Consider the following 40,913-nt stretch of genomic DNA (forward strand, 5'->3'; position numbering starts at 1 on the left):
GCGCCGGCCGGTGGGGCGCGGGCGGACCGGCGGCGGGGTATAGGTGCGCTCGCCGGCGGGGATCACGGTATCGATCAGGCTCTTCGGCTCGGCCTTGCGCAATTCCGGGAATTTCGCCAGCGCCGCCAGGGCGGTGGCGGCCAGATGCCGGCAGCCGCGCTCGCCGCAGGAGCATTCACGCTCGGCAAAGGAAATCCGGCTGCCCTTGCGCTCGGGGGTGAGCGAGGTGGTGCGGCGGGTGCCGTCCATATCCTCGACGATGCCGTCGATGGTGTCGCCCTGCAGCGTCACATCCTTCACAAAGCCCAGCGCGATGACGCTCTGGGCCCGGCGGATGATGGCGGAATCGAAGACACGATCAAAATCTTCGGCGGAAAACGGCACCGGCATCGTCTAGCTCAAACTCCCCACAGGACATCCGCCGGACGAACCGGCGAAAGGGTGTAATAGCCGCTTCTGGAGAAAAGGCCAGAGGAATTACAGCGAATATTGCGGGACGCTGACCCGAGCTATTTGATAAGGTTGGTAAACCCGTTGGTCAGCGGATAGCGCCTGTCGCGCCCGAAGGCTTTCGCGGTGATCTTCACCCCCGGCGGGGCCTGGCGGCGCTTATATTCGGCGCGGTCCAGCAGTTTGATTACCCGCAGCACCGTCTCGCGCGCGAAGCCCTCCGCCACGATCTCCTCGGCCGAGCGCTCGCCCTCGATCAGATGTTCCAGAATGGCATCCAGCACCTCGTAAGGCGGCAGGCTGTCCTGGTCGGTCTGGTTGTCGCGCAGTTCGGCCGAAGGCGGCTTGGTGATGATGCGCTCGGGCATCGCCGGGCCGGGCGCGGTCAGCGCGCCGTGCGGGTGGTGTTCGTTGCGCCAGCGCGAAAGCGCGAACACGGTGGTTTTGTAGATATCCTTCAGCACCGAGTAGCCGCCGCACATATCGCCATAAAGCGTGGCGTAACCGACTGACATCTCCGACTTGTTGCCGGTGGTCAGCAGCATCGGGCCGAATTTGTTGGAAATCGCCATCAGGATCAGCCCGCGCGAACGGGACTGGATATTTTCCTCGGTGATATCCGCCGCCTTGCCGGCAAAGGCCGGGGCCAGCGCCGCCTCGAACGCCTCGGTGGCGCCGGAGATGGGGATGGTTTCGTAAGGGATTCCCAGCATCCGCGCGCATTCGGCCGCGTCTTCCAGGCTGTGGGCGGAGGTATAGCGGCTGGGCAGCATCACCGCGCGCACGCGCTCCGGCCCCAGCGCATCGGCGGCGACAGCGGCGGAGATGGCGCTGTCGATCCCGCCCGAGAGCCCCAGCACCACGCCGGGGAAGCCGTTCTTGTTCACATAATCGCGCAGGCCCCACATCATCGCCTGATAGATCAGCGCGTAGCGCTCCGGCTCCGGCGCCAAGGTCTGCGGCGCGCAGACCAGCCCGGCCTCGGTGCGGGTCCAGCTTGTGAGGGTGATCGCTTCCTCGAAATGCGGCATCTGCACCGCCAGCGAGCGATCGGCGTTCAGCACGAAGGAGGCGCCGTCGAACACCACCTCATCCTGGCCGCAGACCTGGGCGGCGAAGACATAAGGCAGGCCGGTTTCCACCACCCGCTCCACCGCCAGTGTGACCCGGCGGGTCTGCTTGCCATCCTCGAACGGCGAGCCATTGATGGAGAGCAGCATCTCCGCCCCGGTTTCCGCCAATGTTTCCGAGACGGCGGGCAGCCACCAATCCTCGCAGATCATCAGCCCCAGCCGGAAGCCACGGAACGGCACCGGGCCGGAGGGCGTGCAGGCATCGAACACGCGCTTTTCGTCGAACACGCCGTAATTGGGCAGCTCGACCTTGGCGCGACGCGCGGCGATGCGCCCGCCTTCCAGCAGAAAGGCGGCATTATGCAGCTTCCCGCCATTGCGCCAGGGCAGCCCGACGATGATTCCCGGCCCGCCATCGGCGGTCTCCGCCGCCAGCGTTTCCGCCGCCGCCTCGCAGGCGGCGACGAAGGCGGGTTTCAGCACCAGATCCTCCGGCGGATAGCCGGCGATGGAGAGCTCCGGTGTGACCACCAGATCCGCCCCCAGCCTCGCCCCTTCGGCACGGGCGGCGCGCAGCTTGGCGAGGTTTTTGTCGATCGCGCCCAGATGCAGATTGATCTGCGCGATGGCGATGTTCAGCGTGTCACTCATCTCGTCAGCCACAGGCTCCGTTTACCCCTTGGCCGGGCGGAGCAGGAACTCGCGCCCGATCTTCACCCGCGGCACCCCGTCATAGGCGACGATGTCGGCGGTGGCATAGGTCTCGCTCCAGCTCTCGGGGATGAAGCTGCCGGTGCCGACCACGTCGATCGGCGCCTTGGCATCGGCCATCACCGAGCATTTCTCCACGCCGAAGCCGGAGGAGGCGACGATTTTCACCGCCCCGAACCCGGCCTCGTTCAGCGCCTCGCGCATCTTCCAGATGGCGGCGGCGGAGACGCCGGTGCCGATCAGGTAATTCAGCTCGCGCTGGCTGCGATAGCGGCGCATCGCGCCCGGCGCGTTGCGCTCCAGCACGGCGTAGCTCTCCTGCGGGCCGAGCCCTTCCAGATAGCGCCCGCCATGGGTGTCCAGCCGCACCGAGATGCGCCCGGCGGCGGCCAGCTCCGGAAAGCGCCGGCAGACTTCCAGCGCATCCGTCACTTCCCGGCCGAAATAATCCACCAGCACGGTCAGCGGCTCGTCCGGGAAGGTCTCGCGGAACATCTCGGCGGCGCGCAGCGTGGAGTTGGCGTAGCCGATCAGCGCGTGCGGCATGGTGCCATAGCCGTGCGGGGCGCCGAAATAATGCGCCGTCCAGTCATTGGCGTTGCCGATGAAGCCCCTCGCCCCTTCGGCCTGGGCGGCGCGGGAGCCGACGGCGCAGCCATAGGCCATGATCTCCTGCATCTCCGCCCCGGCGCAATGGCGGGCTTCCATCGCCAGGAAGGCGGCGTTGGGCAGGGCCATGGCCATCTGGTAGGCGTTATGCGCGGCGACACAGGCGGGGCCGATTTTCTGCAGCGCCAGGGTTTCGAGGTCCGAGAGCGCGACGAAGGAGCCGGTGACATAAGCCAGCGGCTCGCCGGCCCCGACCCAGGCACCTTCCTTGTGCGGCAGCTCGATCTGGAAATCCCGCCCGCGCGTGCGCGCCACGCTCTGCAGCCACTCGACCATGATCGAGGGCGCAGAGACCACCGGGCGGCGCAGGAAGATCGCGTAGGTCACCCGGGCATCGCCGAATTTGGCGACGATCTCCCGGGTGCGGTTGAAATAGGCGTCTGTCCGCGCGGCGATGTCGCTATCGGACAAAGGCGCCGGGGTCACGCCTTGGCTTTCGAGGCGCGGCGGGATTTCAGCTCATCGGCCAAATAGAACGCCACTTCCAGCGATTGCTCGGCGTTCAAGCGCGGGTCGCAGAAGGTCTCGTAACGCTCGCCCAGCCCGTCCTCGGAAAGGCCGCGCGCGCCGCCGACACATTCGGTGACGTCCCGCCCGGTCATTTCCAGATGCGCGCCGCCGGCCACGGTGCCCTCGGCCTCATGCGCGTCGAAGAAGCCGCGCAGCTCGGCGACGATATCGTCGAAGCGGCGGGTCTTGATCTTGGCGGCGGTGGTGATGCCGTTGCCGTGCATCGCATCGCAGAGCCAGACCGGGCTGCGCCCGGCCTGCTTCACCGCGCGCAGCAAAGGCGGCAGCTTTTCGGCCACCTTGCCCGCCCCCATGCGGGTGATCAGGGTCAGCCGGCCGGGCTCGTTCTCCGGGTCCAGCACATCCATGATCCGCAGCAGATCATCCACCTCCATGCTCGGGCCGACCTTCATGCCGATCGGGTTCTTGATGCCGCGCATGAATTCCACATGCGCGCCATCGAGCTGGCGGGTGCGGTCGCCGATCCAGAGGAAATGCGCCGAGCAAGCGTAATTGTCGCCGCTGGTGGAATCCACCCGGGTCAGGGCTTCCTCATAAGGCAGCAGCAGCGCCTCGTGGCTGGTATAGAAATCCGTCTCGCGGATCTGCGGGGTGGCGGCGCTGGAGAGGCCGCAGGCGGCCATGAAGCGCAGCGTCTCGTCGATGCGCGTGGAGAGATCCTGGTACTTCGCCGCCAGCGGGGATTTTTCGACGAAATCCAGGTTCCAGCGATGCACCTCATGCAGGTCCGCGTAACCGCCGGAGGCGAAGGCGCGCAGCAGGTTCAGCGTGCCGGCGGACTGGAAATAGCCGAACTCCATGCGCGTCGGGTCCGGGATGCGGGCCTGCGCGGTGAATTCAGGCGCGTTGATGATGTCCCCGCGATAGGAGGGCAGGGTGACATCGCCAATGGTCTCATTGTCCGAGGAGCGCGGCTTGGCGAACTGCCCGGCCATGCGGCCCAGCTTCACCACCGGCATGGCGCCGCCGAAGGTCAGCACCACCGCCATCTGCAGCAGCACGCGGAAGGTGTCGCGGATCACGTTGGCGGTGAAATCGCCGAAGCTCTCGGCGCAATCGCCCCCCTGCAGCACGAAGGCCTCGCCCTTGGCGGCGGCGGCCAGATGCGCCTTCAGGTTCCGCGCCTCGCCGGCAAACACCAGCGGCGGAAACTTCGCCAGGCGCGCTTCCATCGCGGCGAGCTTGGCCGGGTCCGGATAGCTCGGCACCTGCCGGATCGGGCAGGTGCGCCAGCTTTGCGGGGTCCAGCCGGACAGGGTGGCTGGGGTGATCGTATCCATGGTGTCTCCAGACGGGCGTTCCTTATCCGCCCTATAAAGCGCGATTTGAAAAGAAACGCTACTCGGCCGCCGCCAAGGCCCCGGCAACCCTGGTCTGTGTGCGCATGGTCACGAATTCCTCGGCCGCTGTCGGGTGGATGCCGATGGTACGGTCGAAATCCGCCTTGGTCGCCCCGGCGATGATCGCCACCGCCAGACCCTGCATGATCTCCGGCGCATCCTCGCCCAGCATATGCGCGCCCAGCACCTTGTCCGTGTCCGCATCCACGATCAGCTTCATCAGCGTCTTGCGGGCCCGGCCGGAGATTGTGTGGCGCATCGGGGTGAATTTCGAGACGAAGATCTTCGCGCCCGCCGGGGCCTGGTCCTCGGTGATCCCGACGCTGGCGATGGGCGGGATCGAGAACACCGCACTTGGCACGTTCGCAAGGCTCACCCCGCGCGGCTTGTTGCCGAACAGACTATCCGCCAGCGCATGGCCCTGGGCGGTGGCGACGGGGGTGAGGTTCACCTGGTCGGTGACGTCGCCCAGCGCGTAGATATGCGCAACATTGGTGGCGAAATCCGCGCCGATGGGGATTTCCCCCTTCGGTCCGGTTTGCACCCCGGCGGCGCCGAGATTGAGCCCCCTGGTATTGGGCGCGCGGCCGGTGGCGAAAAACACCAGATCGACCTCGATGACGCTGCCGTCCGAAAGCCGCACCTGCTTGGCGCCGCCCTCGGCGGTGATCGCGACCGGTAGCGTGCCGGGATGCTGGCGCACGCCACTCTGCTCCAGCGCCTCGGCCAGCCCGGCGCGCAGATCCGCATCGAAGCCGCGCAGAGGCAGGGGCTGGCGATAGATCAGATGGGTTTGCGCCCCCAGCCCGGCGAACACCCCGGCGAATTCCACCGCGATATAGCCGCTGCCGACCACGGCGACGCGTCTGGGCATCTCCGGCAAGGCGAAAATATCATCCGAGACCACGGCATGCTCGGCGCCGGGAATCTCCAGCCCGGTCGGGTGGCCGCCCGTGGCGATGAGGATACGCTCGGCGGTGATGCGCTCGCCCCCGACATCGAGCGTATGCGCGTCGATGAAGGTGGCGCGGGCATCGAAGATTTTCGCCCCGGCATTCTCCAGCAGCCGGCGATAGATGCCGTTGAGGCGGGAAATTTCCTTGTCCTTGGCGGCGATCAGCGCGGCCCAGTCATGCCCGCCCTTGGCGATGTCCCAGCCAAAGCCGCGCGCGTCATCCGCCGCGCCGCCATATTCGGCGGCCATCACCATGAATTTCTTCGGCACGCAGCCGACATTCACGCAGGTGCCGCCCCAGAAGCGCGCTTCGGCGACGCCCACCCGTGCGCCGTGTCCCGCGGAAATCCGCGCGGCGCGCACCCCGCCAGAGCCGCCGCCGATCACGAAGAGGTCGAAATCCATCGATGAAGATCCTGTCATTTCCGCATTTACCTAATATGCGGAAGCTGCTTTTACCAATGCACGTCCTTCGGGGCGGGTCATCTTCCCGCGCCCGGTTGAAAAACCGCAGCCATGCAGGGACCATGGCGCGGGGCGAGGTGAAACAGGGAAGACGGCATGGCTCATGCCGGGGCGGGGATGATGGAACAGGCCGACGCGCAGACCACGACAATATCCGGCTATCTTGACCGGCTCGGCGAGGGATTCGAGGTGCTGGGCTGGGCCTGGAACCCGGAGGACCCGGCGCAACGGCTTGAGATCGAACTATCGGTGAATGGCATCCTCGCCGGGCGGACGCGGGCGGATCTGCTGCGCGGCGATGTCGCCGCCGCCGGGCTTGGTGATGGCTGCTATGGCTTCGCCTGGCAGCTCGACGTGCCGGTGCTGCCGGAAGCGGCCGAGGAGGTCGTGATCACCGCCCGGGATCTGGCCTCCGGCGCGGCGCTGGGTCATGAGCTGCGGCTGGATGCGGTGGCGCTGGCCGCACGGCTGATGGAGGCCGCCACCGCGCGTGACGGCGAGGGGCGGTTGCATGCGATGCGCATGGCGGCGCGGCTGGCCCCGGCTGACCCCTGGTATGTGATGACGCTGGCCGAAACGCTGCGCAATGCCGGCCATGCCATTGAGGCGGCTGAGCGGCTGCAGGGCCTGTTATCGGCGCAGCCGAGCTTCTGGCACGCGCATGTGGCGCTGGGCCATATCGCCCGCGACCGTGGCGACCATGAAGCGGCGTTGGCCTGGCTGGAGCAGGCGGCGCGGATGGCGCCGAATGAAATCTCGCGCTGGCTGGATATCGCCGAGGCGTTGCGCGCACTGGGGCGCATCGGCCCGTCCATGGAGATGCTGGACCGCGCCGCCGAGATCGATCCCGGCCATTGGGCGGTGGCGCTGGGGCGCGGCCATGGCGCGCGTGCCCAGGGCGAGCATGATCTCGCCCGCCAGCATTTCCAGGCGGCGGTGCGGCTGGCCCCCGATGAGCTGGCGCCGCGCCTGGCCTTGATCGACGCGCTGCGCGATGCCGGGGCGCTGGACGAGGCGCGCGCCGCCGGCACCGCGCTGCTCTCCTCCCATCCCGGCCGGGTGCCGGTGCTGGTGGGGCTGGCCTATACCGAACGCCAGGCGGGCGAGCCGCAGCAGGCAGCGCATTGGTTTACCGAGGCGCTGGCGCTGGAGCCGGAAAACCCGACCTTGCTGGCCGAACTGGCCCGGCAGGATTATCTGCTCGGCCGTCAGGCGGAGAGCAACGCGCATCTGCGCCGGGCGCTGGCGCTGGCGCCGACCCATACCGATGCGGTGTGCCAGCTCGCCGGCCAGGCCTTGACCGTGGGCGACGCCGCCCAGGCCTATCAGATCTATGAGGATGCCGCCCGCGCCAAGCCCGGCGAGATCGCGTTCCGCTTCGGCATGCTCGACACGCTGGCCTGGCAGGGCAAGCTGGATGCGGCGCTGGAGGGGCTGCAGGCGCTTGAGCAGGAGCACGGGCTGAGCCCGCAGCTGCAATCCTGGCGGATCACGCTGCTGCGCCGCACCGGCCGGATGGATGAGGCGCTCAGCGTCGCCCGCGCCGCGACGCTGGCGGCGCCGAAACAGTTCTGGCTCTGGGTCGAGCGCTTCCAGACCGAGTTGCTGGCCGGCAGCGATGCGATGCTGCAGAAGGCGCTGCTGGGCATTCCCGCCCTTTCGCGGGCCGAGCGCGGGGTGCGCCGGCGCTGCGTCGGGGCGCTGGCGGAATCGCTCTGGCAGATGGATGCCGCCCTGGCGCATTACGAGGCGGCGGCTGAGCTGAGCCCGAATGACGCGTCGCTGCAGGAGGCGCTGTGCCGGGTGAAGCTGATGCGCTTCGATCTGGACGGCGCGCGTGGGCATTTGCGCCGCCACTACGCGCTGATCGCCGCCGAGCGCCGGCTGCGCGGAGAATCGCTGAACATCTCCCAATCTTTGCTCGGTCAGATGATCGAGGAATATGCGCTGGACGCGGCGATGGCGGGCAGGCTCGCCGCCCTCAACGCTTTGCCGCTGCCGGAGCGGCTGGAGCCCTGCGCGGCTTTGGTGCGCGAGGCGCCGGAGAGCACCGCCCCGGCCGCCACCCTGCTGCTGGCGCTGCGCCAGGCGGAAAAACTGGAGTTTTCCCCGGTGCGCGGCGCCGCCGCGATCCCGCAGGTGATCAACGCCTATTGGCACGAAACCAATCTGCCGGCGGATCTGGACGCGATGATGCAGGGCTGGCGGGCGCGCAATCCCGGCTTCGCCTGGCGCCGGTTCGACGATGCCCAGGCGCGCGACTATCTCGCCGGCAAATTCCCGCAGCCGGTGCTGCAGGCCTATCTGCGCGCCAAGGAAAAGCCGCAGAAAGCCGATATCTTCCGGCTGGCGCTGCTGGTCGAGGAAGGCGGCATCTATGTGGATGCGGATGACCGCGCGCTGGCGCCGCTCAGCCGCATCCTGCCCGCCGGTGCCGAGCTGGTGCTGGCGCAGGGGGAGTTTGGCTGTGTGGCGAATCATTTCATGGCCGCCATGCCGGGCCATCCGCTGCTGCGCAACGCCCTGCATTCCTTGGTGAATGCGATCAATCGCGGCGACAATGAAATCCCCTGGCTGCTCTCCGGCCCGGCCTTGCTCACCCGCACGCTGGGGCTGCGCGTGGCGCAGGCCGGTGGTCTGCCGCCGGGCATCCTGCTGCTGGAGCGCCGGGTTCTGGGCCGGCATGTCGCGGCCGGCTGCTTCGCCGCTTATAAAAATTTCGACATGCGCAACCGCCGCCGCATCGACGCCGCCGCCGAACTGGGCTGAGGCCCGGTTAGAGCAACATCCGATCAAACGGATTCGTTTGATCGGATAAAGTTGCTCGCCAAACTCGGCGTTTTTTCAGGCCGGGCTGGGGGCTTTCGCCTTCGCCGGCTTCGGCGCCGCCTTCACGCTCTCCCGGGGCTGGTTCAGCACGATCCGGTTCAGCCGCTCCAGATCCTCGGGCTTGGAGAAGAAGGCCTCCGGCAGCGCGCCCTCGCGCACCGGGCTAACCGTGCCGGCGGCAATCTCGTCGATCAGCGCCAGCACCGCGGCGGCATCGGCGGGGAAGGGGAAGACCACGCCAAACCCGGCCTTGCGGATCCGGTCCGCCGGCGCGCCGATATCCGGGGCCAGCGGGATGAAGCCGTGCTTCACCAGCTCGGAGAGGGTGTAGCTATAGGTCTCCGGCCAGGCCGGCAGGAACAAAGCCAGCCGTCCCTTGGTCTGCGCCAGCAGCTCGGGCAGCTCCTCGGGCGTATATTTGCCGGTGATGGTGACATTGCCCACCGCCCGCAGCGCCTGGTCGATATTGGTGTAGCCGATGACGCGGAAGCTGAGATGCGGATGCGTCAGCCGCGCCCGCCTGGCGATTTCCAGCAGCTTGTCCGAGCCCTTATGCGGGCCGATGGCGCCCAGCATCACGATCTCGGTATCATTGCCCGCCCGCGCGGCGGGGGCGGCGCCGTCCCGGCTTTCCGGATGCGGCAGCACGTTGAACTTGATCTGCGCGAACACCTTGCGAAGATAGCCGACGGCATTTTCCGACGGCGCGATGACATGGGTGAATTTCGCCAGCAGGCTGTCGAACAAAGCGCGATGCTCCGCCGGGCTCAGCTCGTTCAGCACCGAGGTCTCATGCGCCCCGCCCATCTCCACGCAGCGCCCGCAGGTGGCGGCATCCGCCCCGCCGCAGAACCGGCCGATCGCGTCGATCATCGTCACGCGCGGGCAGAGGGCGTAGAAATCATGCGCCCAGTACAGGCTGTGGCGCGTCCCCAGCCAGTCCCGCAGCCCGGCGATGACGCTGGCCGGAAAGCCCAGCAGCTGATGCGCCAGCACCAGCCGCGGATCGGCGACATCCAGCAGCGCGAACAAGTCCGCCGCCTCGTCCTTGTTGAAATGCGCGCATAGCAGCGGCGTGGCGCAGGAGAGCTCAACCAACCCGCTTTCGGTGACGCTGAGCGAGAGCCGGGTGGCGCCGCCATAGCCGACCTCGCGTTCGATATCGCGGATTGCCTTCGGTGTGCCGCCTTCCAGCGCGTTGGAGGTGACCAGCGCGAAGCGCGCCCCTTGCGCCCGCGCCCGGGCGAGGCGGGCGCGGTCCAGCGCCCAGCGCAGCTGGCGCAGCCCGTCACGGTCCTCGAAAGCCATGATCAGCGGGGTATATTCGGGGTAGAGCGCATTCAGCCGGGGGCTGGTTCTGCGCCACCAGGCTGGCGCGCTCATTGCCGAAGGAGATGCTCTCCTTGTGCTCGACGATGACGCCGCCAGCGGCGACATTGCGATAGCCCAAGGCGGCGGCGCGGGCGCAGAAATCATTTTCTTCCCCGTAGCCGCGCCCAAACGCCTCATCCAGCGCGCCGATCCGCGCCATCACCTCGGCCTTGATCAGCATGCAGAAGCCATGGCCGGTCGGCACATCCGCGCACAGCCCGGCATTCTCGGCCAGGGCCAGGGCCGCCAACTCCGGCCAGCTGATATCGGCCAGCGCCGCCTCGCGCAGCTCCGCCGACGGGTAGGAGAAGATGGTGGCGTTGCTGGACATGGCGGTGACGGTGCCGATCGCGGGATCCGCCGCGGCGACGCGCAGCAGCTCATCCAGCCCGCCGGCGAACATCACCGTATCGGAATTCAGCAGCAGCACATCGCTGCCCTTGACCAGCGCCAGGCCGCGATTGACGCTGCCGACGAAGCCGAGATTGTCGCCATTTTCCAGCAGCACGACGTTCGGCAGCCCGGCATAGCCGGCCAGCATCGGCGCCATCGCTTCATCCGGCGAGGCATCGTTGATCAGCACCAGCAGATCGGTCTCGGCCTGGCGATGCGCCAGAACGGATTCGATGCAGGCCTGGGTGACCTCTACCCCGCGATAGATCGGCATGACGATGGCGACCCGCTTGCCGCCGCCCGGGGCGGGCAAGGGGGCGGGCTGGCGGTCGAGCACCAGCCCGTCCTGGGCGCGCATCTTGGCCAGAAATTCCTGCAGGGCGGCGGTCAGCAGCGCGCGCTCCCCGGTACCGATTCCCGGCAGCCCGGCATGCGCCAGATGCGCCGCGCGCTGCAGGGCGGCCACCGCCGCCGGGCGCCCGGCGAGCAGATAGGGACCATCGAACAGATCCCGCTTGCCGCCGGCGAAGCGCAGCGTCAACGAGACCGGCTGGTCGGCGGCCTGTTGCAGCGGATCCAGGCTGATATCGAAGCCCGGCGTCGGGGAGTCGGGGAAATGCGCCTGCACATCCGTGCGCTCAAGGTCGCAATGATCGGTCTCTTCGAGGATGCCGTTGCGATACACATCGAGCGCGAAGATGCGCTTGGGCACATCCGGGGAGAGCACCCAGCCGACCATGCGGGTGGGCGTGATCGTCTCCAGATGGGCGCGTAAGGCCAGATTGCAGCTGGTCCGCCCGATATTTTGGCCATTCGCCGCCACCTCCAGCAGCATCTCGCCGGCGCCGAAGCAATCCGCATCCAGCGTCAGTCTGAATCGCGCCGGGGCGAAGAGCGGGTCGGCGGGCTGGGCCTCGAACACGCTTTGCCCGCGCGCCACCTCCTGACCCGCCTGGTTGCGCACAGTGATGAAAGGGGCTTGCTTCGCCGGGGCGCGTTCGCTCACCCAGCCGACCAGCTGGTCGCCCTCGAGACTGAACAGCCCATCGAACAGGCCGGGCCCGACGGCCACAGGCGAGCCGATCAGCTCCTCACCATTGCCGAGGACGCGCAGCAGGCGCGGCTCCTCGCTCAGCGGCACGGCGATGCGATAGCCGAAGGTGGTGCGGCCGAGGCCCAGCGCGGCCAGATCCGGCCGGTGGCGGGAGGCGCGGCCCTTGGCCAGCAGCTTGCCCTCCTGATCCGTGACGGTGATGGCGCAGTTGCCGGTATCGGGCACGGAGGTGGCCCAACCGGTCAGGTAGCTGCCTTCCATCGTGTCCACATGTCCCCTGATCGCCATCAAATCTCCGTTCGTCGGACCGTTCCGGTGCCGTCATCAGAACCGGCATTCGTGGCGAGTTTTTGACGATCGGCGTGCCGCACTCAAGAGCAGATATCGGAAAATACACGAAATTCCGTCAAATGCCCGGTATGTAACGAAATTTTATGCTGCGTTGCAGAATTATAATTTGAATCATGATGAAAGGCATGGTCTATTCGTTCCATAGACGCAATGCAATTCCAGGTGGTGTCGATGCGGTCCTACAACTATTTAATGGCCGATAACGATTCCGCGGCTGGGCATTATGTCGAGCTGCGTGAGGAAAAATTATTTGGCCTGATCCGTGCCGTGCTGGAGATGGTCGAGGTCGATGAGGCTTGGTATCTCGCGACCAATGCGGACGTGGCACAGGCCGTCAGCGCAGGAAAACTCTCCTCCGGCAAGGCGCATTATGTCGCCGCCGGTTACTTCGAAAACCGCCTGCCCCGGCCCGTGCTCGTCGATGAGGCGTGGTATCTGGCCGAATATCCCGATGTCGCCGAGGCCATCGCCAATGGCGGCGTTGCCTCGGCAACGCTGCATTTTCATAATTCTGGGTTTCTCGAGGGGCGTCTGCCCCATAAAGGCTGGTCGGTGCTGCGTGATGGCGCCAGTGCCGCCGTGGTGCGCCTGCCCGCGCGCGTCGCCGAACGCGCCTGAGGCGTCCGCTTAGAGCATCAAGCTTTTAGCTTGATGCTCTAGCTTTTGTTTTAGCGAGCAATTTCATGTGTTTATATTGACGCTGGCGCGTCAACCTAAACACATATTGCTCTAGGACAGGCTGGGCAGCCTGATCCAGCTCATCGGCAACGGCGTCACCTGGGTGCCGTCGGCTTCCAGCGCCTTGCCCAGCGCATCCAGCCGCAGCGTCGCCAAGGCCAGATCGCCGGCGCTGGAGCGCAGCGTGCCGACCTCCTGGCCCTCGGCCAGGATCGGCGTGCCGGGCGGCAGGCCGGGCGTGGCAAGGCGCACCGGCAGCAGCCGGCGCTTGATCAGACCGCGATATTTCGTGCGCGCTGTCAGCTCCTGGCCCATATAGCAGCCTTTTTCGAAATCCACCCCGCCCAGCTCCTCGAACCCGGCTTCCAGCAGCAGGCTCTTCTCCGGCTCCAGATCCGGCGGGCCATCGGGCAGGCCGAGCCCGATCCGGTGCGCGGCGTAATCTTCCGGTGTGGCGTTGGCGGTGATCAGCGCCTCCGCCAGGCAGCGATAGCCGGCCTCGGGCAGGCGCGGATCGGCCGCGGTCAGCGGGATCTGCGGCGGCCTGCCGCCCCAGACGGCATAGACATGCAGATCCTCTGAGACATCCTTGATCTCCACCGCGCTGCGCAGCTTCATCCGCCGCAGCTTTTGCGCCAGAGCAGGGATCTCGGCGCGGGGCAGGTCCAGCAGCAGCCGCTCGCCATCCGAGAGAATGAAGAAATCGACAAGATATTTGCCTTGCGGGGTGAGCAGAGCCGCCCATACGGCCCGGCCCGGCCCGGCCCGGGCGACATCGTTGCTGACCAGCCCGTTGAGGAACGGCACACGCTCGGCGCCGGTGAGTTCCAGAACGCCGCGATGCGGCAGATGCGCGATGCTGCTCATGCCGGCAAAATGGGCGCGCCAGGGGCGAACGGCAAGAGCGGTTTGCCGCCGCCGCCAGGGCAGGCTACAGGCGCTGTTACATGAATATCCTGTTCATAACCTCGTCGCGGATCGGCGATGCCGTGATTTCCTGCGGCATATTGGAGGCGCTGCGGCTGCAATATCCGCAAGCGCGCTTCACCGTCGCCTGCGGCACGGTGGCGGAGGGGGTGTTCACCCGGTTTCCGGCGCTGGAACGGTTGATCGTGTTCGAGAAAGAGCGTTTCGACCGGCATTGGCTGCGGCTCTGGGCGAAGCTGGCGCCGCATGTCTGGGATATCGCGGTGGATGTGCGCGGCTCCGCCATCACCCTGGCGCTGGCCGTGCGCAAGCGGCACATGCTCAAGGGCGGCCGCCGGCCGGGGCGGCGCTATATGCAGCTGGGCACCGCGCTGGGCTTCGCACCGCCGCCGCTGCCCGTCGCCTGGACCGCGCCGGAGGACGACGCCAAGGCGGCTCTGCTGCTGGGGGACGGCCCGATCATCGCCCTGGCGCCGACGGCGAACTGGGAGGGCAAAATCTGGCCGGCGCAGCGATTCATAGATTTGTTTTATGAATTATCCGCCCGCATGCCCGGCGTGCGCGCCGCCGTGTTCGGCGGGCCAGGCGCTGCCGAGGCGGCGCTGGCGGCCCCGGTGCTGGCAGCGCTGCCCGGGGCGATCGATCTGGTCGGCACGCTCTCGCTGCCGGAGGCCGCCGCCTGTCTGCGCCGGGCCTGCCTGTTTGTCGGCAATGATTCCGGGCTGATGCATCTCGCCGCCGCCGCCGGCACCCCCACGCTGGGCTTGTTCGGCCGCTCGCGCGCCAGCGAATATGCCCCGGCCGGGCCGCGCACCGCCACCGCCATCGCCCCCGGCCCGGAGGGTGAGGCGCCGATGGCGGGGCTCAGTGTTGAGGCTGTGGCCTCTGCCGCATTCACGCTTCTCGGCCTATAGGAATTGCCATGAGCTATGATCTGATCCTGGAAAACGGCATTGTCGTCCTCCCCTGGGGCGAGGCCAGCGCCGATATCGCCGTGAAAGACGGCAAGATCGCCGGCATCGGTAAAAATCTCGGGGCGTCGGCGGCGCGCTTCAACGCCGCCGGGCTGCATGTGCTGCCGGGTGTCATCGACCCGCATGTGCATTTCCGCGATGGCGGCAAGGGCGGGGTCGAGGGCGTTGAGGATATGCGTTCGGGCTCGCTGGGCGCGGTGCTGGGCGGGGTAACCGCTTGTTTCGACATGCCCAACACCAACCCGGCGGGTGTGGATGTTGCGAGCCTGACCGCCAAGCATGATTACATCGCTGGCCATGCCTGGTGCGATATGGGCCTGTTCGCCGGCGCCACCATGGATAATCTGGACGAGACCGGCACGCTGGAAACCCTGCCCGGTGTGTGCGCGATGAAGGTCTTCGCCGGCTCCTCCACCGGCAATCTGCTGGTCTCCGACGATGAAAGCATCGAGCGGCTGATGCGCTCGGGCCGCCGGCGCGTCTCTTTCCACTCCGAGGATGAGGAGCGGCTGCAGGCGCGTCGGGCGCAGTTTGAGGGCGGCGGGCCGTATAGCGACCATTATGTCTGGCGCGATGAGGAATGCGCCTTCAAGGGCACGCGCCGGATCACCGCGATTGCCGAGCGCACCGGCCGCCCGGCGCATATTCTGCACGTCTCCACCGCCGAGGAATTCGCCTTCCTGAAGGCGCATAAGGATCTGGTGGGCTGCGAGGTGCTGGTGAATCATCTGCTGCAATGCGCGCCGGATGTGTATGAGCGGCTTGGCCCCTATGCGGTGATGAACCCGCCGCTGCGCGACAAGCGCCATATGGATGCCGCCTGGGAAGCCGTGGCCGATGGCACGGTGGATAATATCGGCTCGGACCACGCGCCGCATCCGCGCGCCGCCAAGGAAAAGCCCTGGCCCGCCACCGCCGCCGGCCTCACCGGCGTGCAGACCAGCCTGCCGTTGATGCTGACCCAGGTGAATGAGGGAAGGCTCTCGCTGCTGCGCCTCGCGCAGCTGATGTCCGAGGGCCCGGCGCGGATCTATGGCGCGGTCGGCAAGGGCCGCATCGTGACCGGGAATGACGCGGATTTCTCCGTGGTCGATCTGAAGGCTCGGCGTAGCATCGAGAATAGCTGGATCGCCAGCCCATGCGGCTGGACGCCGTTTGACGGCGTCGCCTGCACCGGCTGGCCGATGGCCACCATCATCCGCGGCCAGGTGGTGATGTATGAAGGCCAGGTGACCGGCGAGCCGCAGGGCCAGGCCGTGCGCTTTCGGAGCTGAGGGTTTTCAAACCGCCCGGCATCCCGCATCCTCCTCACGGAGAGCGAAGAGAGAGCGGGATGCCGCAGGATCATACCCACGACCATGACCAAGAGCCGCGCTGGAAGCATGATGGTGTGCGCGTCATCAAAGGCGACCGGCTGGACGCCAACACCGCCCAGACCCCCGGCATGTTTCGCCAGGCCGCGATCAACCAGGCCCGCGTCGGGGCGCAGCGCCTCTGGGCCGGCACCGTCGCCATCGATCCTAACGCCAAGACCGGCGTGCATCATCACGGCGCTCTGGAGAGCGTGATCTATGTCGTCTCCGGCAAGGCCCGGATGCGCTGGGGTGAGAGTCTGGAATTCGTCGCCGAGGCCGGGCCGGGGGATTTCATCTATGTGCCGCCTTACGTGCCGCACCAGGAGATCAATGCCGACCCCGAGCAGGTGCTGCAATGCGTGCTGGTGCGCTCGGACAATGAGGCGGTGGTGGTGAATATCGACAGTATCGAGCCGGTGGAAAAGCCGGAATCGGTCTATTGGGTCGATCCCACTCACAAGGCCCCAGGCTGATCAGGCGGTTTTCCAGCTCTTCCAGGCGAAGCCCAGCATCAGCAACTGCACCAGGGCGGTTATGGCGGCGCAGCCGATCCAGCCGGCGCTGTGCCAGGCGGCGGCGGGGATGATCCCGCCGAAACTGCCGCCGATATAATAGGCGGTCACATATAGCCCGACGGCGGTGGATTTTGCCCCCCGCGCGGCGATGCCGATGAAGCCGGTCGCCAGCGTCTGCTGCGGGAACACCCCGAAGCAGATCAGCAGCAGCCCGAGCGCGATCATCCAGAGCGGGCTGGCCAAAGTCAGCGCCAGACCGAGCAGGATCAGCCCGGTGCAGCCCGCCATCAGCCATTGCCGGTTCATCTTCGCGCCCAGCCGCCCGGCCACCGGGCTTGCCGCCACGCCGCCGAGATAGACCACGAAAATCGCCCCCAGCGCCGCCGGGCCCATATGATAGGGCGCCTCGGCGAGGCGGAAATTGATGAAAGTGAAGACGCTGACCAGCGAGAACAGCACCCCGAACCCGACCGCATAGGTGCCGAGCAGCCGTTTGTTGGAGAGATGGTTGGGAAAGGAGGCCAGCGCCCCCGCCACGCCGGTGGTGGGTTTGAAGCGCGTCTCCCGCGGCAGCAGGAAGGTGATGATCAGCGCCGCCACCAGCGTGATCAGCCCGATCACCAGAAACCCGATGCGCCAATTATGCGTCAGCGCGGTCACGAACCCGACGATCAATCGCCCGGAAAACCCGCCGGTGATGGTGCCGGAGGTATAGATGCCCACCATCTTCATCGCGTTGGCCGGGCTCATCTCGTCGCTGATATAGGCGATGGTGACGGTGAAGATGAAGGGCAGCAGCAGCCCTTGCAGAAACCGGCAGGCGATCAGCATCGGCAGCGAGCTGGCCGTGGCGGCGAGCAAAGTGGGGATGATCAGCAGCAGCGCCGCGCCGCGAATGAAGACGCGCCGGCCGAACCGGTCCGAGAGCATGCCGATCAGCGGCGCCATCGCGGCGGTGGCGATCAGCGGGGCGGTGACGGTGTAGCCGGTCAGCGCCGGCGAGACATGCAGGCTTTGCGCCAGCACCGGCAGGATCGCCTGGGTGCACCACATATTCACGAAGGTCACATAGCCGGCGACGACCAGGGCGAGCGCGGTGGTGCGGGGGATGCCCCCGCTGGTCGGCTCAGAAGCGGCGCTCAAAGACTGTGATGACATCACCCGGCAGAACCATTGCTGTGGTCGGCGCCCGATATTGGGCAGCCTTGCTGCCAATCGTGCGCGTCACTCCCACATAGGCTGTCTCGGCCCGGTAAGTGAACCCGCCGGCAATGGAAATCGCGGTCAGGACTGTCATGCCCGGGCGGTATGGGTAGGGGCCGGGGGTGGTGACCTCGCCCAGCGTGTAGAAGGGCCGGTAGGTGGCGATCTCCACCGCCACCGAGGGGTGCAGGATGAGCTGGCGCGCCTGCAGCTGGCTGGCGATGCTCTTGGCCAGCGCGTCGGTGCTCAAGCCCCCGGCCTGCACCAGCCCCAGCAAGGGCAGGTCGATATTGCCACCATCATCGACATGATAGCTGCCGGACATCTGCGCCTGGTCGAACACCCGCAAATTCAGCGCATCGCCGGGGCCAAGCCGGTAGGGGCCGGGCGGGGCGGGGGGCAGCCTGGGCAAATGGAAGCCCGGCGCCTGCCAGCTGGCGCAGCCGGAGAGCAGAGCGGGGAACGCAGCAAGCAGACCACGCCGCAGCACCATCGGCTTCCTTTCCAAAAGCTTAAGTTACTTCCTGTTTACCGAAGCCGGGAAACCCGGCAAAGCGGTGATTGGACCGAATCCGGAGTTTTTGATGAAGCGCCTCGCCGCTCTGTTTTCCCTGGTCGTGATCATTGCAGCCGGGCTGTTCCTGTTCCTGCCGCACCAAAACCAGCCCGGCGGCAGCGCTGTGCAGGGCGGCTCCACCCAGGCGCCCGTCCCCCCGGTCGCGGCGCAGAACCACGATCCGCGCGCCTTGAGCGCCGCCGAGCAGGCGGCGTTCCTGCCCTTGGTCTGCGGCGGCGCCAGCGGGGCCGGGGGCGGCTATGCGCATCAATGCGCCAGCCTGCCGGGTTATCCCGCCCAGGATTATGGCGGCGCCGGGCTGGGGCTGGGCATCACGTTGAAGAGCGTTGTCATCGGCCATCTCACCAGCGCCACGGCGGATGAGGCCTATGTGACCTATGCCGGCAGCTTCGAGCCGCATGTGAATAGTTTCGGCGGCGGCATCCTGTTCGTCCGCGATGCGGATCATTGGAAACTGAAAGGCTGGTATCCGGGCGGGCAGGCGGAGCATTGCGTCTCGCTGGCCCCGACCGGGCGGGCGAAATTCGTCTGCCTCTATACCGACGAGGCGCAGGGCGAGGCGGATAGCCGGCTTTCGCTGCTCTCCCTGCCGCCGCCGGGCGGTGAGAAGCCGGCGGTGCTGGCGGCGCGCGATCTGCGCGGCACCATGGCCCCCAACGCCAATTGCCAGGGGCTTGCGGACGGCGAGGCGGTGGCGCTGGGGATCGACGGCCTCGCCCCGGCGGAAGACGGCGCCAGCGCGACGCTGAGCTATGTCAGCGCCAAGGATGCCAAGAGTGCTTGTGCCGCCGGGCATTTCGCCACCGCGCCGGTCAGCAAGGCCACGCTGGCGTTGCGCTGGACCGGCGCCGCGCTGAAAATCTCCCCCACCCTGCATCTCGCCCCCGCCTCGTGAGTGCGCAGGCGCAGGCGCTGATCCGTGCGGCGCGGGAGATGGCGGCGCGCGGTCTGGCGGCGGGGACGTCCGGCAATGTCTCGCTGCGCACGCAGGGCGGGATTCTCATCACCCCCTCGGCGGTGCCGTATGAGGATCTGACGCCGGAGATGATCCCGCTGCTGCGCCCGGATGGCAGCTTTGAAGGCCGCTTCCGCCCCTCCTCCGAATGGCGTTTTCATCTGGATATCTATCTCTCCCGCCCGGAGGTGGGCGGGGTGGTGCATCACCACGCGCCCTATTGCACCGCGCTCTCGATGGCGCGCCGGGCGATTCCGCCCTGCCATTACATGGTCACACGCTTCGGCGGCGGCGATGTGCGCTGCGCGGATTACGCGCTGTTCGGCACGGCGGCATTGTCAGAGGCGGTGCTGCGCGCATTGGCGGGGCGGCGGGCCTGCCTGATGGCCAATCACGGCGCGCTGGCGGTGGGCCGGGATGTGGAGGCGGCGCTGGGCGCGGCGAGCGAGCTGGAGGTGCTGGCCCAGCACTATCTGCTGTCCCTGCAGGCGGGCGGGCCGGTATTGCTCTCGGATCAGGAGATCCAGGACGCGCTTGATCAGTTCGCCACCGCCTATCGGCCGAACACGGGGGCATGATACAAAAACGCCGCCCGAAGGGCGGCGTTGACGCGAATCAGGCTGGCTTAGACCGCTTTGATGTTCACAGCGGCATCCTTGCCGCGCTCCTTGGTGATGTCGAAGCTGACCTTCTGGCCCTCATTCAGGCCACGCAGGCCGGCGGACTGCACGGCGGTGATGTGCACGAACACGTCCTTGCCGCCATCCTGCGGCACGATGAACCCAAAACCCTTGGTCGTATTGAACCATTTCACAGTACCGATCGGCATAGTCTTCGTCGCTCCTCAAACGTTTCACCAGCCCGGCCAAACTGGCCGGGACAACCGTGGTCTGCCTTGTCTGCGTCCAGCAGCGGGCGCGCGGGAGCCGAAGTCAAGTCCAAAGTCGATTGCCGTGCCAAGCAGGCACAGAAACATGAAGTTTTGTCAACGATCTTGCGGGGCAGCATTGCAGAAACCGTGGGCCATGGCCGCCTCTGGTTGTAACGAAATGCGCCAGAACGGATCATGGATGGCGCGGACGCTGGAAGTTTGTGATAAAACGCCCATACAAAAACAAGGAGGAGGAGCGCCGACATGTCCGATGCCGATATCATTCCGGTGAAGCCGGAAGTCGAAGCCAAAACCCTGATCAATGCCGCCCGTTTCGAGCAGATGACCAACGCGGCGGCCAGCAACCCCGAGGCGTTCTGGGCCGAGGAATGCAAGCGCATTTCCTGGATGAAGCCGCCGACCAAGATCAAGAATACTAGCTTCGAAGGCAATGTCTCGATCAAATGGTTCGAGGATGGCACGCTGAACGCCAGCGCCAACTGCCTGGACCGGCATCTGGCCGAGCGCGGCGATGCGGTGGCGATCATCTGGGAAGGCGATGACCCGTCCCAGTCCAAGAAGGTCACGTATCGCGAGCTGCATGAGCAGGTCTGCCGGCTGGCCAATGTGCTCACCGCCCAGGGCATCAAGAAGGGCGATGTCGTTACGATTTACCTGCCGATGGTGGTGGAAGCCGCCGTCGCGCTGCTCGCCTGCGCGCGCATCGGCGCGATCCATTCCGTGGTGTTTGGCGGCTTCTCGCCGGACAGCCTGGCGAGCCGCATCCAGGATTGCGGCTCGGTGGCGCTGATCACCGCCGATGAGGGCCGCCGCGGTGGCCGCAAGGTGGCGCTGAAAGTGAATGCGGATGAGGCGCTGAAGAGCTGCCCGAGCGTGAAGAGTGTCGTGGTGGTGAAGATCACCGGGGCCGATGTGGCGATGCAGCCCGGCCGCGATCTCTCCTACGAGGAAGAAACCGCGAAGGCGTCGCCCACCCATCAGGCGGTGGAGATGAACGCGGAAGACCCGCTTTTCATCCTCTACACCTCCGGCTCCACCGGCAAGCCGAAGGGCGTGCTGCACACCACCGGCGGCTATATGGTCTGGGCCAGCTACACCCATGAATATGTGTTCGATTACCGCCCGGGCGAGGTGTTCTGGTGCACCGCCGATGTCGGCTGGGTCACTGGCCACACCTATATCGTCTACGGCCCGCTGGCGAATGGCGCGACCACTTTGATGTTCGAGGGCGTCCCGAATTACCCCAGCGTCTCGCGCTTCTGGGAGGTGATCGACAAGCACCAGGTCAATATCTTCTACACCGCCCCCACCGCCATCCGCGCGCTGATGCGTGACGGCGAAGAGCCGGTGAAAAAATCCTCCCGCAAATCGCTGCGCCTGCTGGGCTCGGTCGGCGAGCCGATCAACCCGGAAGCCTGGCGCTGGTATTATCACGTGGTCGGCGAGGATCGCTGCCCGATCGTCGATACCTGGTGGCAGACCGAGACCGGCGGCGTGCTGATGACGCCGCTGGAAGGCGCCATCGCCCTGAAGCCCGGCTCCGCTGCCAGGCCGCTGCCCGGGGTGAAGCCGCTGATCGTCGATGGCGAGGGCAAGGAGTTGACCGGCGCCACCGAGGGCAATCTCTGCATCGCCGATAGCTGGCCGGGGCAGATGCGTAGCGTCTATGGCGACCATGAGCGCTTCGTGCAGACCTATTTCTCCACCTTCAAGGGGCTGTATTTCACCGGCGACGGCGCCCGGCGCGATACGGACGGCTATTACTGGATCACCGGGCGCGTCGATGACGTGATCAATGTCTCCGGTCACCGCATGGGCACGGCCGAGGTCGAATCCGCGCTGGTGGCGCATGAGGCGGTGGCCGAGGCCGCTGTGGTCGGCTACCCGCACGACATCAAGGGCCAGGGCATTTACGCCTATGTCACGCTGGTGGCGGATGTGGAGCCGACCGAGACGCTGCGCAAGGATCTCATCGCCTGGGTGCGCAAGGAGATCGGGCCAATCGCGGCGCCGGATGTGATCCAGTGGGCGCCGGGCCTGCCGAAGACCCGCTCGGGCAAGATCATGCGCCGCATTCTGCGCAAGATCGCCGCCGATGAGACCGAGAGCCTGGGCGATACCTCGACCCTCGCCGATCCCGGCGTGGTCGCGGATCTGGTGGAAAACCGCGCGCAGAAGAGCGCGGCCTGACCGGTATACGGATGTTTTAATCAGTATACATACGATTCGGCGTGAAAGAGGCCGCTCCCCTGGGGAGCGGCTTTTTGTTGCGCTGCAAAAAATGCTTGCGTGAATGTGATAAGCGCGTTTGATACGCGCATGGATACGTCTGAAGTGCAAAAGCACCGTTCTGAGTCCCTCGATGAGGCCCTGCGTGAGGATATTCGCCTGCTCGGGCGCATCCTCGGCGATACCATCCGCGCCATTGACGGCCCGGCGAGCTACGGGCTGATCGAGACCATCCGCCAGCTCGCCGTGCGCTATCATCGCGACGAGGATAAATCCGCCCAGGCGGAGCTGGAGCAGATTCTGGCCGGGCTCTCCGATGCCGAGATCAACCGTGTCACCCGTGCCTTCGGCTATTTCTCCATCCTCGCCAATATCGCCGAGGATCATCACCATACACGCCGCTGGCGCGCGCATCTGATCGCCGGCGCCGGCCCGCGTGAGGATTCACTGGCCGGCGGGCTGAACCAGGCCCGCGCGCATGGCTATGACGAAGCCCGGCTGAAGGAATTTTTCGGCGGCGCCTATATCGTTCCGGTGCTCACCGCGCACCCGACGGAAGTGCAGCGCCGCTCCATCCTGGATTGCCTGGACGCGATCGCCGGGCTGCTGACCCGGCGCGACCGGCTGGCGGATACGCTGGGGGAACGCGCCGAGATCGAGGCCGCCTTGCGCGCCCGGGTGCTCACGCTGTGGCAGACGCGGATGCTGCGCATGTCCAAGCTCTCGGTGCTGGACGAAGTCGCCAACGCGTTGACCTTCTTCGATGCCACCTTCTTCGCCGAGGTGCCGAAGCTTTATGCGGCGGTGGAGCGCGCCACCGGGGCCGGGCTGGCGGAGTTGCCGGCCTTCCTGGAAGTCGGCACCTGGATCGGCGGCGACCGTGACGGCAACCCGTTCGTGGATGCCAACGTGTTGCGCCAGACTTTGGCCACCCAGGCCGACAAGGCACTGACCCATTACATCGCCGAGGCGCGGATTTTGCGCCAGGAACTCTCTTTCGCCATGTTGCTGGTCGACGTGACCCCGGAGCTGCGCGCCCTGGCCGACAACTCCCCGGATCAATCCGAGCACCGCGCCGATGAGCCCTACCGGCTGGCGCTGGCGAATGTGCAGGCGCGGCTGGCCGCCACTTATGAAGCGCTGCTGGGCCGCGAGCATACCGGCTCCATCTCCGCTTCCGTGCGCGGGGTGCAGGCGCAGCCTTATCCGCAGGTGGAGGATTTCATCGCGGATCTGCTGGTGGTGGCGCGCTCGCTGGAGCGCCATGGCGCCGGGGTGCTGGCCACGCAAGGGCGGCTGGGCGCGCTGCTGCGCGCGGCCAAGGCCTTCGGTTGGACGCTCGCACCGCTGGATCTGCGGCAGAATTCCGATGTGCATGAGAAAGTGGTGGCGGAGCTGCTGGCCATCGCCCAGCCCGGCACCGATTATCTGGCGCTGGACGAGCAGGGCCGCATCGGGATTTTGTTGAAGGAGCTGGAGACCGCCCGCCCGCTGGTCTCCCGCCATGTCGCTTACAGCGCGCTCACCGCCAAGGAGCTGGCGATTTTCGATGAGGCGCGGGCCTCGCATCTGCGTTACGGCAAGCGCTGCATCCGCACCATGATCATCTCCAAGACCGATGGCCTGTCGGACATGCTGGAGCTGGCGGTGCTGCTGAAGGAAGCCGGGCTGCTGCGCCCGGCGGAGGGGGCGCTGGATGTGAATCTGGTGCCGCTGTTCGAAACCATCGAGGATCTGCGCGCCGCCCCGGCGATCATGGAAACCTTGTTCGCCGCCCCGGCCTATCGCCGGCTGCTGGCCGGGCGCGGCGATGTGCAGGAGGTGATGCTCGGCTATTCGGACAGCAACAAGGATGGCGGCTTTGTCACCTCCGGCTGGGAGCTGTACCGCGCCGAGGTCGGGCTGGTTGAGGTATTTGCCAAACATGGCGTGCGCATCAGGCTGTTTCATGGCCGCGGCGGCTCGGTCGGGCGCGGCGGCGGGCCGTCCTACCAGGCGATTCTGGCGCAGCCTGCCGGCGCGGTGCAGGGGCAGATCCGCCTGACGGAGCAGGGCGAGGTGATCGCCGCCAAATACGGCAATGCGGAAGTTGGTCGGCGTAATCTGGAAGTGATCCTGGCGGCGACGCTGGTGGCCACCGCCGACCAGGCGGTGGCGGCGCCGCCGCAGGAGGATTTCGTCGGCGCGCTCGGCGAGCTTTCCGACAATGCGTTTTCCGCCTACCGCAATCTGGTCTACGAGACCGAGGGCTTCGAGGATTATTTCTGGCAATCGACGGTGATTTCGGAAATCGCCGCGCTCAATCTCGGCAGCCGTCCGGCGAGCCGCAGCAAGAGCCGCTCGATCGAGGATCTGCGGGCGATTCCCTGGGTGTTTTCCTGGGCGCAATGCCGCATCATGCTGCCTGGCTGGTACGGGTTCGGCAGCGCGGTGGAGCGGCTGCTGGCGGCGCGCGGGCGCGAGGCGGGGATGGCGCTGCTGCAGGCCATGTTCCGCGACTGGCCGGTGTTTTCCACGCTGCTCTCCAACATGGACATGGTGCTGGCGAAGGCGGATATGGGCATCGCCGCGCGCTACGCCGCCCTGGTGCAGGATGAGGAGCTGCGCGCGCGCATCTTCCCGCGCATCATCGCCGAATATGAGCGCACCCGGGCCTATCTGCTGGAGATCACCGGCCAGACGGCGCTGCTCGACCGCAACCCGGTGATGCGCCGCTCGGTGCTCAACCGCTTCCCTTATCTGGACCCGCTGAACCATGTGCAGGTGGAGATGATGCGCCGCTATCGCGAGCAGAGCGAGGATGGCGAAGCCTCCGAGCGCATCCGCCGCGGCGTGCATATCTCCATCAACGGCGCCGCGGCGGCGTTGCGCAATAGCGGATGAATGCGCAGCTTGCCGCCAGCCTCGAGCAGCTGCGCGCCGTATCGCCGGATGATTTTGACGGGCTGCACGAGATCGAGACTCGCTGGTCCATATTGGCCGGCGAGGACGAAAGCGTCGTCCCGGACCTTTATCGTCTTTATATGGACACGCTGCGCGGCTGGTTTGGCGCGGCGCCTGCCGCAATCGGGTTCACGGGGCTGGATGCGTATAAATTCGTTATCAGCTTCTGCGGTCTGGCGCGCTTCCCCAGCCATGGCGCCAAGGCCCGGGCCAGCGCCGGGCTCGCCGCCATCCATGCCGAGCATCTCGCCCTGCTCACCGCCGGGCTGGACCGGCCGGATGAGCTGATCAGCGCTGTCCATCTCAGGACACGGACGGGGTGTTGGAGCGATGTGCTGGCGGCGATGTTCGAGCTGTATTATTGGCGCCGGCCGCTTGATTATGAGCGCGACCCGATCTTCGGAGAGGTTGCTGCCTTGCTGCCACGATTTTACCGCGCCTTCCCTGATCGCAGCGATCGTCCGTTGTCCCATCTCCTGGAAGCGCATCCGCGCTATGTCGAGTCCGTGGTGGACCTGATTCGCTTTTATCTGCTTGAGCGCGGGCAAGGGCACAGCGGCCCCATAGGCGATTTTTTTGACGAGATGCTGGGCCAAACACCGTTCACGACGCCGCTCAGGATACAAAATGCCGAGATTTTGAAGGCTGTTTTGCACGATGCCGGGTCGTGGCCGCAGGATCGGCTGCGCTTGTTTATCGAAACCGCAGTGCTGGAGCCGCTGAATATCCGCCCGGTGTCGCAAGCCGAAAGACTGGAGGCGCTGGACCGTGATATCGCCGTGGCAATCCACCGGCTGAACGTCGGGAAAGATCGCGCTCCACCGGCGGCGGAATCGAACATCGAAACAAGGTTTCTGCGCCAGTCTGAAGCCGAACGCCATCTGGTCGAAACCGATTTTACGGAATGGGCGCGCCGCCGGCACGATGCCGGCGTGCAGGCGCTGGCGGTTTCAACCGCCGCGCGCCGGGCGGTGAAAACGATTTGCGCCAAACTTCCTGCCAAGTGCAGGCCCGAACTCCAGACATTGCTGGGTGAGGCGGACGCCTGGGCGCGCCGCCCCAAGCGCTTCCCGATGCCCGCGCCCGCCGAAAACCGCTTCCGGGATTTTGGTCTGAAGTTGCTGGTAATCGAGGAGCTGATGTATCGCCAGAAGCGCCTGCTGCCGGTTTTCGATCTCGCGTCCTTCGCGGCCGAATATACCAAGCGCGAGATTTCAGTGGAGGAGGATGGCTACGCGATCATCCCCGAGGTGGCGCGCTATTTCAAAAATTTGCCGATCCCTGAGGACGCCCTGGCCTGTGTTGAAACGCTGCACCAATCGAGTGGGCTGGATGGCGGCGCGCGGGTGATGGCGCAGCTTTTTCCGTTTTGGGATCCCGGATCGGGGGACGAGCCGATCGCGGTCAGTGCCAAGGCGATAGAGGATCTGGCGTTGCTACCCAATCTCACCCGTATCAGCGGTCTAGAGAATAGCCGCCCGTCCCAACGGCTGTTGAGGGCGCTGCGCGATAAAGGGGTGGCCTTGGTCAGGGAGGAGGATCGCTGACCGGCTCAACGGGGCGGCATTTCAGGGTCGCGGGTTGGCATGCCTAGAGCCTCAAGCTTTTGGCTTGAGGCTCTAGGTTTTGTTTTACCGAGCAATTTCATTTGTTTGTCTTGACGCTGACGCGTCAACCTCAACATATATTGCTCTAGCTGCGCTGGGTGCGCCGTTTCATATCCTGGCGGCGTTGTTTCTGTTCCGCCCGGATTTTCTTGTAGTTCAACGTTTTCCCGGTCTCCCAAAGATGCAGCGCGGTAAAATAGGCCGCCAGGGCGGCGCGTGTGTTGCCCTGTGTGGTGATGCGGATCTGCGCGAACAGGCCGAGTGTGTTGAACTGGTAATCTCGCACCCGCTCCTGGCAGGTTGCGAAATACAGCATCAGCATCCCCATCTTCCGTCGGACATTGATGATGTCCGACAATTTCACCGCCCCCAGCGGGGCTGCCGGCACATAGAGCATGCCATTATAGGCGATGAGCCGGGGGGTGGCCCAGTTGGGCGAACGCCGACGCAGCTGCCCCAGGCCCCAGGCGAACAAAATTGGCGCCAGCATCAGCCCGCAGACCAAGGCAAGCGTGCCGTTGGACACGTCTCCATACAGAATCGCAAACATGGTCGTGGTGAAGATGAGGCTAAGCGCGGTGCCGAGCAGCATCCAGTTCAGCTCAGAAAAATGCCCATTCAGAATTTTTGCGGGAGGCGGAAACGCGCCATTGCGGGGCGCCAGAGCGCGGAAGGCGGCCTCAATCTCGCCGCCGCCCGGCAGGTTGAAATGCGACAGCCGCAGATGCAGCTGGTGGGGAGATTCCGCGCGATGCGCGGTGAACAGGGCGGCGCGGGGGTCGGTATCGCCGATGAACAGCGCGCTGGAGGGATTTTCCGAGAGGTAGATATAGATGGCATAGGCTTTACCCCGGCGCCGGCAGACATGCAGCCCCAGAACATCGCTCCATCTGATGTGATAGCCCTGGGGGCCGAGGAAGCTGATCCCCTCCGGCGTGACGTCGAAGGCGGCATTGCGGCGCCGGAACGCCCCGGCATAGCGCCGCAGCAACCTGATGCCGCCAATGGCCATGAAGATGCCCGCGAAAATCGCCGCCGGGCGGAACAGCACGAGGCTGCCGATGACGATGAAAACGCCGCCCAGCGTCATCAGCAATCCGCAGGCGAGCATGGCGGTGGCGAAACCGGCCCGGTAATGCAAGGTGAAAGGCGCGGGTGTATCTGCCATGGAGACCTCTGATCGTTGCGAAGCATTAAAAGAGCGCGCCAGCTCGCAGGCAATAGTCCAAAAATTCCACAATGTGGCCTCTGATGGAAATAACATTGCGCGTGGTGGGAGGCTGGCATGCCGGAAATCAGCCGGAAGGCGGGTGACAGGGCCGTCATAACGCGCTAGGTGAGCCGCCAGTATTTTCCAAGACCAACCAGGAACCCTAGACATGCGCGTTTATTACGACCGGGATGCCGACGTTAATCTGATCAAGAGCAAGAAGGTCGCCATCATCGGCTATGGCAGCCAGGGCCATGCCCATGCGCTGAACCTGAAGGATTCCGGCGTCAAGGAACTCGCCATCGGTCTGCGCGCTGGCTCCGCCGGCGTTGCCAAGGCGGAAGGTGCGGGGCTGAAGGTGATGAGCCCGGCCGAGTGCGCGAAATGGGCCGATGTGGTGATGGTGCTGACCCCGGATGAGGGCCAGGCTGATTTGTACTACAAGGATCTGGCCCCGAACCTGCGCGAGGGTGCCGCCATCGCCTTCGCCCACGGCCTGAATGTGCATTTCAACCTGATCGACCCGCGCAAGGATATCGACGTGTTCATGGTCGCCCCGAAGGGCCCCGGCCATACCGTGCGCGGTGAGTATCTGAAGGGCGGCGGCGTGCCGACCCTGGTGGCCGTGGCGCAGAACCCGTCCGGCAACGCCTTCGAGATCGCTTTGTCCTATGCCTCCGCGAATGGCGGCGGCAAGGGTGGCATCATCGAGACCACCTTCAAGGAAGAATGCGAGACCGATCTGTTCGGCGAGCAGGCCGTGCTCTGCGGCGGCCTGGTCGAGCTGATCCGCGCCGGTTTCGAGACGCTGGTCGAGGCCGGCTACGCCCCGGAGATGGCCTATTTCGAGTGCCTGCACGAGGTGAAGCTGATCGTCGACCTGATCTATGAGGGCGGCATCGCCAACATGAACTACTCGATCTCCAACACCGCCGAGTATGGTGAATATGTCACCGGCCCGCGCATCATCACCGCCGAGACCAAGGCCGAGATGAAGAAGGTGCTGGAAGACATCCAGACCGGCCGCTTCACCCGCGACTGGATGCTGGAGAACAAGGTGCACCAGGCCAGCTTCAAGGCCGTGCGCGCCCGCAACGCCGCCCACCCGATCGAGGAAGTGGGTGCGAAGCTGCGCGGCATGATGCCCTGGATCTCCAAGGGCGCGCTGGTCGATAAGGCTAAGAACTAATCACGGTTCATCTGATCAAGCTGGCGGCGGGGGCGAAGGATGTTTCGCACCTGGCCGCCTGGCAGAAGAAAACGGCGGCAGAGATGCCGCCGTTACGTCATTTCACCCGCCATATGCCCAAGCGGCGGGACGAGATCCTGGATGGCGGCTCGCTCTATTGGGTGGTGAACGGCGTCATCATGGTGCGCCAGCTTGTGCTGGATATTCTGTCCGACACCGAGGCGGATGGCAGCGCCTGCGCCGCGCTGGTGCTGCACCCGGAGCTGATTCGCGTTGAGGGCCGGGCGATGCGCGCCTTCCAGGGCTGGCGCTATCTCGACCCCAAGGACGCCCCGGCCGATCTTGCCGCCATGGGCAAGGGGGCGGAGGAGATGCCGGATTCGATGCGCCGGGCGCTGGCCGCTCTCGCGTTGCTGTAAACGCAAACGCCGCCCCACGGGCGGCGTTTCTCATTCAAGCTTAGTAATAGGCCCAGCCATTATGGTGCCAGCGGCGATGTCGCCAGTAGCGGTGCCCATCCCAATAGCCATGGCCGTTATAATAATGGCCGATCACCAGGCCGGGCGGCACCACCACCACGCCGGGGCCACGCGGCGGTGGCGGGCGGTTCGGGCGGCAATGCCCGTAAGGGTCGCGGTGCCAGCCGGGGCCGCAGCCTTGCGCGGCGCTCGCCGCAGCGGCGGTGCCGCATAACAGGCCCAGGGCGCAAACGCTCGTGAGTAATTTTTTCATCTGTACCTCGTCAGTGGAACGCGGAACGCCTTGGTACATAAGCCGGAGAATGTGGCGGCACGATGCGCCGGGGCTAAGCGTCTTGTTACAAAACGGAGAGCGCCGGTGGTGGCGGGGAACGGCGAAATTTTGCGTCTCGCCTGAGCCATGCTAGGTGCGCCGGGAACCAAAGGAGTCTGACGAATGGCGGTAAACGCCTTTATCTTCCCCGGTCAGGGCAGCCAGGCTGTCGGCATGGGCCGGGATCTGGCCGCATCCTTCGCCCCCGCCCGGCATGTGTTCGAGGAAGTGGACGAGGTGCTGAAGCAGAAGCTCTCCAAGCTGATGTTCGAAGGCCCCGCCGATGAGCTGACCCTGACCGAGAATGCGCAGCCGGCCTTGATGGCGGTTTCGCTCGCCGTGCTGCGGGTGTTGCAGCAGGAAGGCGGGCTGAAGCTCAACGAAAAGATCATCGTCGCCGCCGGGCACAGCCTGGGCGAGTACAGCGCCCTGGCGGCGGTGGACGCGTTCTCGGTGGCCGAGGCGGCGCGCTTGCTCAAATTGCGCGGCCAGGCGATGCAGAAAGCGGTCGGCCCCGGGCTGGGCGCCATGGCGGCGCTGCTGGGGGTAGAGATGGAGCTGGCCCGCGAGATCTGCGCCGAGGCCGAGGATGGCCCGAATGGCCGCGAAACTGTCGCCTGCGCCAATGATAATGGCGGCGGCCAGGTGGTGATTTCCGGCCATAAGGCGGCGGTGGAACGCGCCATCGAGATTTCCAAGGCCAAGGGGGTGAAGCGCGCCATGCTGCTGCCGGTCTCCGCCCCCTTCCATTGCGCGCTGATGGCCCCGGCGGCGGATGCGATGGCGGAAGCCTTCGCCAACGCCCCGCCGCATGCCCCGGTGCTGCCGATCATCGCCAATGTCACCGCCGCCAAGGCCAGCGACCCCAGCCAGATCCGCGATCTGCTGGTCGAGCAGGTCACCGCCACCGTGCGCTGGCGCGAAAGCGTGGAGGAGATGGTGAAGCTCGGCGTGACCAATTTCTACGAAATCGGCGCCGGCAAGGTGCTCTCCGGGCTGGTGAAGCGCATCGCCCCGGAGGCCAGCGCCACCCCGGTGGGCAGCCCCGCCGATATCGAAGCTGTGCTGAAGGTTCTGTAAATGTTTGATCTGACTGGTAAAACCGCCCTCGTCACCGGCGCCTCCGGCGGTATCGGCGCGGAAATCGCCCGGGCGCTGCATGCGCAAGGCGCTGTCGTCGCGCTGTCGGGCACCCGCCGTGAGGCGCTGGACACGCTCGCCGCCGAGCTGGCCGAGCGCGTGCATGTGCTCCCGGCGGATCTCTCGGTGGCCGAGGAAGCCGCGAGGCTGATCGCCGACGCGGAAGCCGCGATGGGCAAGGTCGATATTCTGGTGAACAATGCCGGCCTGACCAAGGACGGGCTGGTGCTGCGCATGTCGGACGCGGATTGGGAGAAGGTGATCAATGTCGATCTCGCCGCGCCCTTCCGCCTCTCCCGCGCCGCGTTGAAATTCATGCTCCGCCGCAAGGCCGGGCGCGTCATCAATATCGGCTCCATCGTGGGCACCACCGGCAATCCCGGCCAGGCAAATTACTGCTCGGCCAAGGCCGGCCTGATCGGCCTGACCAAGTCCCTGGCGCAGGAAGTCGCCTCGCGCGGGATCACCGTGAACCTCGTCGCCCCCGGCTTCATCGAAACCCCGATGACCGATGCGCTGAACGAGGCGCAGCGCGCTGATCTATCAGGTAAAATCCCGCTCGGCCGGCTCGGCGCGCCGAAGGATATCGCCGCCGCCGTGCTCTATCTGGCCTCGGAAGAGGCGGGCTGGGTGACCGGCACCACGCTGCATGTGAATGGCGGCATGGCAATGTCCTGATCCCCTGGCTTGGCGGCGCGTGAAAAACCATGCTAAGCGCCGCCTTGTCTGACGTTTTTAACAAATCTGACCCGGTGGCGGCCGCAAATCCGTTCCGGGGCAAAGCCAACCCAGCAGGAAAGTGATATTTCGATGAGCGAAATCGCCGACAAGGTTAAGAAGATTGTTGTCGAGCATCTCGGCGTGGACGAAGCCAAGGTGACCCCGGAAGCTTCCTTCATCGACGATCTGGGCGCTGACTCGCTGGACACGGTCGAGCTGGTGATGGCGTTCGAGGAAGCCTTCGGCGTGGAAATCCCCGAGGATGCCGCCGAGAAGATCACCACCGTCAAGGACGCGATCGACTATATCGAGAAGCAGAAGGCCGAATAAGGCCCTTTTCGCTTCCCTAAAGCCGTCCAAGGAGTTCGCATGCGCCGTGTTGTCGTAACAGGTATGGGGATCGTCTGCCCGCTTGGGGTGGGGGTCGAACATGTCTGGAAGAGGTTGATTAACGGTGAATCCGGCATTTCAGCCATCCAATCCTTCGACACCACGGAGCTGACGGCGAAAATCGCCGGGCAGGTCCCGGCGGGGCCGAGCGCCGAGGGCGGTCTCGATCTGGCGGAATGGATTCCGGCCAAGGAAGTGAAGAAGATGGACCGCTTCATCCACCATGGCATGGTGGCGGCGGCCCAGGCGATGGCCGATTCCGGCTATGTGCCGGAGACCGAGGAAGAGAAATACCGCGCCGGCGTGATGATCGGCTCCGGGATCGGTGGTCTGCAGACCATCTATGAGACCTCGGTGATGGTGCATGAAGGCCGCGCCAAGCGCGTCTCCCCCTTCTTCATCCCGGCGGCTCTGATCAACCTGATCTCCGGCCAGGTCTCCATCCGCTACGGGCTCAAGGGTCCGAACCATTCGGCGGTGACGGCCTGCGCCACCGGCGTGCATGCCATCGGCGATGCCTCGCGTCTGATCGCTTATGGCGATGCGGATGTGATGGTGGCCGGCGGCGCCGAAGCCGCGGTGAACCCGCTCGGCATTGCCGGGTTCTGTGCCTCGCGCGCGCTGTCCACCGGCTTCAACGACCGCCCGACCGAAGGCTCCCGCCCCTGGGACAAGGACCGCGACGGCTTCGTGATGGGCGAGGGTGCCGGCGTGGTGGTGCTGGAAGAATACGAGCACGCCAAGGCGCGCGGTGCGAAGATCTACGCTGAGATCGGCGGCTATGGCATGTCCGGCGATGCGCATCACATCACCGCGCCGGCCGAGCATCATGACGGCGCCTTCCGCGCGATGAAGGCGGCCTTCAAGAATGGCGGCCTGTCTCCGGAAGATGTCGACTATATCAACGCGCACGGCACCTCGACCCCGATGGGCGACGATCTGGAGCTGGAAGCGGTCGAGAACATGTTCGGCGCGCATGGCAAGAAGGTCGCGATGTCCTCCACCAAATCCGCGATCGGGCATCTGCTCGGCGCCGCCGGGGCGGTGGAGACGATCTTCTCGATCCTGGCGATCCGCGACAATATCGCCCCGCCGACGCTGAACCTGCATAATCCGAGCCGTGAGTCCGTGGTCAACCGCGTGCCGCTGACTGCGCAGGAGCGCAAGATTGACGTGGCCTTGTCCAACAGCTTCGGCTTTGGCGGCACCAACGCCTCCATCCTGTTCAAGCGGGCCAACTGATCCATCTTGCGCTGGCGGGGCCGTCTCTTTCTCGTCCTGCTGGTTCTGCTGACCGCGATCAATGCGGGGCGGATGGCGGTTCACGAGAGTTATGACGGCCCGGGTGCCGGGCGCTCGGATCTGATCCTGATGGTGCCGCCCGGCGGCACCCAACAGGTCGCCTCCACCCTGGCGAAGGCCGGGGTGATCGACTATAAGCTGATCTTCCGCGCCGCCGCCTGGTTCACCCGCGGCCAAGGGCCGTTGCGGACGGGCGAATATCTCTTCCCCCAGCATGCCAGCCTGCATCAGATCCTGGATATTCTGCGCCATGGCGCCGAGGTGCAGCACCAGGCCACCATCCCGGAAGGGCTGACCGGCAGCCAGATCGCCGATATCCTCAATGCTCTGCCGGTGGCCACGGGCCATGTGGCGCCGCCGGCCGAGGGGGCGGTGCTGCCGCAGACCTATGATTATGTCTATGACACGCCACGCCATACCATTCTGGCCCGGGCCGAGGCGGCGATGCAGGGCAAGCTCGCCAGCCTGTGGGCGGGGCGCGACCCTGCCGTGCCGCTGGACAGTCCGGCCCAGGCGGTGATCCTGGCCTCCATCGTCCAGCAGGAGACGCCGCTGGAGAGCGACATGCCGATGATCGCGGCGGTGTATGAGAACCGGCTGAAGGCGGGGATGAAGCTGCAGGCGGACCCGACGGTGATCTATGCGGCCACGGACGGCAAGCAATCGGGCGGGACCGGCATCACCAAGGCGGATCTGGCGCTGGATTCGCCCTACAATACCTATGTTGTCCAGGGCCTGCCGCCCGGGCCGATTTGCAATCCGGGGGAGGCGGCGCTGCAGGCGGTGCTGCATCCGGCGCGGAGTAATGCGCTCTATTTCATCGCCGCCAAGGATGGCACCGGCCGCTCGGTGTTTTCAACCGGGCTGAAACAGCAGCTGGACAACATCCAACATCTCTGGAACCAAAACCGCTAGAGCCTCAAGCTTTTAGCTTGAGGCTCTAGTTTTGTTTTAGCGAGCAATTTCATATGCTTATCCTGACGCTGGCGCGTCAACCCAAACACATATTGCTCTAAAATTCGCAAAAGTTTTTTGGTGCCGCTTTTTTTTGGTCAGCCCTTCGGCCCGAAGCCCAGGAACCCGGCCTGCGGGTCAGGCGTGCCGGTGCCGGCATTGCCGTAATGCGGCGCGGGGCTGGCCTTGGCCGGTTGCATCGGGGCCTGCTTATGGGATTTCGCCTGCTTGCTGCCCTTTGCCGGGGCGGCTGGGGCGTTGTTCAGCGTCCAGGGCTTACCCATGGTGCCGCTGCCCCCCTGCGCCGCGATCTCGTTGCGGCTGCCCAGCAGCATGAAGGTGATGGCGTTGCGGTTCAGCGCGATCGACATATCGATCGGCGTCTCGCCGAACTGGTTCTTAGCGGAAAGCTGCGCGCCACGGCTGATCGCGTCCTGCGCGGAGCCGTAATCATTCTTGCTGATGGCGGTGAACAGCTCCTGCGTCGGGTCGCCGCCGATGGGCGCCTTCAGCTGCGGCCCGGTGGAGGGCGGGGCCATATTGCCCACGCCCGGCAGGCCGCTCGGGGCGATCTGGGGTGCGCGCGGCTCCATTTTCGGGGCAGGCGCGCCGCCGGCGCCGCCCATGCTCATGCCAGAGCCCAAGCCGCCGGCCATTTGCGCGAAGGCGGGTGGCGCGAAGACGCAAAGGGTAAAGCCCAAGGCAAGGGAATGAGCACGTTTCATGGCCATGCTCTGTACTGCATGCGCAGGATGGCGTCCATGCGCATGCAGGGCGCGGCGGATTACTTCTGTTTTGCCTTCAGCGCCGCCAGCTCGCTTTGCAGCCGCTCCACCTCGGCGCGCAGGCTGGCGATCTCTTCCTGGCTGTCCTGCGGCGCCTCCGGCTTCGCCTCATTGCCGTAGAAGGGCGAGAACAGCGTCATCGCCCGCTCCATCATCGCCATGTTGCGCCGGCCCATATCCTCAACCCCCGGCGGCATGAACGGGCCGAAGGTCTTGGTCACGGTCTCGCGCACGCTTTCCTGCTGGCGCATGAAATTGGCCATCGCCTGCTCCAGATATTTCGGCATCAGCCCCGGCATCTCGGTGCCGTAGACGCCGATGAGCTGGCGCAGGAAGGTGGTGGGCAGCAGCGCGTTGCCCTTGCCCTCTTCCTCGACGATGATCTGGGTCAGCACCGAGCGGGTGATGTCATCCCCGGATTTGGCGTCATAGACCACGAAATCGCGGTTATTGCGCACCATTTCGGCAAGGTTTTCCAGGGTGATGTAGCTGGAGCTCTCGGTGTTGTAGAGCCGCCGGTTGGCGTATTTCTTGACGATGACGGGCTGCGGCGTGGACTGGACCGTTTCATTCATGGTTTTTCTTCCATCCCGATTCGTGATGAGACAATGTACCAGACCATAAAAACACGAAATTTGTGCGCTGCACAGGCTGGCCTTGCATGGCATTCCTGGCGAATGTGCCGGGGCCGGGTTACAAGGGGCAGGAGCACCGGCAGGGATTTCATGGCGCATGGACGAGACATTGGCCAAGGACTTCGTGGCCGTCTGGCAGAGCGAGCTGACCGCGATGGCGGCGGACCGCGAATTGCGCGAGTGCTGGGCCGCAACCTTGGCGCTCTGGGCGCAGGCGGCGGCCGCCGCCGCGGCGCTGATGCCGCATGAGCCCCCGCCCGGAAGCTCCCGCCCCGCTCAGCCGGTGCGGCCCGCGCCCGCTGCTGCTGCATCTGGGCCTGGCCTGGATGAGGTCGAGCGGCTCAGCCGCCGCGTCGCTGAACTTGAACAGCGTCTGGCCCAGCTTCTCGACCGGCGAGACGCTGGCTGACCCGCAGGCGGTTGAAGCTTTGTTCCGGGAGATGCTGCGCCAGGACAAGGCGCTGATTGCCGGCATCGCCGCTTATCGCCGGGATGGCTATGTGCGCGAGATGCGCGACCCGCCGGCGATCTGGGAGGAAGGCGAGAGCCGGGTGCTGGATTATGGCGGGGAGGGCACCAAGGTGCTGTTCGTCCCCAGCCTGATCAACCGCGCCTATATTCTCGATCTGATGGAAAACGCCTCGATGCTGCGCTGGCTGAGCGGGCAAGGGCTGCATCCTTATCTGCTGGATTGGGGCTGGCCGGGCGAGGTGGAGCGGCGCTTCTCCCTCACCGATTACATCGCCGGCCGGCTGGAACGCGCCCTGGCGGCGCTGGAGGGGCCGGTGGTGCTGGCCGGCTATTGCATGGGCGGGCTGCTGGCCCTGGCCGCCGCCTTGCGCGTCCCGGCCAGGGTGAAGGCGCTGGCGCTGCTCGCCACACCCTGGGATTTTCACGCCGAGGATGCGGATACCGCGCGGCGTGTCGCCGAGATGGTGCCCTTCATGGAAGCGACGATGCAGTTTTCCGGCACTTTGCCGATCGACGCGCTGAATACGATGTTCGCCATGGTCGATCCGTTCGGGGTGGGCGAGAAATACCGGGATTTCGCCGGGCAGGACAAAGCCAGCGCGCGCGCCCGGCGCTTCGTGGCGATGGAGGATTGGCTGGCCGATGGCGTGCCGCTGGCCGCCCCGGTGGCGCGCGAGGCACTCTCCGGCTGGTACGGCGCCAATGCCACGGCGCGCGGGCAATGGCGGGTGGCCGGGCTGGCGGTGGACCCGGCCCGGCTGGAGATGCCCGCCTTCTGCGCCATTCCGGCGCGGGACCGGCTGGTGCCCGCCAGCTCGGCCCGGGCTTTGGCGGCGCGTTTGCGCCATGTCACGGTGATCGAGCCGCAGGCAGGGCATATCGGCATGGTGGCCGGCACCCATGCGCAAACGTCGCTTTGGCGGCCTTTCGCGGATTGGGTGCTCGGTCTATCGTGAGTGCAACGACTACGAGACTGATAAAAGGAAACCAGGACATGGAAGATATCGTCATCGTCTCCGCGGCGCGTACCCCGGTTGGCAGCTTCAATGGCGCCTTCGCCACCACCCCGGCGCATGTGCTGGGCACCGTCGCGCTGAAGGCCGCCATCGCCCAGGCTGGCCTCTCCCCTGAAGATATCGATGAGGCGATCCTGGGCCAGGTGTTGACCGCCGCCCAGGGCCAGAACCCCGCCCGCCAGGCCGCCCGCGCCGCCGGCATTCCGGACAGCAAGACCGCCTTCGGCATCAACCAGGTCTGCGGCTCGGGCCTGCGCGCCGTGGCGCTGGCGGCCCAGCAGATCGCCTCCGGCGAGAGCAAGATCGTCATCGCCGGCGGCCAGGAGAGCATGAGCCTCTCCACCCATGCCGCCTATCTGCGCGCCGGGCAGAAGATGGGCGATATGAGCTTCATCGACACCATGATCAAGGACGGTCTGTGGGACGCCTTCAACGGCTATCACATGGGCATCACCGCCGAGAACGTCGCCAAGCATTGGCAGATCACCCGCGACGAGCAGGACGCGCTGGCTTTGGGCTCGCAGCAGAAGGCCGCCGCGGCGCAGAAGGCCGGCAAGTTCAAGGACGAGATCGCCCCGGTGACGCTGAGCTCGCGCAAGGGCGAGGTGGTGGTCGAGAATGACGAATATATCCGTCACGACGCCTCCGCCGAGACCATGGCCAAGCTGCGCCCCGCTTTCACCAAGGACGGCACCGTCACCGCCGGCAATGCCTCTGGCATCAATGACGGTGCTGCCGCTCTGGTGGTGATGAGTGCCAAGGAAGCCGCGGCGCGCGGCCTCACCCCGCTGGCGCGCATCGCCAGCTTCGCTACCGCCGGCGTGGACCCGGCGCTGATGGGCTCCGGGCCGATCCCCTCCTCCAAGAAAGCGCTGGAGCGCGCCGGCTGGAAGGTTGGCGATCTCGACCTGATCGAAGCCAACGAGGCCTTCGCGGCGCAGGCGGCGGCGGTGAACAAGGAGCTGGGTCTCGACCCGGCGAAGGTGAATGTGAATGGCGGCGCCATCGCCATCGGCCATCCGATCGGCGCGTCGGGCGCGCGCATCCTCACCACGCTGCTGCATGAGATGAAGCGCCGCGATGCCAAGAAGGGTCTGGCGACTTTGTGCATCGGCGGCGGCATGGGTGTCGCCATGTGCGTCGAGCGCTAGGCTTTTCGAAAATATCAAACCCCAGGCCAAGGCCTGGGGTTTTTTAATGTCTCGTGCCATCTTACCTTTTACGAGGCACGCAAGCGAAGCGAGGAAACATGGCGGTCAGCAAAGTCTCTCCCAATGCCGTGGAGGCCCTGAAGGGCAAGTTGTTCGACGGTATGACGATCATGTCCGGCGGGTTCGGCCTGTGCGGCATTCCGCAGACATTGATCGAGGCGATCCGGGAGTCCGGGGTGAAGGATCTCACCGTGATTTCCAACAATGCCGGTATCGATGGCGCCGGGCTCGGCATTCTGCTGGAGACGCGCCAGATCCGGAAGATGATCTCATCCTATGTCGGTGAGAACGCCACTTTCGCCAAGCAATTCCTTGCCGGGGAGCTGGAGATCGAATTCAACCCGCAAGGCACGCTGGCCGAGCGCATCCGTGCCGGCGGGGCAGGGATTCCGGCCTTCTTCACCGCCACCGGCTATGGCACGCAGATCGCCGAGGGCAAGGAAACCCGGGAATTCAACGGCCGCCATTACGTGATGGAAACCGGGTTGTTCGCGGATCTCTCCATCGTGCACGCCTGGAAAGCGGATACCGAGGGCAATCTCGTCTATCGCAAGACGGCGCGCAATTTCAATCCGATCATGGCGACGGCGTCGAAATTCACCGTGGCCGAGGTTGAGGAGATCGTCGAGCCGGGGCAGATCGACCCGGATCACATCATCACGCCCGGCATCTTCGTGAAGAAGATCGTGAAGCCCGCCACCATCGAAAAACGCATCGAACAGCGCACCGTGCGCAAGAAGGAGGGTTGATCCATGCCCTGGAGCCGCGACGACATGGCCGCCAAGGCCGCCGCCGAACTTGAAGACGGGTTCTATGTGAATCTCGGCATCGGCATTCCCACGCTGGTCGCCAACCATATTCCCGAGGGCATGACCATCCAGCTGCAATCCGAGAACGGCATGCTGGGCATGGGGCCGTTCCCTTATGAGGGCGAGGAGGATGCGGATCTGATCAATGCCGGCAAGCAGACAGTGACCGCGCTGCCGACCACCAGCTTTTTCGATTCCGCCCAGAGCTTTGGCATGATCCGTGGCGGGCACATCGATATTTCCATTCTCGGCGCGCTGCAGGTGGCGGAGACTGGCGATCTCGCCAATTGGATGGTGCCGGGCAAGATGGTGAAGGGCATGGGCGGGGCGATGGATCTCGTCGCCGGCGTATCGCGCGTGGTGGTGCTGATGGAGCATACCGCCAAGGGCGAGGCGAAGATTCTGAAGGAATGTTCTCTGCCTTTGACCGGCAAGGGGGTGGTGAGCAAGATCATCACCGATCTCGGCGTGTTCGAGGTGAGGAAGGGCGAGAGGCCCGGCCTGGTGCTGATCGAACACGCGCCGGATGTCACGGTTGAAGAGATCAAAGCAAAAACCGAAGCCGACTTCGCCGTGGCTTTAGCCTAAAGTTTCAAAAGTTTTTGAGGGTGCGGGAACTTTTTTCAAAAAGTTCCCGCCTCTTTCCGCCAAATCCAGACCATAACCAGCAGATTGAGTAGGGCGGTCACGAGCAAAATCGTCCCCGACCCCACCCCCTTCGCATAAGCCAGCGCCTCCAGCCCGCCCGCTGCCAAGGTCGCTGCCGCGTTCAGCATATTATTGGCGCTCACCATGCGTGCGCGTGCCGCCGCCGGGCTCGCGGTTTGCAGCAGCACGTAGAAGGGCACGGAGAACAGCCCGCCACAGAGCGCCAGGGCGGCCAGATCCAGCAGCAGATGCCAGCCGGCAAACTGCCCCAGCAGGGCGGCGATGTCCGGCGCGACGATGTGGCCGCTGCACTTGGCGAAATCCGCGATGAACAGGCTCAAGCCCAGCCCCGCTGGCAGCACCAGCCGCAGCGGCCGCGTTGTGTGCACAAAGCGCGCCGCCAGCAGCGCGCCCACCCCCACCCCAATGGCGAAGATGCCCAGCAGCAGCGTCACCACATGCGCATCCGCCAGCAGCCGGGTGCGGGCCAGCACCGGGAAGGCCGCCAGCACGCTGGCCCCCAGCGCCCAGAACCAGGAAATGCCCCAGCAGGCGAACCAGACCGGGCGGATGCGCGAGGCCTCGCGCAGCAGG

General features: G+C 65.7%; 37 protein-coding genes and 2 pseudogenes. 22 read left to right on the forward strand and 17 right to left on the reverse strand.

The features are described from left to right. From MXAZACID_RS13280 to gorA, 5 genes and pseudogenes are all read right to left on the reverse strand, one after another. Positions 1-390: pseudogene (locus MXAZACID_RS13280) on the reverse strand (hypothetical protein); the annotation flags it as partial. A 119-nt stretch (positions 391-509) separates the two neighbouring features. Continuing rightward, entirely contained in the window at positions 510-2,174 is a 1,665-nt protein-coding gene (locus MXAZACID_RS18815; RefSeq protein WP_008494937.1) for an NAD+ synthase, read from the reverse strand. 21 nt (positions 2,175-2,195) lie between these two features. Then, the gene (locus MXAZACID_RS18820; protein ID WP_008494938.1) at positions 2,196-3,314 is read right to left on the reverse strand and encodes a nicotinate phosphoribosyltransferase; all 1,119 of its coding nucleotides are present in this window, start codon (positions 3,312-3,314) and stop codon (positions 2,196-2,198) included. Between the two features lie 11 nt (positions 3,315-3,325). Further along, positions 3,326-4,714, reverse strand: coding sequence for a class II 3-deoxy-7-phosphoheptulonate synthase (locus MXAZACID_RS13295; RefSeq protein ID WP_008494939.1), 1,389 nt, complete (start codon positions 4,712-4,714; stop codon positions 3,326-3,328). A gap of 58 nt (positions 4,715-4,772) precedes the next feature. After that, on the reverse strand, positions 4,773-6,134 hold the full coding sequence (gene gorA / locus MXAZACID_RS13300) for a glutathione-disulfide reductase (RefSeq protein WP_008494941.1): 1,362 nt from the start codon (positions 6,132-6,134) through the stop codon (positions 4,773-4,775). A gap of 156 nt (positions 6,135-6,290) precedes the next feature. On the opposite strand from gorA, the gene MXAZACID_RS13305 reads away from it, so the two are divergent. Then, the gene (locus MXAZACID_RS13305; RefSeq protein ID WP_008494942.1) at positions 6,291-8,963 is read left to right on the forward strand and encodes a tetratricopeptide repeat protein; all 2,673 of its coding nucleotides are present in this window, start codon (positions 6,291-6,293) and stop codon (positions 8,961-8,963) included. 75 nt (positions 8,964-9,038) lie between these two features. Here the strand turns inward: MXAZACID_RS13305 and MXAZACID_RS13310 are convergent, their stop codons facing one another. Together MXAZACID_RS13310 and MXAZACID_RS13315 are read right to left on the reverse strand one after the other, a co-directional pair. After that, positions 9,039-10,331: a glycosyltransferase gene (locus MXAZACID_RS13310; RefSeq protein ID WP_039885380.1), complete on the reverse strand. Its 1,293-nt coding sequence runs from the start codon at positions 10,329-10,331 to the stop codon at positions 9,039-9,041. Further along, positions 10,312-12,129, reverse strand: a complete 1,818-nt coding sequence (locus tag MXAZACID_RS13315; protein WP_008494944.1) for a glycosyltransferase family 2 protein — start codon at positions 12,127-12,129, stop codon at positions 10,312-10,314. The genes MXAZACID_RS13310 and MXAZACID_RS13315 overlap by 20 nt, the downstream gene beginning before the upstream one ends. Before the next feature lie 213 nt (positions 12,130-12,342). On the opposite strand from MXAZACID_RS13315, the gene MXAZACID_RS13320 reads away from it, so the two are divergent. Next, positions 12,343-12,810 carry a hypothetical protein gene (locus MXAZACID_RS13320; protein ID WP_008494945.1) on the forward strand — a complete coding sequence of 156 codons (468 nt, stop codon included), beginning with the start codon at positions 12,343-12,345 and terminating at the stop codon, positions 12,808-12,810. A 111-nt stretch (positions 12,811-12,921) separates the two neighbouring features. Here the strand turns inward: MXAZACID_RS13320 and MXAZACID_RS13325 are convergent, their stop codons facing one another. Continuing rightward, positions 12,922-13,737: a folate-binding protein YgfZ gene (locus MXAZACID_RS13325; protein ID WP_008494946.1), complete on the reverse strand. Its 816-nt coding sequence runs from the start codon at positions 13,735-13,737 to the stop codon at positions 12,922-12,924. An 80-nt stretch (positions 13,738-13,817) separates the two neighbouring features. Between MXAZACID_RS13325 and MXAZACID_RS13330 the strand changes: the two genes are divergently transcribed. Genes MXAZACID_RS13330 through MXAZACID_RS13340 form a run of 3 tightly spaced genes read left to right on the forward strand, consistent with a single transcriptional unit; the run spans position 13,818 to position 16,599 of the window. Further along, positions 13,818-14,711 carry a glycosyltransferase family 9 protein gene (locus MXAZACID_RS13330; protein WP_008494948.1) on the forward strand — a complete coding sequence of 298 codons (894 nt, stop codon included), beginning with the start codon at positions 13,818-13,820 and terminating at the stop codon, positions 14,709-14,711. An 8-nt stretch (positions 14,712-14,719) separates the two neighbouring features. Beyond that, on the forward strand, positions 14,720-16,045 hold the full coding sequence (locus MXAZACID_RS13335; RefSeq protein WP_008494949.1) for a dihydroorotase: 1,326 nt from the start codon (positions 14,720-14,722) through the stop codon (positions 16,043-16,045). Between the two features lie 59 nt (positions 16,046-16,104). Beyond that, positions 16,105-16,599, forward strand: coding sequence for a cupin domain-containing protein (locus tag MXAZACID_RS13340; protein WP_008494950.1), 495 nt, complete (start codon positions 16,105-16,107; stop codon positions 16,597-16,599). Here MXAZACID_RS13340 and MXAZACID_RS13345 read toward each other — a convergent pair whose 3' ends face one another. Both MXAZACID_RS13345 and MXAZACID_RS13350 read right to left on the reverse strand, forming a co-directional pair. Further along, positions 16,600-17,784, reverse strand: a complete 1,185-nt coding sequence (locus tag MXAZACID_RS13345; RefSeq protein WP_008494951.1) for an MFS transporter — start codon at positions 17,782-17,784, stop codon at positions 16,600-16,602. Next, positions 17,768-18,337 carry a polysaccharide biosynthesis/export family protein gene (locus MXAZACID_RS13350; protein ID WP_008494952.1) on the reverse strand — a complete coding sequence of 190 codons (570 nt, stop codon included), beginning with the start codon at positions 18,335-18,337 and terminating at the stop codon, positions 17,768-17,770. Before MXAZACID_RS13350 ends, MXAZACID_RS13345 begins: the two co-directional genes overlap by 17 nt. A gap of 91 nt (positions 18,338-18,428) precedes the next feature. Between MXAZACID_RS13350 and MXAZACID_RS13355 the strand changes: the two genes are divergently transcribed. Next, on the forward strand, positions 18,429-19,316 hold the full coding sequence (locus MXAZACID_RS13355; RefSeq protein WP_008494953.1) for a hypothetical protein: 888 nt from the start codon (positions 18,429-18,431) through the stop codon (positions 19,314-19,316). Further along, a complete protein-coding gene (locus tag MXAZACID_RS13360; protein ID WP_008494954.1) occupies positions 19,313-19,954 on the forward strand; it encodes a class II aldolase/adducin family protein in 642 nt (213 codons plus the stop codon). Before MXAZACID_RS13355 ends, MXAZACID_RS13360 begins: the two co-directional genes overlap by 4 nt. Before the next feature lie 47 nt (positions 19,955-20,001). Here MXAZACID_RS13360 and MXAZACID_RS13365 read toward each other — a convergent pair whose 3' ends face one another. Beyond that, positions 20,002-20,205, reverse strand: a complete 204-nt coding sequence (locus tag MXAZACID_RS13365) for a cold-shock protein (RefSeq protein ID WP_008494955.1) — start codon at positions 20,203-20,205, stop codon at positions 20,002-20,004. 306 nt (positions 20,206-20,511) lie between these two features. Here MXAZACID_RS13365 and acs point away from each other — a divergent pair, with 306 nt between their 5' ends. Continuing rightward, entirely contained in the window at positions 20,512-22,458 is a 1,947-nt protein-coding gene (gene acs / locus MXAZACID_RS13370) for an acetate--CoA ligase (RefSeq protein ID WP_008494956.1), read from the forward strand. Positions 22,459-22,587: 129 nt separating this feature from the next. Continuing rightward, positions 22,588-25,380, forward strand: a complete 2,793-nt coding sequence (gene ppc / locus MXAZACID_RS13375; protein ID WP_039885382.1) for a phosphoenolpyruvate carboxylase — start codon at positions 22,588-22,590, stop codon at positions 25,378-25,380. Here the strand turns inward: ppc and MXAZACID_RS19790 are convergent. Continuing rightward, positions 25,278-25,742, reverse strand: a complete 465-nt coding sequence (locus MXAZACID_RS19790) for a hypothetical protein (protein WP_205619809.1) — start codon at positions 25,740-25,742, stop codon at positions 25,278-25,280. The two genes, ppc and MXAZACID_RS19790, sit on opposite strands and share 103 nt — an antisense overlap. Positions 25,743-25,784: 42 nt before the next feature. On the opposite strand from MXAZACID_RS19790, the gene MXAZACID_RS17930 reads away from it, so the two are divergent. Then, the gene (locus tag MXAZACID_RS17930) at positions 25,785-26,987 is read left to right on the forward strand and encodes a hypothetical protein (RefSeq protein ID WP_168118438.1); all 1,203 of its coding nucleotides are present in this window, start codon (positions 25,785-25,787) and stop codon (positions 26,985-26,987) included. 145 nt (positions 26,988-27,132) lie between these two features. Here MXAZACID_RS17930 and MXAZACID_RS13385 read toward each other — a convergent pair whose 3' ends face one another. Next, complete coding sequence (locus tag MXAZACID_RS13385) at positions 27,133-28,215, reverse strand: hypothetical protein (protein ID WP_008494960.1); 1,083 nt, start codon at positions 28,213-28,215, stop codon at positions 27,133-27,135. Positions 28,216-28,426: 211 nt separating this feature from the next. Here MXAZACID_RS13385 and ilvC point away from each other — a divergent pair, with 211 nt between their 5' ends. Together ilvC and MXAZACID_RS13395 are read left to right on the forward strand one after the other, a co-directional pair. Then, entirely contained in the window at positions 28,427-29,446 is a 1,020-nt protein-coding gene (gene ilvC / locus MXAZACID_RS13390) for a ketol-acid reductoisomerase (protein ID WP_008494962.1), read from the forward strand. Positions 29,447-29,466: 20 nt separating this feature from the next. After that, complete coding sequence (locus MXAZACID_RS13395) at positions 29,467-29,865, forward strand: DUF1489 family protein (RefSeq protein ID WP_256378783.1); 399 nt, start codon at positions 29,467-29,469, stop codon at positions 29,863-29,865. A gap of 40 nt (positions 29,866-29,905) precedes the next feature. Here the strand turns inward: MXAZACID_RS13395 and MXAZACID_RS13400 are convergent, their stop codons facing one another. Continuing rightward, positions 29,906-30,178: a GCG_CRPN prefix-to-repeats domain-containing protein gene (locus MXAZACID_RS13400; protein ID WP_008494964.1), complete on the reverse strand. Its 273-nt coding sequence runs from the start codon at positions 30,176-30,178 to the stop codon at positions 29,906-29,908. Positions 30,179-30,361: 183 nt separating this feature from the next. On the opposite strand from MXAZACID_RS13400, the gene fabD reads away from it, so the two are divergent. From fabD to mltG, 5 genes are all read left to right on the forward strand, one after another. Next, positions 30,362-31,318 (forward strand): ACP S-malonyltransferase, encoded by a 957-nt coding sequence (fabD, locus tag MXAZACID_RS13405; protein ID WP_008494965.1) that lies wholly within the window; start codon positions 30,362-30,364, stop codon positions 31,316-31,318. Then, the gene (gene fabG / locus MXAZACID_RS13410) at positions 31,319-32,056 is read left to right on the forward strand and encodes a 3-oxoacyl-[acyl-carrier-protein] reductase (protein ID WP_008494966.1); all 738 of its coding nucleotides are present in this window, start codon (positions 31,319-31,321) and stop codon (positions 32,054-32,056) included. Between the two features lie 132 nt (positions 32,057-32,188). Continuing rightward, entirely contained in the window at positions 32,189-32,428 is a 240-nt protein-coding gene (locus tag MXAZACID_RS13415; protein ID WP_008494968.1) for an acyl carrier protein, read from the forward strand. Positions 32,429-32,467: 39 nt separating this feature from the next. Further along, entirely contained in the window at positions 32,468-33,730 is a 1,263-nt protein-coding gene (fabF, locus tag MXAZACID_RS13420; RefSeq protein WP_008494969.1) for a beta-ketoacyl-ACP synthase II, read from the forward strand. 6 nt (positions 33,731-33,736) lie between these two features. Further along, positions 33,737-34,705 (forward strand): endolytic transglycosylase MltG, encoded by a 969-nt coding sequence (gene mltG / locus MXAZACID_RS13425; RefSeq protein WP_008494970.1) that lies wholly within the window; start codon positions 33,737-33,739, stop codon positions 34,703-34,705. Positions 34,706-34,842: 137 nt separating this feature from the next. Here the strand turns inward: mltG and MXAZACID_RS13430 are convergent, their stop codons facing one another. Beyond that, positions 34,843-35,469, reverse strand: coding sequence for an ankyrin repeat domain-containing protein (locus MXAZACID_RS13430; RefSeq protein ID WP_144052800.1), 627 nt, complete (start codon positions 35,467-35,469; stop codon positions 34,843-34,845). Between the two features lie 59 nt (positions 35,470-35,528). Continuing rightward, on the reverse strand, positions 35,529-36,104 hold the full coding sequence (gene phaR, locus MXAZACID_RS13435; RefSeq protein ID WP_008494972.1) for a polyhydroxyalkanoate synthesis repressor PhaR: 576 nt from the start codon (positions 36,102-36,104) through the stop codon (positions 35,529-35,531). 157 nt (positions 36,105-36,261) lie between these two features. Between phaR and MXAZACID_RS20185 the strand changes: the two genes are divergently transcribed. The 5 genes from MXAZACID_RS20185 (at position 36,262) to MXAZACID_RS13455 (ending at position 40,259) form a co-directional block, all read left to right on the forward strand. Further along, the gene (locus MXAZACID_RS20185; RefSeq protein ID WP_008494973.1) at positions 36,262-36,573 is read left to right on the forward strand and encodes a hypothetical protein; all 312 of its coding nucleotides are present in this window, start codon (positions 36,262-36,264) and stop codon (positions 36,571-36,573) included. A 31-nt stretch (positions 36,574-36,604) separates the two neighbouring features. Further along, complete coding sequence (locus MXAZACID_RS13440; protein ID WP_008494974.1) at positions 36,605-37,591, forward strand: alpha/beta fold hydrolase; 987 nt, start codon at positions 36,605-36,607, stop codon at positions 37,589-37,591. 38 nt (positions 37,592-37,629) lie between these two features. Continuing rightward, positions 37,630-38,802: an acetyl-CoA C-acetyltransferase gene (locus MXAZACID_RS13445; RefSeq protein WP_008494976.1), complete on the forward strand. Its 1,173-nt coding sequence runs from the start codon at positions 37,630-37,632 to the stop codon at positions 38,800-38,802. 98 nt (positions 38,803-38,900) lie between these two features. Continuing rightward, positions 38,901-39,611, forward strand: coding sequence for a CoA transferase subunit A (locus MXAZACID_RS13450; RefSeq protein ID WP_008494977.1), 711 nt, complete (start codon positions 38,901-38,903; stop codon positions 39,609-39,611). A 3-nt stretch (positions 39,612-39,614) separates the two neighbouring features. Continuing rightward, positions 39,615-40,259, forward strand: coding sequence for a CoA transferase subunit B (locus MXAZACID_RS13455; RefSeq protein ID WP_008494978.1), 645 nt, complete (start codon positions 39,615-39,617; stop codon positions 40,257-40,259). A gap of 35 nt (positions 40,260-40,294) precedes the next feature. On the opposite strand, the pseudogene MXAZACID_RS19405 reads toward MXAZACID_RS13455, so the two are convergent. Then, positions 40,295-40,913: pseudogene (locus tag MXAZACID_RS19405) on the reverse strand (acyl-[ACP]--phospholipid O-acyltransferase); the annotation flags it as partial.

It is taken from the genome of Acidocella sp. MX-AZ02 (assembly GCF_000306035.1).
GTDB classification, from domain to species: Bacteria; Pseudomonadota; Alphaproteobacteria; order Acetobacterales; family Acetobacteraceae; genus Acidocella; species Acidocella facilis.

Bases quoted from the DNA above. Each gene is read 5' to 3' on its own strand.
- MXAZACID_RS18815 (WP_008494937.1), bottom strand. From the start codon at position 2,174: ATGAGTGACACGCTGAACATCGCCATCGCGCAGATCAATCTGCATCTG.
- MXAZACID_RS13295 (WP_008494939.1), bottom strand. From the start codon at position 4,714: ATGGATACGATCACCCCAGCCACCCTGTCCGGCTGGACCCCGCAAAGC.
- gorA (WP_008494941.1), bottom strand. From the start codon at position 6,134: ATGGATTTCGACCTCTTCGTGATCGGCGGCGGCTCTGGCGGGGTGCGC.
- MXAZACID_RS13305 (WP_008494942.1), top strand. From the start codon at position 6,291: ATGGCTCATGCCGGGGCGGGGATGATGGAACAGGCCGACGCGCAGACC.
- MXAZACID_RS13310 (WP_039885380.1), bottom strand. From the start codon at position 10,331: ATGGCTTTCGAGGACCGTGACGGGCTGCGCCAGCTGCGCTGGGCGCTG.
- MXAZACID_RS13315 (WP_008494944.1), bottom strand. From the start codon at position 12,129: ATGGCGATCAGGGGACATGTGGACACGATGGAAGGCAGCTACCTGACC.
- MXAZACID_RS13320 (WP_008494945.1), top strand. From the start codon at position 12,343: ATGCAATTCCAGGTGGTGTCGATGCGGTCCTACAACTATTTAATGGCC.
- MXAZACID_RS13325 (WP_008494946.1), bottom strand. From the start codon at position 13,737: ATGAGCAGCATCGCGCATCTGCCGCATCGCGGCGTTCTGGAACTCACC.
- MXAZACID_RS13330 (WP_008494948.1), top strand. From the start codon at position 13,818: ATGAATATCCTGTTCATAACCTCGTCGCGGATCGGCGATGCCGTGATT.
- MXAZACID_RS13335 (WP_008494949.1), top strand. From the start codon at position 14,720: ATGAGCTATGATCTGATCCTGGAAAACGGCATTGTCGTCCTCCCCTGG.
- MXAZACID_RS13340 (WP_008494950.1), top strand. From the start codon at position 16,105: ATGCCGCAGGATCATACCCACGACCATGACCAAGAGCCGCGCTGGAAG.
- MXAZACID_RS13350 (WP_008494952.1), bottom strand. From the start codon at position 18,337: ATGGTGCTGCGGCGTGGTCTGCTTGCTGCGTTCCCCGCTCTGCTCTCC.
- MXAZACID_RS13355 (WP_008494953.1), top strand. From the start codon at position 18,429: ATGAAGCGCCTCGCCGCTCTGTTTTCCCTGGTCGTGATCATTGCAGCC.
- MXAZACID_RS13365 (WP_008494955.1), bottom strand. From the start codon at position 20,205: ATGCCGATCGGTACTGTGAAATGGTTCAATACGACCAAGGGTTTTGGG.
- acs (WP_008494956.1), top strand. From the start codon at position 20,512: ATGTCCGATGCCGATATCATTCCGGTGAAGCCGGAAGTCGAAGCCAAA.
- ppc (WP_039885382.1), top strand. From the start codon at position 22,588: ATGGATACGTCTGAAGTGCAAAAGCACCGTTCTGAGTCCCTCGATGAG.
- MXAZACID_RS19790 (WP_205619809.1), bottom strand. From the start codon at position 25,742: ATGGACAGCGCTGATCAGCTCATCCGGCCGGTCCAGCCCGGCGGTGAG.
- MXAZACID_RS17930 (WP_168118438.1), top strand. From the start codon at position 25,785: ATGTTCGAGCTGTATTATTGGCGCCGGCCGCTTGATTATGAGCGCGAC.
- MXAZACID_RS13385 (WP_008494960.1), bottom strand. From the start codon at position 28,215: ATGGCAGATACACCCGCGCCTTTCACCTTGCATTACCGGGCCGGTTTC.
- ilvC (WP_008494962.1), top strand. From the start codon at position 28,427: ATGCGCGTTTATTACGACCGGGATGCCGACGTTAATCTGATCAAGAGC.
- MXAZACID_RS13400 (WP_008494964.1), bottom strand. From the start codon at position 30,178: ATGAAAAAATTACTCACGAGCGTTTGCGCCCTGGGCCTGTTATGCGGC.
- fabD (WP_008494965.1), top strand. From the start codon at position 30,362: ATGGCGGTAAACGCCTTTATCTTCCCCGGTCAGGGCAGCCAGGCTGTC.
- fabG (WP_008494966.1), top strand. From the start codon at position 31,319: ATGTTTGATCTGACTGGTAAAACCGCCCTCGTCACCGGCGCCTCCGGC.
- MXAZACID_RS13415 (WP_008494968.1), top strand. From the start codon at position 32,189: ATGAGCGAAATCGCCGACAAGGTTAAGAAGATTGTTGTCGAGCATCTC.
- fabF (WP_008494969.1), top strand. From the start codon at position 32,468: ATGCGCCGTGTTGTCGTAACAGGTATGGGGATCGTCTGCCCGCTTGGG.
- MXAZACID_RS13430 (WP_144052800.1), bottom strand. From the start codon at position 35,469: ATGAAACGTGCTCATTCCCTTGCCTTGGGCTTTACCCTTTGCGTCTTC.
- phaR (WP_008494972.1), bottom strand. From the start codon at position 36,104: ATGAATGAAACGGTCCAGTCCACGCCGCAGCCCGTCATCGTCAAGAAA.
- MXAZACID_RS20185 (WP_008494973.1), top strand. From the start codon at position 36,262: ATGGACGAGACATTGGCCAAGGACTTCGTGGCCGTCTGGCAGAGCGAG.
- MXAZACID_RS13440 (WP_008494974.1), top strand. From the start codon at position 36,605: ATGCTGCGCCAGGACAAGGCGCTGATTGCCGGCATCGCCGCTTATCGC.
- MXAZACID_RS13445 (WP_008494976.1), top strand. From the start codon at position 37,630: ATGGAAGATATCGTCATCGTCTCCGCGGCGCGTACCCCGGTTGGCAGC.
- MXAZACID_RS13450 (WP_008494977.1), top strand. From the start codon at position 38,901: ATGGCGGTCAGCAAAGTCTCTCCCAATGCCGTGGAGGCCCTGAAGGGC.
- MXAZACID_RS13455 (WP_008494978.1), top strand. From the start codon at position 39,615: ATGCCCTGGAGCCGCGACGACATGGCCGCCAAGGCCGCCGCCGAACTT.